A 57,671-nucleotide genomic window follows, 5' to 3' on the forward strand; every position below is an offset into this window, starting at 1 on the left:
TTCAGCACTTCAACCAGACGATGACCAAAAGGCTTATAACCCAATTTCTGTACATCTGGAATCCGTTTCACCACCCATAAGATCAGACCAGAAGCCACCATCATGGTGCCTAATATGCCCGATAAAAATAACAACCAACGCAACACTGAATCCACACCACGTGCCATATGCAACCATGTCACCAAGGTATAAATGGCTTTTGATGCCGAGTTAACAGGTTTGGCTTCATCAAGCAGTTGTCCTGTCACCGCATTAAACTTCATGGAAGGAATGCTTTCTCGATCAAGCAATGTGGCAGTACGGGTTGCATTAAATTCAACATCAGCTTCAACGGTATTCGGCTTATTCACTCGAATTGAAGCAATCGGGTTATCTTTCCAACCTTGTTGAACGTAATGACTCAATGTCAGCAAATTCACCATCGGTGCTGCTGCAAGTACAGGCAGTGCCTGTTCGGCCTCACTACGACGGCCACCCCCTCGATTGCCATGCCCTTCCTCTGCTGCTTCTTTTTGTTTTTGCTCTGCCAATAAACGTGCTTGCTCAGGTGTTTTGGCAACAGGTTCATTCAGCATTTGATAGAAATTTTGCCCACTTCCATAATGGCTGTTCATCGCCCAAGGCATAAACATGAACATTAACAACAGCAAACCACTAAAGGTGATCATGATATGAAAAGGTAAGGCAAACACAGCCGTTGCATTATGAGCATCGAGCCATGAACGCTGACCTTTGGCTGGGCGGAAAGTAAAGAAATCTTTGAAAATCTTTTTATGAGTGATAATACCGCTGATAATTGCGACAAACATGAATAAGGTTGCGATACCAACAATCCAACGCCCCCAAATACGTGGCATGCCATAAAGTTCAAAATGGAAGCGATACAAGAAACCACCACCCCGAGTTTCACGCGCTTTAATCTCTTGGCCCGTTTGAGCATCTAAATAGATTTCACCACCACGACGGCGACCTTCACCTGGCTTACGGATATTCAGCATAATGGCAGGTTGACGTTTATTGGCAAAACGAATATTCCAGCTTTCGGCAGGCTGCCCGTTTTGCTGCAAATACTGTAATGCATAACCCAATTGTTGCTGTTGAGAAGTATTATTCACAGACTGATGCAATTCAGGTTTCATCCACACCGTAATTTCATTTTGGAAAAAACTGAGCGTGCCCGTCAGAAAAACGGCGTAAAGCAGCCATCCCAAGAGCAGGCTTGTCCATGTATGTAACCATGACATGGATTGGCGAGGGCCTTCATTTTTACCATCAACACGCATGACTTTACCCTTTTAAAAACCAATAGATCAACGTCATCAATACACTGGGAACAATAATGCCTAACCAGACTTTCAAGGTCGAGTTGACCAGAAATACCCAAATGAACACGGCACAATGGATCACAAATGCCAGCATGGTCGCCCCAAACACGGCATTGGCTTTGGAAGGTTCAGCTGTAAACAGAGCCCCCATTAACATTGCAGCAATCGCAGCAAAGTAATAACCACCAAAAATAGCCAAGACAAAACGTGAAAAAATCATCAATCGATATTTAATCAATGATGATTGTTCCACCTTCTTTTTCGTGACCCTTTTGGCGGTGGCCAAGGGCACAGACGCTTCAATATTCATAAAAGACACCTAGTCAGGCGACGATGATGCAAAATAATCGCCACCTGCATTTCAGGAAGATTAGAAAGAAAACTTAAGGTTTAGATAATATTGGCGACCACGGACATCACTGTATTTACTGAGGTATGATTGCGTTCCAGACATGTCGACCGTGTAATCATTAAATAAATTTTGAATACCGAAACTCAGTTCGCTTGAGCTGTGTTTTAGCAACTTACTGCTCGGCAATTTCACTTTGGCAAAAATGTCATGGTAGATTTGATCTTCGATTTTTAATTTTTGATCGGCACGACCCGTTTGATTCAAAATCGCAGTCGCATTAACCATGTCATAAGAACCATAATATTGGCTTGCCCAACCAAAGCCCCAATTGTCATTGGCTTGTAGATAAATAGAGGCATTGGCACGATGTTTTAGCGGTGCATCGGATACCGCACCACCCACCACACTGACAAAATTCTTCTCTGGGTCAATCAAATTATGTTGTTGGCGATATTCATTAACATGCGTATAGCCCAAATTAAAGGTGGTTTCTCCAATCACGCTATCGAAGCGATAATTTAAATTGGTATCAATCCCACTGGTTTTAAGGTTTAAAGCGTTGAATGGCGTGATATCAATTGAAACCACATCGCCAGCTTGATTGCGTTGAATGCGGCTACCATATTTGCTTTGATTGTCTAAAATATATTGCGCACTGATCGAACTGATATTATTGGTTTTTTTGATGTTGTAATAATCAATCGATAGGCGTAAATCAGGAATCGCCTCTGGGGTTAACACAATCCCAGCATTAATACTTTTTGAACTTTCTGGCGTCAGATCTGGATTGCCCCCAGAAATGCTTTCATAGGTGCTAATAATTTTTCCCGTTGCTGGATCAGTTAATGTCGCACCCGTCACTTGGGTCGAAGTCGCTTGAGAAATTTGAGAAACTGATGGTGTAACAAAGCCTTCACTATAAGACGCACGGAACATCAATTGGTCATTCGGTGCGAAGCGGAAACCTACTGTTGGCGTGATCGCATCAAATTTTGATTTACCCGAATCGCTATAATTTAAGAACTTGGAACGGTAGCCCGTAGCAGGATCAATTTTACTGTCATATTGCGGTATCTTGGCTTGGACATTGAAATCCTCATAACGTGCAGCCAATTGCACATCCAGTAATTTGGCGAAAGGCAAATTCAGCTCAGGGGAAATCAGGGGAATGTTAAATTCCGTGTAAACACTGGATGCATTGCTCTTACGTTCAGTCGGCTTCACCCAAGGATTGTCGACATGTTGATGATCCGCAAAGCCTTCACTTTCATAACGGCGATGCTCAATCCCCGTTGCCAATCGAATATCGCCTGCATACCATTTTGCAATTGGACCTGTGGCTCGAATTGAGAAATCATTTAAGGTCTGCTGTGTATTATTTTTTGGATAGTTCCAGTATTTTGAAATTAGGTCGGTTGGTGTAGTGGTGAAATCTTGCAAAAAATCAATTGCATTATTAGTGGTATCTTTGTTCCATGCACTGGCTTTCGGATTTTTGCTGCCTTGACGTGTATAACGTTGACGAATATCCGATTTACTCCATGCATAATCTGCCGAGAGTATCCATTCTGGTGTCAGGTCAAAGGTAAAGCCCGTCGCAACTTTCTTCTGGGTGGTTTCAAAGGTGTCCTTGGCAAAGCCACCTAGGCTATCCAAACGCATTGGATAATTCACCAGAATATCCTTGCCAAAAGGATTATGCGGACTATCTTTGCTCACTGTTACCACGTTATAACCGTGCGGTGATGTATTAAATGACCAACCCTCTTCTTTTTCATAGCCCGCCTCAAGAAATACATTCAGACGATCAGTAAAATCACGATTTAAAGAAAGACCAAAGGCTTCGGTCTTGGTATCGTAAAGTAATCCCTCTTTACCTGACCAGCCACTCACCCCATCTGACAAACCCAATGCATAGCCTTGACCCAGTTTGCTCAGATCGCCATTCCAACCTTTTGGAAGATGTGCCATAGATGAGCCCCATCCTGGCACTAATTCAGAACCATCTTTACTACGAATATTAGTTAAATTGCCTGCAGGCGGGTTGACCTTGTCCCCAATAAGACTATTTGGATTATTTTTTAAAATATTTTGGCGTGATTTACTTTTCCAGTCACGTTCGCTCGCTAACAAACTATCTTGATCTTTTTTGGAAGCCGTCAACATCACATGGGTACGGCCATCTTCCAGAGAAAAACCTGAAACCAAATTAAAAGATTTGGCGGGTTGTTGATTATCCACGGTATCGCTATAGCGCAGATTCACTTCGGTGCCAACATAGTCTTTACGCAAAATTACATTGATGACACCACCAATCGCCCCACTGCCATAAATCGCAGCAGCTGATGTCGGTAATACTTCAATCCGTTCAATTGCAGCCAAAGGAATATTATTTAAATTGGGTTGATCGGTGGATTCAGAAGTACCACGACTGCCTGTTCCTGCGCTACGGCGGCCATTAATCAACACTAGAGTTTGACTGGCACCAAGTCCACGTAAATTAATTTGACTTGATGTGCCTGAGAAATAACTGGAATTGTTGGTTGAGGTTGCCATTGGCAATACTTTAGACAACAACTCGGTGACTGTGGTAGTACCTGAGCGCTCAATCTCTTCCCGCTCGATCATAGTATAGGCTTGGACATCGTCTTCGCTTCGCGGAATATCCATATTGCCCGATTTATAGGCAACATCGGTCTTGCTTGCAGTTACCGCAATGGTCGGCAGCGTCGAGGCTTTATCTGCGCCATCCTGTGCAAATACGTGTGGAGATGACAACACCAATAAAACTGAAGTGCAGAGTGTTGTTCTAATAAATTGAGATGATTTGAGAGAGTTATTTTGTTCTAACACGTAAGAACCTTAATTCATTATTAAAAATTTCGTGAATAATACACAAAACAAACAAAAATGACAATAATAATGATAATTATTATCAATAATAACATTAGCGCCCCATATTCCTCCATATTTTAAAGTGATCAATAACAACAAAAGCTTATGAGATCAGGTAAGGTGATCAATCAGTCTTAATAACGAATAGAACGTCCAATTTTAGAAAAATGTGGAGCTAAGTGTTTGCAGGTTTTTGTGATTATGATTAAAAAAATAAGCCCATCTTATTCACGAATTTGAATGAGATGGGCTGTTCAATTCTTGTATTGAATCTACAATTAAAACTTATGTGTATACGTCGTCATAATTCGATTTTCGACAAAATCTGTGCCGGGGTTATTGCCTGCACCATATTTAATATCAGCTCGGATATGTCGCCATTCAAAGCCCAAGCCTTTTAGTTTACCTTCAGGTACGGTGTAATTGACGATCACATTTTTCTCGGTTTCTTTATTATCCTTAAACCCTTCACGATAGATTTCACTACCATTTAAATAGCGTAATGTCAGTTTTAGCCCAGGGATACCTTGTTCTTTAAAGTCATAACTATATAAAACATGCCAAGTGAACTCTTTGGCTTTGTAGAAAGCAATTGCAGACCAACTCTGTAAATAAGCTTGTGGTACATAACCATTCAACAAGGGAATATTGTCCTCACCCATATGCTTTTGCAGACCTGTCAAAATGGTATGTGGTCCATTTTGCACACTGGCTTGCAGACCGATTGACTGGACATCAATATCGCCAAAATAGGCATCCCCATCTTCTTTATAGTTAAAATAGCGGGCGTCCACTTTAAGCTTGCTCTTGTTGACCGTTTCCGTAAAAGCCGCACTCAAATATTGTTGTTGATAAATATCTTCGAGCTGCCCAAACCAATAAGAACCCGTCAACTGAGGGGTAAAATTATAATCGAGACCCAGAAAATTCAGCCCATCACTTCTTTTGTTTGGGTCTGTCGAGTTGCCTAAGGTAAATTTTCGATATTCATCATCATCTCGAGCATTCACATGGGTAAAACGCCCTGCCGAGACTTTTAAGTTTTTGATATCTTTACTTTCTAGCATTGCACCCGCATAAGTGGTGACCAATTGCCGAGAATCATCAATAAACAGTACCGGTGTTTTGGGGAAAAGCTCACCGACTTTCAGTTCAGTATTGAGATATTTAAATTTTAAAGTCGCGCCTAATTTTAAATAATCACGCTCCTGCCGACCTTCGTGCTGATCGTATTTAAATACGGTATCCAGACGTTCATCGTAGCGATCTGTTAAACGCAATGCATATTGAAACCCCAAATCCAAACCGACTTGGATTGGTGTATCGGTATAACCAGATTCAAAACGTCCTGTCATCGCCTGAGACCAACTACCCAAATCTTTATTGGTATTTTCAAAATCCCGTTCTAAATAAAAATTACGCAGGTAAATGCTTTTTTCACTGTCTTCAAAAAAATCTGCATAAGCCACATTGATATTTAGACAGCCAAAGAGTGTATACAGTGCTACGCGCTGTGCTTTATACAGCGTATCTGGTTTTAACATGGGAAATCCTTTCCTGAGTATTTGAAATTCTTATTCATTCACGCTGAGAGTTAAGACCGTCCTCACAACTGAGACCATACTTGCCGATACCTTTAAAACTGACATAAATTCAGAAAGATATATTTGAGCAAATATTGGACACACTCTATTATTTGAATTATTAATGTAATTTTCCATAGATAATGAAGTATATAGTTATACCTTTTAAGTCTAGTTTTAGATCATTTTCACCACAATTAAAAAAGCGATCATGATGACCGCTGATAAATAAACTTGGTGCCTAGAGCTGCTTAATCACCCTCTAGTTGGATCGGAATGCCTTCTTCTTCAAATACTTGCTTAATGCATTCTAAAATCTGCGGTAGATACGGACTCTGATCCATATTGCGCACTGCCAATGAAATCGGTGTATAAGCTTCTAAATCTAAGATTGGGATATACACCAGATTCTTCATACCAATGTCACTGGCACTTTCTGGAATCAGGCAAATCCCCTCACCTGATGACACCAAACCAAGCGCCATATGAATTTCACGTACCTCGACCATATCTTTAGGTACCAAACCCAAGTCGGTAAAAATCGATTGAATCAAGGTGGAAAAATTCGGTTTTTGGGTCGCGGGATAAGAAAAAATAGGTTCATCAATAATCTGGGACAGATAAATCCCCTGATCGATAAAGCGGGTTAAATGATGGTTTTTATGAATGGCTAATTTAAGTTTTTCTTTGCGCAATAAAATCCGTTTAATTGCAGGATCACTAATTCTTAAACGTCCAAAACCTAAGTCAATTTTACCCAGCTTTAATGCTTCAATCTGATCCTTGGTACCATGTTCAATCAACTCCACCTGAATATCAGGATGATTTTGACGGAATAAATAAATCACTTGCGGTAATAACGCATAAAGTAATGAGCTGACATAGCCAATACGCACAATCTTATTTACCGTGCTAATACGTTTTGCCATGGAAGCCGCTTGAGCAGTATGGGTCAAAATCTGCACCGCATGCTGATAAAAGAACTGTCCCGCTTCTGTGGTTTTCACAGGTCGAGAACCACGTTCAAATAACAGGATACCGAGTTCCTCTTCCAGCTTTTGGATCTGACGGCTTAATGGTGGTTGCGCAATGCATAACTTTTCTGCGGCTTTGGTAATGCTCTGTTCCTCGACCACCGTCACGAAATAACGAAGATGTCTTAATTCCATTTAATATACCTTTTAAGTATCTAAAAATACCAAATTCAGCCTAGTTATAGATATTACATTAATTTAGGGTATGTAAATAGCTTAGGACGAAAGAAATACCAAAGATGTATAAATCCATAGAAACCCTACTTGTCGAGATTCCAACCATCCGCCCACATAAGATGGCGGTTGCAACCATGCAAACCCAAACCTTAGTCCTCATTAAAGTGACAACAGCAGATGGTTTGATTGGTTGGGGTGAAGCAACGACTATTGGTGGCTTGGGTTATGGAGATGAAAGTCCTGAAAGTGTCAAAACCAATATTGAGCATTACTTTTCGCCATTGTTAAAAACTTTGGACAGTTTTAATGTGGCTCAGACATTACAGGCCATTCAACACAGTATCAATGGGAACCGCTTTGCTAAATGTGCTATTCAAACGGCGCTACTGGATATTCAGGCACAACGTTTAGGTCTACCACTCAGTGAAATGTTAGGTGGGCGCCTACGTGATAGCGTTCCTGTACTTTGGGTTTTAGCCTCAGGCAATACTGAAAAGGACATTGCTGAAGCAGAAAAAATGGTTGCGTTAAAACGTCACAATGTATTCAAGCTCAAGATCGGTTCGCGCCCAGTTGAACAGGATGTTGAACATGTACTGGCAATTAAACAAGCATTGGGTGCAGAAGTTTCGATCCGTGTCGATGTCAACCGTGCATGGTCTGAGTTGAATGCGATTAAAGGGATTCAAATGCTGCAGGATGGCGGTGTTGATCTGATTGAGCAACCGTGTGCGATTCATAATATTGATGCTATGCAACGTTTGACCCGTAAATTCGATATTGCCATTATGGCAGATGAATCTTTAACCGGTCCGCAAAGTGCTTATCAACTGGCAAAAAGCAATGCCGCCTCAGTGTTTGCAGTAAAAATTGCCCAATCAGGTGGTCTGATTGAAGCCTGTGAAGTCGGGAAAATTGCCAATCTGGCAGGGATCGATCTTTACGGTGGTACCATGTTGGAAGGTCCAGTTGGCACCATTGCTTCCGCACATGCCTTCTCTACTTTTAGCAATTTAGCCGCTGGTACGGAACTGTTTGGTCCACTGTTACTCACGGAAGAAATTTTAAAAACACCGCTTCAATATGGCAATTTTGAACTCAAAATTCCAACTGGCCCTGGTCTCGGTATTGAACTGGACGAAGACAAAATCGACAACTTACGTCGTCAATAATTTAAGGAGTTGCGATGCTTTTTCATGTACGAATGGATGTAAATATCCCGCTCGATATGCCAGTTGAACAAGCCAATCAAATTAAAGCTGTTGAAAAGGCCTATTCACAAGATTTACAGCGTCAAGGTAAATGGCGTCATATCTGGCGCATTACCGGACAATACTCAAATATCAGTATCTTTGATGTGGAAAGCAATGAAGAGCTGCACAATATTTTACAGGGGCTGCCATTGTATCCCTACATGAATATTGAAGTGATGGCGATGAATCGTCACCCATCAGCCATCCGCGAAGACGATAGCTAAAGCCCATCGTGGCATCAGGATCGCAACAGAATTTGAACAAGGAATGTGGCAAGCCAAGCAAGCAGCAAAACAGCAAGTCCGCGAGCCACCAAAAACTATCATACTTCAGGAGAATATGTATGAACCGTCAAGAAATCGATGCACTGGTTAAAAAAATGAATGTGGATACTGCGACAGGTAAAGTCAATCCACGTGTACAACAAATCGTGGTTCGTCTGCTCGGTGATCTTTTTCAGGCGATTGAAGATTTGGACATCTCACAAAGTGAGCTATGGAAAGGTCTAGAATACTTTACCGATGCAGGCCAAGCCAATGAACTTGGCTTATTGGCGGCAGGTTTAGGTCTTGAGCATTATCTAGATTTACGTGCTGATGAAGCAGATGCCAAAGCAGGCATTACAGGTGGAACTCCACGTACCATCGAAGGTCCATTGTATGTGGCTGGCGCGCCTGAATCTGTTGGTTTTGCCCGTATGGATGACGGTTCTGAATCAGACAAAGTCGATACCTTATTCATTGAAGGTACAGTCACTGATCCTGAAGGTAATATTATCGAAGGTGCTAAAGTCGAAGTTTGGCATGCCAACAGCCTCGGTAACTATTCATTCTTTGATAAGTCACAATCTGACTTTAACTTACGCCGTACCATTTTATCGGATGCTGATGGTCACTATGTGGCGCAGACCACTATGCCTGTGGGTTATGGCTGCCCACCTGAAGGGACTACTCAAGCAGTGCTGAACTTGCTCGGCCGTCACGGTAACCGCCCTTCTCATGTACATTATTTTGTTTCTGCGCCAGGCTATCGCAAATTAACCACGCAGTTCAATATCGAAGGCGATCAATATCTGTGGGATGACTTTGCATTTGCAACACGTGAAGGCTTGGTCGCTACTGCTGTTGATGTGACGGATGAAGCTGAACTTGCTCGTCGTGGGGTGAATAAGCCATTCAAATACATTACCTTTAATGTTGAATTGGTTGCAGAAAAAACAGGTGCACCAAGCACTGAAGTCGACCGTCGTCGTGTCGGTGCTTAACACCACAAATTTACTGTGAGCTAGACCTTAGCTCACAGTTTTTAAATTTCTATGCATACCCGTTTATACAGCAATTCGTATGTATAGAAATTTGAAAACATGAATAAAAGGTTGGCCTTATGATTGATAAAAGTACGCTCACATTGACTGAGGCACTGTCACAGATCAAGGATGGCGCAACCATCATGATTGGTGGTTTTGGCACCGCAGGACAACCCGCTGAACTGATTGATGGATTGATCGAACTTGGTATCAAAGACCTTGTCATCGTCAATAACAATGCTGGCAATGGTGATTATGGCTTGGCCAAACTGCTTAAAACAGGGGCAGTACGTAAAATCATCTGTTCTTTCCCACGTCAGTCCGATTCATGGGTATTCGATGAACTCTATCGTGCTGGCAAGATTGAATTGGAACTGGTGCCGCAAGGTAATCTGGCATGCCGTATTCAAGCTGCGGGCATGGGCCTCGGTGCAGTTTTTACCCCAACTGGCTTTGGAACACTCTTGGCGGAAGGTAAAGAAACCCGTCATATCGATGGCAAAGACTATGTACTTGAATATCCCATCAAAGCTGACTTTGCCTTAATCAAAGCACATCAAGGCGATCGCTGGGGCAATCTGGTCTATAACAAATCTGCACGTAACTTTGGCCCAATCATGGCGATGGCAGCGGATGTCACCATTGCACAAGTGTCTGAACTGGTCGAACTCGGTCAGCTTGATCCTGAACACATCATTACCCCTGGAATTTTTGTACAGCATGTGGTCGCTGTTGATACAGCCAATGGCACAGGAGTAGAACAATGAGCTATCAAAAATTAAGCCGTGACCAAATTGCTGAACGTGTCGCACAAGATATTCCTGATGGTGCTTATGTCAATCTCGGCATAGGCCTGCCAACCAAGATTTCCAATTATCTTCCTGCGGATAAAGATGTATTCCTACATTCGGAAAATGGCCTGTTGGCATTTGGTCCACCGCCTGCCAAAGGTGAAGAAGATCCTGAGTTAATTAATGCAGGTAAAGAATATGTGACCATGCTGACGGGTGGCAGTTTTTTCCATCATGGTGATTCTTTTGCCATGATGCGTGGTGGTCATTTGGATATTGCGGTACTTGGCGCCTTTCAAGTCGCAGCCACTGGTGATCTAGCCAACTGGCATACTGGTGCAGCAGATGCGATTCCTGCGGTAGGTGGTGCGATGGATTTGGCGGTAGGCGCCAAGAAAGTATTTATCACCACCGATCACAACACCAAGCAGGGTGAACCCAAGATTGTTGAAACCCTTTCATATCCAGCCACAGGCTTGAAATGTGTCGATCGTATTTATACCGACCTGTGTGTGATTGATGTGACTACAGACGGTTTAAAAGTGATTAAAAAAGTGGATGGTTTGAGCTTTGAGGAGTTACAGGCGTTGACGGGTGCTCAGTTGATTGATGCAACTCAAGGATAATGAATCTCTCCCTTACGGAACTTTAATCGTTCCTCACCCTTTAAAAAAGGGAGGAGTTCCCCTCTTTATAAAGAGGGGTTAGGGGAGATTTTTAAGGATAAAAAGTAACGAAGCGACATCCATGTCGCTACCGCGAAACCTTGAATGGTAAGGTTTAAATACAACTTCTGCTTACTAAGATTTAGATGTTTCCCGTAATTGACTATCGTGACAGGCGACATGGATGTCGCCCGTTGAACAGGGAGGCAAGGAAGCCTCCTCTGTTCAACAAAGGGTTTTGTCACTTTTGCCCTGTCAAAAGTGAGGCATTGCCTACGCAAAGGAAGAATGACTAAACCCATAATTTGTGGCAGTGCTCACAACAGATTTAGAAATGGAAATGTAAGAATATGAAAAACGCTTATATCATCGATGCCATCCGTACCCCATTTGGTCGCTATGCAGGCGGTCTTGCACCTGTCCGTGCTGATGACTTGGGAGCTATTCCAATTCAGGCACTTATACAACGCAATCCAAGTATCGACTGGCAACAAGTGGATGATGTGATCTATGGCTGTGCCAATCAAGCGGGTGAAGATAACCGTAATGTGGGACGCATGTCAGCCTTATTGGCAGGCTTACCTTATCAAGTTCCAGCAACCACCGTAAACCGTTTATGTGGTTCATCACTGGATGCGATTGCGATGGCTGCACGTGCCATTAAAGCCAATGAAGCTGATTTGATTATTGCGGGTGGGGTCGAAAGCATGAGTCGTGCGCCTTATGTGATGGGAAAATCCGACAGTGCATTTGGCCGTAGTCAAAAGATTGAAGATACCACCATGGGCTGGCGTTTTATCAATCCAAAACTCAAAGACATGTATGGTGTGAATAGCATGCCACAAACCGCAGAAAACGTGGCGGAACAATTCAATATTAATCGTGCCGATCAAGATCAGTTTGCGCTCAACAGCCAACAACGTACGGCGACTGCACAAGCCAAAGGTTTCTTCAGCAATGAAATCATACCTGTCCATATTCCACAGCGTAAGGGTGATGCAGTTGTAGTGGATAGCGATGAGCATCCAAGAGCATCAACCACATTAGAAGGCCTAAGCAAACTTAAAGGTGTGGTTAAAGCAGAAGGCACTGTGACAGCAGGTAATGCCTCTGGAATTAACGATGGTGCTGCTGCCTTGTTGATTGCTTCGGACGAAGCAGTGGAAAAATATCAGCTCCAGCCCCGCGCCAAAATTATTGCTGCGACTACCGTTGGGGTTGAACCGCGGATTATGGGTTTTGCACCTGCACCTGCAATCAAAAAATTACTGAAACAAGCCAATCTCTCTCTAGCGCAGATGGATGTGATTGAGTTGAATGAAGCCTTTGCCGCACAAGCTTTAGCCGTGACTCGTGATTTAGCTTTGGCGGATGACGATGCACGTGTCAATCCAAATGGTGGCGCGATTGCTTTGGGTCATCCTTTAGGTGCCTCGGGTGCGCGTCTAGTCACCACTGCCTTGAATCAGCTTGAACAAATCAAAGGTCAGTATGCCTTGTGTTCAATGTGTATCGGTGTTGGTCAAGGCATTGCGCTAATTATTCAACGTGTTGAACAAAATTAAGGAAGACTTCATGCCCATTTTTCAATCCGCTGATGCGCAAATTAATTATCAAACCTTTGGCGATCCCAGCTCCCCTGCATTGGTATTTTCTAACTCTTTAGGTACCAACTATGGCATGTGGCAAAAGCAGTTCAATTATTTTAAAGAACACTTTTATGTGATTTGTTATGACACACGCGGTCATGGTTCATCTTCAACACCAACAGGCCCATATACCCTGCAACAACTTGGTGAAGATGTGATTCACCTACTCGATCATTTAAAGATCGAAAAAGCCAATTTCTGTGGTATTTCCATGGGTGGAATAACAGGTCAATGGCTTGCCATCCATTATCCAGAACGTTTTCAGCGTGTCGTTGTGAGTAATACCGCTGCGAAGATTGGACAGGAACAAGCATGGCTGGATCGTGCCCAACTGGTTCGAAAGCAAGGTTTAGTTCCTATCGTTACCACAGCAGCTTCACGCTGGTTTACAGATCCCTTTATCCAAAGTCACCCTGCAATCGTCAATAATCTGTGTAACGACTTAAGTGCTGGCAGCGCAAATGGTTATGTCAATTGTTGTGAGGCTTTGGCTAAAGCGGATGTCCGTGAACAGTTGAAGGATATTACCATTCCAGTCTTAGTCATCGCTGGCACACAAGACCCTGTGACTACCGTTGCCGATGGACAATTTATGCAACAGCAGATTCCAGATGCCCAGTTAGTAGAAATCAATGCCTCACATATTTCAAATATTGAATGTCCCGAGGCATTTAATGTAGCGCTTGAAAATTTTTTATAGTGATTTAATGATTGATAAAAAGGGATAATTGTTATCCCTTTTTATTGCTCAACGAAATAGATCTTCTCCACTTTCACCTTCAAAAATGTATTGTTCTTTTTCAAGGATTAAGCCTATTAGAACCAATTCACTCATTTAAAAGGTATAAAGATATACCCAGTAAATAGTGGAAAATTACAGAGATAAATAACAATAATTTTAAATAAAGAATCAGCACAATATTTACTGATTCTTTATTCAGCAGGCTTTTAAAAAGTACGCTCTTTTCAAAAATAATGAAACAAGGATATTTCAATTGAAAAATCAAAGTTCGAACTACCCACCTTTCCCTACTCGACTGTTACTCAAGTCTGGTATGTTTAGTTGTTTATTTTTTGTGATCGGCTGTCACTCCTCAACACAGGCCGACTCTATCTCGGCACAAAAGCAAATCACAATTAAGCGTGATCACTATGGAACACCACATGTTTATGCCAAGGATACTTTTGGTCTTTTTTATGGCTATGGGTATGCAGTGGCAACAGATCGCTTATTTCAAATGGAGATGTCAAAACGTACAGGCCAAGGTACGGTCGCCGAAGTGCTGGGACCAGACTATTTACAGTATGACATTGCAACACATAGTCGTTTTGATCCAGAAAATATCAGACAACAAATTGCGCGACTCTCTCCTAAAGACCGTGCAATTTTTGAGGGTTATGCGGCAGGTTTCAATAAACGCATCAAAGAAGTTTTAGCCAATCCAGCACTCATGCCAAAAGAATTTGTTGATTATGGATTTAAACCCTCAAGCTGGGAAACAGAAGACATAGCAATGGTTTGGGTCGGCCTCATTCTCAATCGCTTCTTTTCAGCAAGTTTAGAAGTTTCAAACTTAGACTTGCTCACCCAACTACAAAAAGAAAAAGGCCAAACAGAAGGTCTGAAAGTCTATCAACAATTACGTTGGTTAGATGATCCAAAAGCGCCAACAATTATTCAGTCCGAACAAGCAGCACAACTTTCAGCACGACAACAAGCGATCTCAAAAAAGATGTTGCCCATCTCCAATCAGGCAGCAGAAAAATATTTGGCACAAGCACGTATTGCACTGGGTAAAAGCGTGGTCGATGGCGTACCCACTGCCAGTAATGCTTGGGTAGTAAAGGGAGATAAGACCATTGAGGGCCAGACTGTTTTATATAATGGCCCCCAACAAGGCTGGTATACCCCTGCCATCACCTATGCAATTGGCCTGCACGGCGCTGGCTATGACCTAACAGGTATTACCCCTGTCGGTTTACCTGCAATTTTATTTGGCACCAATGGCAAAATCGCATGGGGTTCTACGGTAGGCTCACTCGATACTAACGATGTTTACCAACTCACTCTAAACCCAAGTAATTCAAAAGAATATTTATACAAAGGTGCTTATATTCCATTTGAACACAAGCAAGTAAAAATAAAAGTGAAAAATCAGGCGGACCATATTTTAGATGTTTATAAGAGCAAACAAGGCTTTGTCAGCACATGGGATGAAAAAAATCACACCGCCTATGCTCAAAAACGTAGCTGGGAAGGTGTAGAAATTGAAACCTTGTTAGGCTGGGCCAATGCAGCCAAGGCCAGCAATTGGGAAGAGTTCCTTGCTCAAGCCAAACGTGTCGCAGCCTCTATTACTTGGTTCTATGCCGATACCAAGAATAATATCGGGGTCGCTGCTTTAGGACGTTTACCGATTCGCCCTGAAAACCAGCATATTCAACTTCCTGCACTTGGCGATGGTTCAATGGAATGGCAAGGTTTCTACGATTTCTCGCAGAATCCAAAACAATATAATCCTGAAAAAGGTTATATCAGCAGTTGGAACAATAAAGCGTATGCAGGGTTACGTTCTGACTCTTCGAATTTCTCATATGTTGATCGTGTCAATGAACTGATCGAACCTTTGGAAAGCAAACTAAAGTTAAGCCAGCAAGAGATTTGGGACATCAATAAAACAGGTGCTTGGTCGGATCTGAATGCACGCTATTTTATTCCCTCTATGATCAAAGCCGCACAAAGTGATAAAGCCTCGGCCCAAACTAAAAAAGTCGCACTGCTATTGGCAGAATGGGATCTAAAATTACGCCCAGATCGTGAAGGGAAATATTATCAGGGTGCAGCGCCAGCGATTATGCGTGCATGGCTGAATCAGATAATTATCTTGGTATTAAAACCGAACTTATCAGAAAGTATTTATCAGCGTTATACCGATACGCTTTATCCAGTCAATAATGATCCACGTAGTGCCCAGCCAGCCAGCGCCTCAAAATTAATCTGGAATGCTCTTCAAGGTAAACAGGCAAGTGTTCCACAAAATATTGATTTCTTAAAAGGACAAACAGCGGATGAGGTTGTATTAAAAGCTTTAGAAAACGCACTGGCTGAACTTTCAAAACAGTATCACTCTACTGACTCGAATGACTGGAAAATTCCAGTGGCGACCATGGGCTTTTCCAGCAAAAATTCAGTCGGTATTCCATGGGCTGATCCATCACATGAACAACAGCTTAGTACTTATGGAAATACAGGAAGTGCTACGTTTAGAGTGGTGTTAAATCCAAATCAAGTCAGCATGTGTTCGATTTTAGCCCCAGGACAAAGTGGCTTTATCAATCAAAATGGAAAAACTGATGCCCATTTTGCAGATCAGCTTCCTTTATTTGAAAGTTATAAATGTAAAGAGGATGCAGTGAGTCAAAAGGAAATCGACCAAGCAACTCAACAAAGCATTACTTTAACTTACTAACTTTTTAGCCCAATTTTAATTTTAAAGACTGAGGTTTGTTATGTCTCAAATAACAAACCTCTTTATTGACTTAATAGCGAATCATCACCGATTTTAATTCGGTGTAATCTTCAATAAATGCATCCGAAAATTCTCTGCCAACTCCTGAAGCTTTCACCCCGCCAAATGGAACGGATGGATCTAAGAATGTATGCATATTGACCCATAAGGTTCCTGCTTCAATCTTCGGAATTAACCGCAAAGCTTTAGATAAGTCATTGGTCCAAATACTTGCAGTTAAACCAAAACGCGACTGATTCATCAGTTGAATAAGTTCTTCATCAGTTTCGAATGGCATTACTCCGACCACTGGTCCAAAAGTTTCTTCTGAAAATAAAGGATCATCGGTATTTTTGAAGGAAATTAAAGTCGGCTGTACAAAATATCCCGTCTGATCTAAAGCCTCTCCCCCTACAATAATTTGATTGTTGGCTTTTGCCATATCTAAATAATATTTTACTTTATGAAAATGTGGCTGATTAGAGAGTGGACCAAACATACTTCCCTCATCCATAGCCGATCCAATTTTGAAACTAGAGAGTGCTTTAGAGAGTTTCTCGACCAGTTCATCATATTTTGTACGGTGTACAAAAAACCGCTCTGGTGATGCACAAACTTGCCCTTGATGCACAAAAGTTGCTTGCAATAAAGTCGGCAAAATCTCATCAATATTTGCATCTGCCAAAATAGCAATGGCATTTTTTCCGCCTAACTCCAGACTGACACGGGTTAAATCGCTGCTCATCGCGAGCTTACCAATGGCAATGCCTGTCGGCACTGAACCTGTAAATGAGACTTTCTTAACCAGCGGAGACTCAATTAAATATTGTCCTGTATCGCCCTTACCAGTCACCACATTAATCACACCCGCTGGAATCCCTGCTTCAATGGCAAGTTCAGCTAAACGTAATAAAGATAAGCTGGCAAACTCACTTGGTTTAAGCACAATGCTGCAACCAGTTGTTAACGCTGAACCAATTTTCCAGACACCAATCATCAGTGAAAAATTCCAAGGCACAATCCCTGCAACCACACCAATCGGTTGTCTTAAAGTAAAGGCCGTATATTTTTCACCTTGCATAGAAGGAATAGAAGGTTGCATGGTTTGACCATTAATTTTGGTTGCCCAACCCGCAAAATATCTTAAGAAAATAACAGATTGTGCGACTTCAAGATGGCGGGAAATATTAATGAGTTTTCCAGTAGACAACGACTCTAGCTGTGCAAGTTCTTCACCATGTTGCTCAATTAAATCTGCGAGCTTGTTCAGTTTAACGCCGCGTTCATAGGGCGTAGTTTCAGCCCAAGCATTTTGAAAAGCATGTTCCGCACTTTTCACCGCATTTTCGACATCGTGTTGACTACCAATACTAATTTGAGCAACCACTTGTTCAGTCGATGGATTTACAATATCCACTTTATCTAAAAGCTCAGCAGCAACTAGTTTTCCATCAATAAAATGCCCATGTTGACGTGCCATAAATTGCTGTACGCTTTGTAAAATCTGAACTTCACTCATTTTCTTTTCCTCTTTTCATTTCTAAAATTTTGTTATGACAGCAACTAAGCGACTTGATTCAAAATAAAGTCTGCACCGCGTTCACCAATCATGATGGCAATTGCGTTGGTATTTCCGCTTGGAACTTGTGGGCAAATCGAACAGTCAATGACGCGTAAATTTTGGAAGCCATGTACTTTAAGCGTCTGGTCTGTGACTGAATCTTTTGGTGTATTGCCCATTTTGCAACTGCCCGCAGGGTGATAAACCGTTTTAATGTTCTGGCGCATCCATGCATCAATCGCGGCAACATTCTCAGGATCAATATTTGCAGGCTCAATAATGTCTTGGACAATGGCTTTTAAGGCAGGTTGTTGTAATAAGCGCAGCCCAGCCTGTACCGCACGGATATTGGCCTCAATATCGTCTTGGTGACCTAAATAGTTCGGATCAATGATCGGCATTGCATTCGGATCTTTACTGCTTAAACGTAGAGTGCCTCGCGCTTTTGGCTGGATATGTCCGACTTTAATGGTCAGTCCATGTGCTTGAGCTGTGCCTTTTTCACCGGGGGTATTATCAAAATTATCCAGGACAGGCAGGAAATGGAACTGCACATCTGGTCGACCATTGTTATTGGTGTCAATAAAACCACCACCTTCTAGAATGTTGGTGGTTAACAATCCTGAACGTGTAAAACACCACTGTAAAAAGTGTCGTACCGCAGTTAAACCTTGGTCTTCACCGAGCAAACTATTATTGGTTGTTACTGTCGCATTAACCGACATATGCAAATGGTCGTGAAAATTCTCACCTACAGGTAAGTCACGTATACATTCTATTCCGAGTTCATCTAAATGCTGTTTTGGACCAATTCCCGAAAGTAATAAAACCTTAGGACTGCCAATTGCACCAGCACTCAGAATGACTTCTTTTTGAGCCTGTACAGTAATGGGGGATTTTCCGCCAACACTATAAGTCACCCCAGTCACCTGATCACCTTGAGTTTCAATTTTATGGACTAAAGCATACGTAATCACTGTAAGGTCTGGGTGGTTTTCGACTGACTTTAAATAAGTTTTTGAGGTACTCGCCCGAGAACCGTTTTGAGTAGTCGTTTGATAAAACCCTACACCCGCCTGATCCCAACCATTCATATCATTGACGTAATTCATCCCCATTTGCTGACCTGCTTTAATACAAGCAAGCGTCAAAGGATGCCGATAACGGTTTTCACTGACAGGTAAAATGCCATCTTGTCCGTGATATTCATCAGCAAGACTTTCATTTTTTTCTGCCTTTTTAAAAAAAGGCAGTACATGTTGATAAGACCACTGATTACATCCCCATTCCGAGGCCCATAAATCATAATCCTGACGTTGACCTCGACAATAGATCATCCCGTTGACCGAGCTTCCACCTCCCAACACTTTGCCTTGTGCAAGGATCATCTCTCGCTGATTACAATACTTTTGTGGGACGGTCATGTATTGCCATGATTTCTGCTGGAATACTTTAATCACGGTTGCAGGTATGGTATGAAACATACTGCTATCTCGACTTCCTGCCTCTAGAACGAGAACACGCCCAGCCTTGGCTTCTAATAGTCGTGCTGCAACAACACAGCCTGCCGAGCCAGCACCAATCACGATATAGTCATATTGTGTATTCATCTGATTTCACCCTCATTTTATTTCTATGAATGCACCGCCAATAAATACGGTCTGCTTCGCACTGATTTAATAGATGTATTGCAGAATCAACTGGGCATATAAATTGGTTTTGTCATCATAATTTTGAGTGCCACCACTGTGGATATCATGCTTTGGCTTATATAGTCCGATCAGCGGAATAACGGTGAGATTGTTATTGACTGACCAGACTGAAAACACATCCAGCTCATGCCCATCCACATTTGCAAATGACTTATTTACGGTTTGAAACTTATAAGCCAATGCACCCAGCATAAAATTTTCTTTTAAATTAATACTGTAAGAAACTTGGTGAATATCGGCATTTTTATTGAAGGGCCCTGCATAGTTTCCAGCGACTTCTCCCTGAAACCATGTTCCAAATCCAACCGTATTGCCGTAAAACATGGGGTCGTACTGATCGGAAAAATGGCTGAAACGATAACCTAGGGACGGCGTATATTTTGTAGATAAGAAGTTATAGTTCAGTCCCAGATAGCCCGCATTTTCCGTGCTGTCCTGTTTATCCTGAACGACCCATTCAGACTTCAGTTGCAGTTCAGCTAAGGCTTGATAGTTCAAGCGTAAGGCATAATTCTTAAGATCCTGACGTCCTGAAATGTGTTCGGCATCATCAAGGTCCAAGACATTTAAATAAGTAAAGCCGATGCCTTTATCTTTAAGTTGATAGATCAGATCCGTCACAAACAGTTCTGATGAAAATTGTGCTTTGTTATTCGACTTTAAATACGCCAGTTTTAGCGTTGTATCCTGTTGCGGTTTGTATTGAAGCAGGCTACTAAAATCAAAGCTGCGTCGTGCTGCCAGATAATAGGCCCCACCTCGATCGAGTGCCCCATCCGCAGGTGCTTTACCCAGATTTAAGGCATCACCCGCAACAAAAAAACCATCACCGATCATGATATTTTGCCGACCGATACTGAAATTGTAGGTCGTCAATTCATCTTTATGGGTACCATCTTTAAAACCAATCACCCATTCATTCACATCGGTTTTATGTTCTTGACCATTGCTATTTTGACCAGCATCACCATCGCCCCATGTCGCTGAGCTGATTCCGCTTAAACTGGCATAGAGCTGATGGTTTTGAAATGTTTGTTGCCCTTTGGCACCATATTTAAGGTGGCCTTCTTGCCAATTGATCCGTTGGTCATCGATGTTTTCACCGTTATAGCTTTTAGCACTGCTAAAAGCACCAAAAGTGGCTTCAAAAATCGGTTTAATTTCAAGCTCACCTGCATATGCAGTGGAAAAACATGAGACAAACAGCGTCCCTCTCACGACTTGAGAAACTAAAGTTTTCATACAAAATTCCTTTTTTGTCAGCTATCTACTTAACGCTCAGTTTTGGGTAATCTTGGATTACCCATATAACTTGATCTGCGTTGTTAGTGATGCTCGTGTTGGGCATGTTCCTGTTCATCACCCAAGTTCAACGTTGGGGTGTTGTCAAAGAAATTCCAAGGTTTGATCAAGGTATAAACCCATTCCGTCGGCATGATTGGCCATTCTTCAGCGCGTGCCACATGGGTGGTTCCTGTGGTCATCCAGACCACAAGGTCTTTATTTTCAATATTTTCATTGTTCTGAATAAACTGACCTAAACCTGTGTCATGAGTTGAACGATTCGAATATTTCCCTTCTGGATAGCGTTCATCTGGATTGTATTGTGTCACCCAAATTTGTTTATCCATAAAGTTAAGGCGTTTAAATAGCCATTCATCCGGGGCAAAATTAGCACCCTTCGCCACTGGGTGAGTTCCGCCCGCAAACGGAATCAATTGGTAAGAAACGGGATTGCCTAATTTATTTTCCTTGTTGAAATTGGTGAGTAAACGAATAGTCGATGGATCAAATTTTTCAGCCGCGTTTTGCTCATTGCTAATCACTTTACTGTCAATTTGCATCGAACTTGTACGAACACCACCTCGGTCATTGGCCTTCACCACAGGGTCCATATGCATAAAGCTATTATTTTCTCCATCTACATCCATATCTAAGCGGAAGTTATAGATATGTTGATGCGTGGTTCCGACAATATTATGGTCAATCAAGGTGCCATATTTGGTGTCTTCTTTGGCGGTACTGTCATGCATAGTTCGTGCTTTAACGCCTTTCACCGCTTCAATCCCTGTCGCACCTGCATTAATCCCAATCACACCATTTTGAGCAAAGACCCAGTCAAACATATAATCGTAGTTACCCACCGTACTAATCCAGCGCACCACAAGTTCACGGCGTGCTTCGCTAGCATCCTGATCACCAAAAATTTCTTGGTGTTTATACTCAGGTCCTGCATAACGCTCAAAAATGGCGATGGCATTCGGAATAATCTGCGGCTGGCCCTTATAGTCGGCAATGACGGCATCCAGTAACACCGCATTTTCTGGTGCATCGGTACCCAGTTGAATATTTGAGGTTAGGGTTCCCATGCCATACTCGCCTGAATCCAGATAAGATTTAAAGTACCAGCCCATATCTGGGTCGCCATAAGGAACCACCATGCCGCCCAGATTACCTTCATACATGACCTTGCGTTTTACACCTTTATCTTTATAGGTCACGGTTGAAAGTTGCAGGCCAACACGAGAGTCTAGTGCGACATGGAAACACCAATTCCCCCAATGTACGGTTTGTCCTGTAATGGTAAAGTTCTTGCCTTCAGGTTCACTGATATTCAGCGGTTTGATTTTCGGTGGCTGGGTATTCTTGGTGGCGTAAGGACGGTCTGTCATCGGTACAGGAATCATTGCTCCTTCTTCAATTTTAATAATTTTTTCTTTGTCTAAATCCACTACTGCGACAAGGTTTTCAATCGGATGCGCCCAATAGTTACCGTCTCCCGTATCCAGATAAGACACCACTTTTAAGACGTTAAGCTGTTTATCCAAGCCATCTTTCCCACCAAAATAGCCCACCGTTAATGGATTGGTAATCACTTTCTTCACATCGGTGATACCACGTTTACGCAAAGCGTCCTGATATTCTTTGCTGGCCTCAATCACACGCTGTACGGTCTCAAAGTTGTCCAGTAACACCATGCCATGCGTGTCTTTTAATACATTCCATTTGCTAACCTGTTGCGTCGTCAGGTTCACTTCGCCTTCAATTGCCTGATTGCCTTTCAATAAAATGAAAGATGCCACCCGATCATCTTGATATTCTTTATGATTGATAAAGAAATCCCAGACTTTGGCCTTTTCTGGCTCTTTCAGCTTCAGCTCGGCAAAACGCATATTTTTATAGGCATACTTTGAGCGATTAATGACGTCAAAGGTCTTTTTAATTTCATCTGTATTTAAGCTATTGAGCGGATGAAAGGTATTTTCAATTTTAAAGGTTTGATCTAAACCCGACTGAAACACCTCATTGAAAAAATCTTTCCCAATAACAGGTTTACCGTCTTTGATTAATACTGGAACACTCAGCTTTAAGGGTTTTCCATTCACCAAGACCTGATCTGAATTGGGTTTGGCTCTGACCACAATAGAACCTTTGGAGATGGTATAGCTATTCGTGAAGTCATCTTTGACCACTTTGGCACCCTGTTCAGTCATGTTTTGGTACAGTGGCACCAATTCGGCAGCCTCACCATGCGCATAAGCCGTGCTATGAACACCACACAAACTCGCAGCGATGGATAGGTTAAACGCCAGTATTTTTTGTATCTCTTTGAATAATCTTTGTTTACGCATCACGTTGATCCTTTTTCATCTATCCCTGAGCGATCTGTATCAGATCGTTAAAATGCTCTTTGCTCTGTGTGTAGCGGCTAAAATCAACTTCATATTCCAAGTCGATTGAAGCGCTTTAATCTTCCCTTATTGGTTTAATTTCAACACAGTTACATGGGTCTAGCTTGTCCAAGAATGACGCGGAACTTGTCTAAAAATGACATCTAAAATGTTTAAGCCAACATCGTTTCTCTAAATTCTTTCGGAGAGATGCCATAGGTTTTTTTGAAGATCTTTGAAAAATGAGCACCATCCCAAAAGCCCCATTTCAGCGCGATTTGAGTGATCGAACTCTGCTTGTTTCTTTTATCCAGCAGATCTGTTTTGACCTTCTCGAGTCGTTTGATCTGTATGTATTTATTAATCGATAAATTTTCTTGCACAAATAATCGATACAAATGCCGTAACGATACCCCGATATGTGCGGCAATCAACTTGGGAGAGAGATCAGGTTTTGTCAGATTTTCAATAATATAGCGCTCTGCTTTTTCCAAAAGATGATTCTGATTATTATTGATATTTTTATAATTAATGGTTGGTTTGATGAGAGCAATCAACGCATCTTCAAAGGCATTGCCATCTTCCGATGCATACCAAAGCTTGATATTTTCAGGCGACATATTTTTCAAAATATTCTTAAGCAAAAAACCACTCATATTTTGGGTGATCAACTTACCAAAATATTCAGAACTAATATTCTCTTTCAGCAACTTTTCCCGTGACAGATGCACTGAAATTTGACTGACTAAACCTTGTGGAAACATCGAAATGGTTTCGACGGGATCAACCAAGACAATATCACCCTCATTTAAGGTCAAAGTTTCATTTTTATATTGCAGCAACATCTTGCCCGAATTCTGCAAAATCAAAAAACAGAAACGATTATTGACCCGATCGATTTCATCCGCCTTTCGGACGATTTTATTGGCATTATTTTTAATAAAGGCAATCTCGGTATCACCCAGTAAAAAACATTGCACTTCACCAATAAATAAATTCCGTGTGCCATCAAAATCTGTTTCAAAATTGCCGCACACATTCTTGATATGATGTGTCCACATTAACAGTGCATCACTCACATATTGATTCATCCCTTCGCTCCCCTGTGCTGCACAATTGCTAAAGTTTGTTCTTTAGCGCTGGTGCTCTGTTTTGGCTTGTATGCAATCATGTTTGATCAATAAACAAGTTGCGTGCCAAAAATTCCTCATCCTTGGAATTCTTTTTTGATTAGAATCAGCTCGGTCCAAAGCTGATAAATGGAACTCAATTTATCAGCTTCACTCCGCTTATGCTACACCAGCAAAGTCTCTCAGCATGGTGATAAAGGTCTCCTTTTGCTCATCAGAATATTTTTCAAACACCTCATTTTGATGGCTATCGGCGATATCAAATAGATAATGCGCAGTTTTCTTACCTTTTTCGGTGAGTTTGAAAAAGCCATCACTCTCAATCAGCAAACCATCTTTTTTCAGAATGGTCGCTGCCTGCTCCACTTCACGCATCGGCATAGCAATATCACGAGGCAAATCTGCTTTATTCGACGCAGTACCACTGCCCAGTACCAATAATAAACGTGCTTCACTGGTGCGGAATCCTGTCACTAGCTGCTTGGGAATATAATCAGTTTGATAGAATTTAAAAGCCCGACTCATCAAATAACAGACATTGCTATATAAATGCCCTTGATGCATTTCACCGATATCTTCAGCTTCCACTGAGTCTTTTAACTGTAATAACGGATGTGGAATCACACCCGAATAAGCACCTTGGTGATAGACCAATGGACTACGCCCTTCATCACGGAAACGCACCACTTTACCAATAATAATCCAGTGATCTCCACCTTCAATAATCTCATGGCGTTCACATTCAAATACCGCAGAACAATGGTCTAAAATGGGCGCTTGACCCGAACCCGTCTGATAACTGGTGCCTTCATACTTATCGATATTGCGACGTGAAAATTTATTCGATAATTCAATCTGCGAGCCCGATAAAATATTCACTGCAAAATGAGTGGCTTGCTCAAACACAGGAAAACTGGATGAGTTCTTATCAATACTCCATAAAATCAGCGGTGGATCTAGCGACACTGAATTAAAACTATTGGCAGTCACGCCTACCTTTTCACCCTGTTCATTTTGCGCAGTCACAATGGTGACACCTGTGGCAAAATTGCCCAAAGCACGTCTGAACTGCATTGGATCTATTGTGATTTCATCCATTGATTTTAGTGAATTCATTATTCTCTCCTGAATCTTTTATCCTGTTTCTGGCCGATATTGGATAGCGATTTATCCTGATTAAATCGCTTAAATATCCAGTACCAATCGTGCTGACTTAGAACGTGAGCAGCACACCAGAATCTGTTCATTACTGGCCTTTTCTTCATCGGTAAAATACACGTCACGATGATCAGGTTCTCCTTCGATCACATCACACATACAGGTTCCGCAAACGCCTTGTTCACATGACATTTCTATCTCGATGCCTTCACGCGCCAAGGCATGCAAAATGGTTTCTTCTGCATTGACCATAATAATCTTGCCGCTTTGCTGTGCCACAACTTCAAATGCATCGCCGCCTGTTTCAACCTCAACCTGAAAGTATTCCTTATGAATCTGCTGTTCAGGGAAATTCTGTGTCAGGGCTAAATTGATCACCCAATCCATAAATCCATTCGGACCACAGGTATAGATATGGCTATCTTGATCAATGTCTTGAATGGCGGATTGAAAAAACTCACGGTGGCTCGCTCCTTCCGATTTAAAATGAAAGGTCGTGAAAGGCGCCAAGACGCCATGTTTAATTTCATCGACAAAAGCACAGCGTTCTGGGCTTGCGCCGCAGTAATGCAGTTCAAAAGAAGTACCTTCCTGTGCCAACTGATAAGCCATCGTAATCAGTGGGGTAATCCCGATCCCCCCACCCACCAGTACCGCATGTTTAGATTTCACTAAAGGAAACAGGTTCTTCGGTTCACTGACCTGAATCTGCATGCCATCTTTTAAATCATCAAAAGCCGATACTGAACCACCACGTGATTCGGGATCACGTAGAATGCCGAGTCGAAACTTACCGACATCATTCGGGTTCTGGCACAATGAGTACTGACGCACCATGCCATTCGGAAGGTGCACATCAATATGCGCACCTGCTTCAATTTTGGGTAATACGGTCGAATTTGCAGATTCAAACTCCATGACTGCAACATTCCCACCTTCGACATGACGGTTTTTTACCACCACGTTATACAGTATCGTCATGATTTCTCTCCCTGATATGCATCTCGCCTAAGGCTTAACGCATAAATAATCCACCGTTAATATCCCATGTTGCCCCAGTTACAAAGGCAGCACTTGGACTGGCCAATAGCGCACAGGTTTCGGCAATAAATTCCATGCTGCCCAAAGCTTTAACGGGGATATTTTGAATAAACTGCGCCATTTTCTCGTCTGAGACCACGCTATGCACAATCGGTGACTCCATCGGTCCTGGGGCAATTGCATTCACGGTCACTCCTTTGGCGGCAAACTCTTTGGCAAAGATTTTGGTCAAGGTAATGATTGCGCCTTTAGTAGAGGCATAATGTGCACCCGTCGCAGTCCCACCATTTTGTCCAGCCAAAGACGCCATATTGACGATACGGCCATAGCCTTGATCGGCCATAAATTTGCCAATGATCTGGCATGACTGGAACGTGCCACGCTGATTCACTTGCGTGATCATGTCAAAATCCGCCGCGCTAATCTCTAAAACTGGGGTTGCCTTGGTCATGGTGGCATTGTTAATCAGCACATCCAGCTTCGAAAATTTCTGCTGAATCCATTGCACTGCGGCATGGAAATCGGCTTCAACTGAAATATCCAGTTTTAAGGCAAACATATTTTCTGCATACGGGCTACGAGCTTTAGCCTGCTCAGCCTTTTCTAAAGTACTGGCAGATACAATTACTTGATGTCCCTGTGTTGCAAAATACTCAGCAATGACATTCCCTAGACCCGAAGCGGCACCTGTGACTAAAACAACCTGTTTCATTTTTTCGCTCCTAGAGAATATAGCTGATACCCGCCAAGGTATCGGTTGAGTTAACTAAGTTGATAATTTTACGATTGATCTTAAAGCCTTGTTCCACATCACGAACCAAATGGAAGGTCACATCAGCGGTGTAATGTTTGAGGCTTTCTTTACGGAATTCACGCAGGTTTTGTGCACAACGCAAAATGATTTCGCCCTCTTGATCTTTGACGATGCGGATACGCGAAACACTACGCACGGTATTGGCTTTAGGTGCAGTTGAAATCGCTTCACCATTTTCCAGACGCTGTACTCGTAACTTACGCATATGATGGTCGTCATAGGCATAGTTCAAATTATTTTCATAATCGGTCAGTTTTGGATCGATCGGGATGATATACACACCTTTTTCATTCCAAAGGTCCAACCAAGTATCATGCTCAGAATGGTCCAGCATATCGGCTTCTGCCCAGATAAAAGCGGTCACTTCATTCAGTAAATTTAAATCGATTTTCATGGCGCTCTCCTTAAGCCGTCATCATCTTTTTCCACTGCTGATAAGCAGCGCGCATCCCTGTTTCAGCACTGACATCACTCTTTAAGCCATCTTCAGTTTTAACTTCGCCTGACAAGCCACGATTCAGCATGATCCACAGGTCATTCCCCGCATTGGCACCATGCTGTACACGCTCCCATGCTTCCGAATCATCTGGCGTACCAAAGCCAAATGGACCTTGGAAATGTTCGTGCAGACGTAAACGATACTGGTTGGCAATTTGTGGACCGCCATCCATGGTAATGACGGAATGATGAATCTCTGTTTCATTGACAGAAATCGGTTGCATCACGCGGAAGAACGCCATTGAGCAGGCAATGTTCGGGAACAGGTTCAGGTTAAATCCAGAACCACCCACTGCACGCACAATACGGCGCACTTCCAGTTCTTCATGTCCTTCATCACGCAAGGCTTGAGCCAAGTCTTCAAAACGTTCCTGAATTGGACGCTCCATTAATTCTTCATCCAGATCAACCAGTTCAGGAATCATCACCATGACACTGTGACCATTACCGAGGTCTTCGACATAACCCGGCTGATTTTCAAAGTTAAACAGTTCTTCGGTTTTTTCATCGACTGAACTTAAAAATGACTTGTGCACCAATGGAAAGTGGTAAGCATCGGTCGTATTTTCCAATTGGATTTTCCAGTTACCTGGAAAACGGAAACGATGTTCACCCAAGACCTTGATTGGATAACCAGCCCCTTGTTTCATAAACAAGTCGATCCATTTTTTCGCAGCACCCAAGAAATCTTCTAAAGGTTCAATATCCTGTTTAAATGTCGCGAAAATCATGCCGTTGTATTCTTCAACGCGCAGGCTAATCAATGGAAACTCAGATTTATCTAAACATTCGCCATAGCTTTCAGGTGAAGGTACACCACGTAAAGAACCGTCTAGCGCATAGCTCCATCCATGGTATGGACAAACAAAACTGTTGGTTTTACCTTTTTTATGTTCACACACTGTTGCAGCACGATGACGACAACGATTCAGCAGTACATGGACTTTTTTCTTACGATCCCGCACCACTACCACAGGTTGCTTACCAATATTGATGGTCTTATAGCTACCACCATCTGGAATTTCGCTGGCATGTGCTACCCACACCCAAGTGCTGTAATAAATCTTTTCCATCTCATCTTCAAAGATTTTTTCGTCCTTATACAATGAGGTATGGGCACGATCACTTTGAACTAACTCGTTGTAATCCATTTCAATATTCTGCATTGGAATAATACTGTTCATATCCACTATCCTTTTCGGTCTATCCATTGGTTATTGCTGAGACGGCACTGGCAATGCGGCTGTGCTGTCCCAGTGAGATACAGGACGACTGAAAATATTTTCAGTCTGAAAATGTTTGATCTTCCAACGTCCATCGTGTTGCTGTTTAAACTGCACCGTGAGTTTGGCGGCATTTAAATGGCTACGACCATCATGGAAGGTTGAGGTTTGCAACATCAACCAGTTGGCATTGGCTTGATCCGCTTCGATATACATTTGCTCTGAACTGACAAAATGCGCATTCATAACAAAATGCGACTGCTTTTGGGTATAGCTTTTGAACATGTCATAAATGGCTTGCCATGACGCATAGCGACCAAAAGACTCGGCATATTTTTCGCCTATGCCTTCCCAAATGCTGTCCTGATCAAATAAATCCATCAATTCATTCAGGTCGGTATCGGCATTCAAGGCATCACAAATTTCCATATAACGGTTAATGCAGTTACGGATCGCATTTTGGGCTTCAAGCTGTTGCAGGCGTTGTAACAGTTCCGTTATATCCATTGGCGCATTCATGTCACTCATCCTTGTTGCCACACGGGTTGATAAAATTAAGCTTATAAATAGCCAGGTGCTGGCTTCATGCCGAAGCTGACCAAACCTGCATTCTGTAAAGTGGCATCTCCCATAAAGGCATGCTGCGTCACCACATTGGTGTCATTCACAAAGCGGCTAAATGGATTGTGGGTATAAATCGCGGTCATCCCTGCCAGCATCTGTATTTTGCGGGTGACACGGGCACACACACGTGCCACATGGGTACAAGACAAACGCATGTCACTGATTTGTTCTGCAGTTGGCGTACGCCCTGCAAGCACTTCATTCCAGACAATCTGCATGGTGTCGTAGAACCACACACGTGCAGCCTTAAACTCTGCTTCGACTTGGGCAAATTCATATTGGGTTACAGGTCGGCTGGCAATTTCCGCACCACCAGTAATTGAAGACTTGCCCGGTGCCAGTTTTTGAAATTCTTCGATCGCTGCGGCAGCAACACCAATCCCCACCACGGTTAAGACCTGAGTGGCTAAAGATAAAGATGGATATTTAAAAAATGGCTCAGGTAACTTGGACGGTTCACCACGAACAAAAGTCCATTCCTTCGCAACCAGCACATCTTTTACCACCAAATCATGGCTGCCTGTACCTTTTAGACCGACCGTGTCCCACGTCATATCGATTTGAGCTTTATTGGCTGGCATCACTGCCATGCGCGGTAGACCTTGGGCTTCGTTGTCTTTTTGTGGCGAAATCCCGACCCCGACAATATCCGCGCCCATACAGCCACTGGAAAATTTCCAACGTCCACTCACCACCACGCCTGCATCGGTAATCTCGGCGGGTTGTGGAGGGAAAATACCACCTGCAAACACAATATCAGGGCTATCTTTATACAACTGCTCAAGCGTTGCTTCTGGCAAACTGCCCAAATAGGCAGGACTCATACCAAAACTTGCGACCCAACCAACTGAGCCATCAGCTTTGGAGAGTTGTTCGATCAATTCACAAAACTGTTTTGGAGACCATTCATTTCCGCCAAAACGTTTTGGAACCAAAGCACGGTAAACACCAATCTGTTTTAGTTTGTCGATGATGTCCTGACTGACATAGGCCTGATTATCGAACTCCCCTGTGCAGGCACGTTCACGAATTTCTTGACACAAGCGCTCTAATTCCGTTGTAGTTGTGTCCATGACAAATTCCTTTATCGATAAGTTATTCATTCCCTCATTCCTTTTCGGTTATTGCGCTGCACTCACGATATATTTCGCAACAGCACATAAATATTCATCGGCATTGTGTTTCGCCACGATTTGTAAGCCCACAGGTAATCCTTCACTGGTTTGCAGTGGGATTGAAATCGCAGGGTGTCCAGAAAGATTAAAAGGTCGAACCAATCCCGTGAGGTTTAAAAAAGCTACGGTATTTTCAGCATCAGCAACTTTAGGTGGAAGCTGTGGTAAGGTCGGTAAGATCAAGGCATCGTATTGAGTCAGTAAGGCATCAAGCTCGGCGGTAAAATCAGCTTTCACCTGCTCCGCCTGTTTGACTTGGGCCAATGTGGTGTCGGCTGCTTTGAGTAAACGAGCATTGACGTCAGCACCCAGCAAGCCTGTTTGAGTCAACTCACCGTAGGCTTGCCAATTTTCATAATTGATGATCTGCATCCCTGCATTAAAAGCAGCTTCAAAGCCTTTCAAAGTCACATCTGATACTGTCAGATTGGCTTGGGTCAGATATTGCTGGATCGTCTCAATGACGACTGAATCAGCAACGACATTGAGCCATGCCAGTTTCGGTACCTGAGTCAATTCAGTATGTTGATGGAAAGTGGGATCAATGATTTGCATTGCGGTTTCAATCATCTTGACTGAATTTGCAAAAGGGCCAACGCAATCCAATGAACTTGTTGCTGGATGTACACCTGCACGGCTGACACGGCCAAAGGTCGGTTTTAAACCGTAAACCCCACAACATGCTGCGGGCATACGAATCGAACCGCCTGTATCGGTGCCTAAGGTGAAATCTGCCAGACCAGCTGCAACCGCAGCCGCAGAACCGCTAGATGATCCACCCGGAATCAATTCAGGATATTTTGGATTAAGTGCCGTACCAAAGTGATGGTTAATCCCTGTGATCCCAAACGCCAGTTCATGCAGATTGGTCTTTGCTGTAATTTGGCAATCCGCTGCGAGAATACGGTTTACCACTTCTGCGTTTGTACTTGCAGGTTGGCTGCGCATTAAGGCTTTGCTGCCTGCCATGGTCTGTATACCTTGAATATCAATGGAATCTTTCACCATGACTTTCAAAGCACCTGCTCCTTTTTGTACCTCTTGTACAATAATATTCATTCACTTTTCCATGTATTTTTATACTTATCACAAATATCGGAAAAAGTAATGTAATTGTCAAGTATTTTTCATGATTAAGAACAAAGAAAATGTTTCTAATTTTTGTATAATGCTGAATGTCCATTTTTATAAAAGTAATGACTTGGCTATGCTTACTCATTTAGAACAATTTCTACCCAACAATGAACCGAGCAGCTTACAGAGCTATCCTTTTTTCTGGATCTCTCAAGTGAATGGTAAATACACACAACTTATTGAAAAATCAATTAAAAAACTAGGTATCGACAATACACGTCGTAAAATTATTTTAAGCACCAATGCGCTTGAACAAGCCAGTATTACCGAGATTGCCAACCTCTCTACCCTCAAGCTAACCACGGCAACCAAAGCCGTTTATCGCTTAGTTGAAGATGATATTGTGCAGGTGTTTTCATCCGAATCGGATGAACGTATCTCCATGGTGAAACTGACCGAGAAAGGTAAAGAAATGGTTGAACAAATTAACCAGATCAGTCAAGTCACCCTATCTGGGATTCTGAATGCCTTTGATGATGCTGAACTGCATCAGTTGAATGGTCAATTAAAAAAGCTGTTTGATTTAATGCCCTCAAGCTAAAGCAACGACAAAAGCCCATGTCTATGCAGAGATGGGCAAAAGTGTGGACCAAGCTGATTACTGATTTAAAATATTAAACGGCGGTTTAAGCTGATTTGCGGTAATCCGATCTGAAAATGTCTGTAAAACCCGTTGTTTATAAGCAGCAATATCGATCTGCTGATAATTATAAAAACCCTGCTGCTCGCGTAAGCCATTGCGTTGCTGTCGCATATTCTCGGCAATAATTTCAGGCGTGCGATAACGTTCACCTAGCTCCTTTTGTAAATATTGTGAAGCGTAATACAAAATATCGCCACCACCCCAGTCAATAAATTCCAGCAAGCCCAACACCGAAAAACGTAAACCAAACCCAGTCCGAATCGCGATATCAATATCTTCTGCGGAAGCCACACCTTCTTCTACCATCCGTGCCGCTTCATTCATTGCCAAGGCCTGAATCCGTGGCACGATATAACCCGCTTTGGCATGACACACCACAGGAACTTTGCCAATTGCCTGTAAGAAGCTTTTCAAGGTATTTACTGCCTCATCTGAAGTTTGCTCAGAACGACTTAACTCAACCAGCGGAATCAGATAGGCTGGATTGAGCCAATGCGCATTCACCGCCCGTTCTGGATGAGAAATCATCTGCGCAATATCAGTGACCAGAAAGGTCGATGTTGTCGATGCAACAATACAAGTCGGTGTAATATATTGATCAAGCCAAGTAAAAATATCTTCTTTGGCTTGCCTGAGCTCAGGTACAGCTTCCATAACCAGATCACAGTGTGCTAAGACTGATATTGAAGCCGCACGACTTAAAATCTTAATCTGATCCAGAATAAAGATGCTTTGTTCAGATTGAATAAACTGGATACTTTCCAGCAATTGCAATTCTTGTTTGAAGTCGGTTTGGACCTGAGCCTGATATTGCTCAAACTCAGCCTCCTTGCGTTGTCGGGTATCGACTAAAGCCACGTTTAACCCAGCATAGGCAAAGGCAAGCGCAATGGCTTTACCCATACGACCAGCACCCAGTACCGTAACTTGTTGAATTGGATTCATCTTAGACTCCTTGCTGCAAAGTCACTTGCAACTCAGCCTTGCTTTTATCGGCAAGCCCTAGGTTCTCAAACGTCCGTCCGTCCTGATACAAATCCTTGCCTGTCACCGCAGAAGCAATATTCAGTAGCCCTTCTGCCACAGGTGTCGCGACACCTGCCCAACGCCCGACCGAAACCAGAAAGGATAATCCTAGACGCGTATCTTCCAACATATAACGATGGGTCTGTAAGTCGATATCCTCACGCCAGTCTCCACTATCGGTTAATTTGCCATGTGCTCCACGGCCATACATCCATTCATCACCCTCACCGTCTTTATTGTAGTGATCAGCCAATGGAAAATGCGGTGCAGCATAGCCCAATGCTTCCCTTACACGCATACGCTCTGCGTCAAGCTGATTGGTGACACGGCGAATCGATGGTTGTGTCCCTTCATTATGAATATCCCAGGCCTCAAAATGTTCGAGTGGTCCCGCATTCATCAAAATCAACGGTGGATGAATAATCGGTCCCGCATTCATTAATGCACCACTTAAACTGTCCTCAATCGGCTCGACACTTGGATACGCCTGTTTTAAAATTTGAAATGCATGCTCGGACAAGCTGCTTGGGAATACCCCCGTTGGTAAACGGGTCGCATAGCCACTTATCACGATCTGATTGACCCCATGCTTACGCACCAGATAAGGCAGTGTGCCTGTTTCGGCAAAAGCCACTTGAGCTGTGTTACCTGCTTCGCGCATGGCTTTGGCAAAGACAAAGCTACCGAAGGTTGCAGGCGGTAAATACACCACCTGACCCGCTTGAAAGAAAGGCGCGGCCTGCTGAGCCAAATCCAGATGCGTGGTTGCGGGTAAAGGAATAATAATCAACTGGGCATGCCGAATGGCTTTTTCTAAATAATTCGAGAGATTAATCTGGCTGTTTTCAAAGCCAACACTCACTATGCGCTCACCCTGATAATCTTTGATTTTAAGCTCACCTGTAGCAGCCAACTGTTGCAAGGCTTCATGGTCACGACGCCATAACACTACATCGTGGCCTTTTTCTGCCATCTCTACCGCTGCTGCATAACATCCGTGTCCGCCACCGAGTACTGTAATTTTCATGTGCGCTCCTGCTGATTGATTTGTCATTCAGCATAGAACGACCACAGCTTAATGGCTTATCCAAATGCGCAGTGAATATTCCATTTACGCACGCATTTGAAGAACTGGCACGGCATCTTTTTTTAAAGTATGCGAAGGCAAGCAGCCATAACGTTTTTTATATAGGCTGGAAAAATGCCCAAAACTTTGGATGCCATGATCCAGTAAAATATCGGTGACAGTTTCATGAGATGGTGCTTGTTGTAAAGCCAAATGCACCCGTTCCAAGCGCTGCTCACGGATATATTCCACTGGGCTTTGCTGTAAATACTGACTAAAACCTTTTTGCAAGGTTCGTATCGACACATCGCAATACTGGCTTAAATCAGCTAATGAAATGGTCAGTTGTACATGTTCCTGAATGTATTGCTGTGCTCTTTTCATATAGCTTGGCAGCAGTTGTTGCCGTTGAGCATTCAACCGTTCGGTATAATTATTCGGGATTTTAAGCAAAATCAGCTCGATCAAATACTGGCTAAAACTGGCTGAAATAAAGCTCCAGTTGCGAATATTATAATAGGCATGACACAGATAATTCAGTGTTTCAATAATCGCATCGATCCCTTCTAAACTACAGGACAAAGAGGAATTAAAGCGTAATGGTTCTTGGCTACGACATCCCAACATGTTGAATAATTGAGTTTCGATATCCTGTTGCGCCAATTTTAAAATAATATTACGGCAATGCTGATTGGTGATGATCTGCTGTCGGGTATGCGGATGGGTGACCGACATGATTCCTGCAGATTGCACGATCTGCTGCCGATCAAATTTGAGCTCACATTGTCCTTCCAGCGTGATTCTAAATAAATAAAAGTCAGCACTATCCTCAATGTTAATCATGACTGGCGCACTATATTTCAGATCGTACAGCGCGCCATTACCAAAGCTAAAGCCATTCAAACGCGTATTTAGAGGTTCTCGTACTTCGACATCAAAACGATGCGGGCATAGGTAATAGCTGATTTGATCTTTAATGGTTTGATAATCATCAGATTTAAATAATAAAAATTCATCCAGATAATGCAAATGATCCAGCTTAAAAGATGATTGCATCACTTCACTCCCTTGCTAAAGATTCCACGGACAAAGCACAAAGCCCATTACGAAGAATGGGCCTGCGACATCCTCAGTGCAACATCAAATCAAGATCCATGTTCCTGCTGCATACTGTCACTAAATGCCTGACAGCCTTTTTTCAATAAGATAAAGGCCAATACACAGGAAATCGTACCCACGATCGACAGGGACATCCCGACCATGAGTGGATTCTCAAAAACTTTATCGGTAATCAAAGCCACCAATGTCGTCCCAATCCCAACCGCAACCAGATTACTGATCAATAAAAACACCGCTGAGATTTGTGCGCGTAACTGATTCGGTGCCAACATTTGCATAGCAGTCGTTGAAATCGGCATCGGGAATGAAGCAAAAAACATTGCAGGCACTAAGAACACCACGGATAACCATAACTCATTCACTTGCGTAAACACCATCATCGGAATGATCAAACCCACAATCCCAATCACGCCAGTAATCATCGGTGCATCTTTACGACCTTTTTGAATAAACCAGTCGTTCAGCCAACCGGCACAAAATACACCTAAGATATTCGCCACCAATAACACGCTGCCCAACATATAGCCCGCTTCAGTCGGCGTGAGACCAAACTTGCGCATATAGAACGCAGGTGACCAGCTGATCAGGCAATACAAGGCCATTGCATAAAAAGTAAAACCTAAATAGTGACATTTGAAGGTACGACCATGCTTTTTAATAAACTTGAATGCATCCTTCATACTGGTTTTTTCTACTTGCCCCTGCGCATTTAGGCGCTGACCTTTACGTTGCGGCTCTCTCACCGTCAACAACACCAGTAAACCGATAAAGACACCAGGCAAACCAACTATAATAAATGCCGCTTGCCATGCCTTAAGCGCACCAAAAACAGGTACCATGATGGTATCCATATTTTTGAGCAAGCCAATCACATAGCCACCGACCAGAAAAGCAATCCCGCCACCGACAAAAGAGCCAATCGAATAAACGGCGACAGCGCGTCCAAGCTTATCCTTGCTAAACATATCGCTAAACATTGAATAGGCTGCTGGAGACAAAGCGGCCTCACCGACACCAACGCCCATACGACTCAAAAATAGTTGCAGAAAGTTTTTACTTAGCCCACAAAATGCCGTTGCAATACTCCAAAAGACCACCCCGATGGCAATAATTTTCGGACGGGAGAAACGATCTGCCAGATATGCCAAGGGTAGACCCATAAAGGCATAAAACAGAGAAAAGGCTAAACCGTGTAATAAACTGAATTGAGTATCTGAAAGCCCGAGATCAGCCTTAATTGGCTCGATCATCAGCGCCAGTATTTGCCGATCAATAAATGAGAAGATATAAGCCAACATGCACAGTAATACCACATACCATGCATAGAGATTTGATTGAGCTTGTTTCGGCTCAGTAGATTGCGTATCCATTTTGCTTCCTTGTCCATGCCATTTTTCTAATGCGTCTTCTTATTGGAGACAATATGACCAGAATCCGTTTCTGCTCTGTCCTCAATAAGGTAAATCATCCTTCTCTATATTTATTATTTTTACATGGAATTTTCCATAATATTTCAGGTATAAAGTTATACCTTTTTTGCGATCTTGGCGACTTAAACGTTTGGCTAAATGATTACTTATGGTTTAAATGTTTGATATAATATAATTTTTAAAATATTGCATCAAAGTTTCCTGAATCGTGAAAAATACTGATGCTTATTTTATTTTAAAATTATATTGAATTTTACATTTATTTTTGGTTTAAAATAAAGCGAGATACTCGATTTTCAATGGAAATGAATATGGCACTTATCAAAGAACAAGCAATCGAAAGCATTCATAGCATGCATGTCCTGATTGAGAAAATTTTTAATGGAAAACATGCTGAACAAGACCTTCCCCTACTGATTAATTATTTTGCTGATCATTTTGAAATGGTCGGTGCAGCAGGAAAACGTTTTTCACTTGAAGATGTCAAAGGCTTATTTAGCAACAATCAAGGGAAAATGCCTGATATCAAAATTGAAATCTATGACGAGCAAGTCTTAATGCAAAAACAAGATGCAATTGTTCTGACCTATACCGAAAAGCACACCAAAGACACAGGTATTTTAATTCGACGCTCATGCGCTTTAATTGAAGAAATTAACGGAAAAATGGTCTGGAGCTATTTGCAAGAAACATTTTTAGCCTAAATAAATCATGTAAAAATTCTTGTAAAAACAAGAGTTTTTACATACCAAACAGATCTAAAATCGACTATAACAATGCTCTCCCTTCAAGTTTAACCCTTAGCTTAAAATCAATGAATCAGGTGCGCAGCAAATGCTGCTCTGCCCTGATATCCTGACTTCGATATCTGGATAATTATTAAAGTACAAGTATTTACATGAACCATAAATACTTATGCCATTGTTCCGCTAAAATCAAAACTGAAAAAGTGATGTCGCTGATTTCTCTCATCAGAACATATCTTCTTCCAAAGTATGATATTGACTCACTCATGTTATTGAGCAAAATCGACTGTGCGACTCAATAAAGAAATACAGGATAAATCGTTTTATGGAAAAACCTATCGAATGCCCTAAATGTGGTTCGACTGAAATTGAAACACGTAATCATGACAAATTATTGAGAACTACGGGCGGTGTATTACTGACGGCCGCAGGTACGACTGCGGGTACAGTCGGTGGTGCTGCAGGTGGTGCATCCATAGGTGCAGCAATTGGTACGGTTGCTGGACCTCTTGGTGTGATTGTCGGTGGTACGGTAGGCACTTTTGTCGGTGCAATCAGTGCAGGTGTTACGGGGGGCGTCGTTGGTAATATTTTTGGAAAAAAAGCGGGTGTGATGGTCGATAAGAATATTTTTCAGGATTATCGTTGCTTAAAGTGCAAATATCGTTTTAAACAAAAGAAATAAGCCCCCATTTATTATTCCAAATCAATTGGGGAACAGATTTTAAATCAGTTCTCCAAATGCATCTAAATCAAATCCTTGTTCAATAAGGCTGATCGGCTGTTTTACAACCTCCATTTCATGTCTAAATATAATTGATCTATATTTTTCAAACAAAAAAAATCTCAAACCCTTGGGGAAGAGAATGAGATTACGATATAGACATTCCACAGAGAAGCTTATCGCGAATTCGTTATTTATATCACCAAATACAATAAAAATGCATAACTAATCACAAAAACAATACATAACTGTCTATCTAAGACTTTCAACACCCAGCTTCAAACTAAAGCTTTAAGCATATTTTTATTTTAAACATTTACTATTTTAAATGACTGCTTTTAGGCTCTTGCATGGGACTTTCGTACGTGGTTTGAGCGATAGGCGATACACGCCAAATCACATCCCCAACATCATCAGCCACTAAAAGTGCACCAGAAAAATCAATCGCAACGCCAACAGGTCTTCCATATGCCTCACCTTTGTCATTTAAGAAGCCAGTCAATACATCTTGTGGTTGCCCATACGGCTGACCACTTCTAAACGGCACAAAAATCACTTTATAACCACTATGCGGTTTACGATTCCATGAACCATGCTGACCAATGAATGCGCCACCTCGATACTGTGGCATTAATTCCGTTGCATAAAAGGCCAATCCTAAAGATGCAGTATGATTTCCCAAAGCATAATCAGGTTTAAGTGCACGGGCCACCATCTCAGGATTTTGTGGTTTTACTCGCGTATCGACGTGCTGACCGTAATAGCTATAGGGCCAACCATAAAATGCCCCGTCTTTGACTGAGGTCATATAGTCAGGCACTAAATCACTACCTAACTCATCACGCTCATTTACGACCGTCCAGAGCTGACCACCTTGTGGTTGCCAACCCATTCCATTCGGATTCCGCAGTCCTGTCGCAAAAGGTCTGGCTTTGCCAGTGGCAATATCAAACTCTAAAATCTGCGCTCGACCAACTTCCTTATCCAGTCCATTCTCAGCCACATTACTATTCGACCCAACAGAGAGATATAGTTTGGTACCCTCTGGATTTGCAATCACATTCTTCGTCCAATGATGATTGAGTTTTCCTGCGGGTAGTTCCAAAACTTTCGTTCCCTGCGCCGTAATTTTTGTCGCACCATCCTGATAAGGAAAACGCATCAAGGCATCCGTATTGGCGACATAAAGTGTATTCCCCACCAAAGTCATACCAAACGGCGAATTTAAGTTTTCGAGGAAAACCGTATTTTTATCAGCAATCCCATCGCCATTGGTATCACGCAGTAAACGAATACGATTGGCACTTGGAAAAGATGCCCCTGCACGTTGCATCACCTTTTTCGCAATTTTTCCACGAATCCCTTTGCTATCATCTGGCTTAGGTGGTGCATCGGTTTCAGCTACCAACACATCACCATTTGGTAATACATAGAGCCATCTTGGATGGTCTAGCCCTTGCGCGTATGCCTGAACTTTTAAACCTTCTGCTGGCGTCGGCATCATTCCCTTCGGCCAACCTTTAGCAGGAGCAATATTAACAGTAGGCACTAAACTCGATTGAGGTTTGGGCAATACGGGTTGAGGGTCATAACTTGCTGAAATCGGATATTTAGATGCGGCGCTACAGCCTGCAAGTACGAGAACAATACTGGTTCCGAACATGAACCATTTTAGTTGAGTCGACATCGCTTACCTTATGTTTTATTTTTTCATTATCAAAAGCATAATCCGATGCAGCATTGGAATACAACGTGTTTAATCGATGAGTATTCAGATTAAATCATCGTTTAAATTAACAATTCATCAAAACAAGAGGCCGAAACCTCTTGTTTTATCTATGTATTCTTGTTTTGAATATTAGTGATTATAACGCAACCGTGGGGTGCTATTATTTTCATCAATTACCCACGTCGAGGTTGAATTTGGATCTGAAACATCAGCAATATCCCAACCTGCAAAAGTCTGAATTTGTTGCAGTTCAGCCGTGGTTTTTCCATATCCTCCAGCACTTTGGCTTTGTCCGGAGGTCTCTTTATTCCAATAGCTATTTACATCAATCGTGATTCCATTGGTATTGCCAATCAGTCCGCCTGTATTCGTTACGCCACTGACAGAACCAGCAGAAAAGCTATTTTCAACTTTTGGTAAGTAATTCGTTGTTCTACCTCCAAGTAATCCACCAGTAGAGTTTTGCCCAATAACATTACCCAAAGCATAGGTATTGAGAAGATGCCCTCCTTGCGTATTCCCAACTAATCCACCCGTATATTGATAGCCCTTCACATCACCAGTGGCATAACTTGAGGACACAAGCCCTAAATGATTCAGACCAATTAAACCACCGACGCTGGTACTTCCGTTAATCGAACCAGTGGCATAACTACGAAAAATTACACCCTCTTCAGCATTTGCCCACTTTTCATTATAGCCGACGAGGCCACCAACATTCTCGGTTCCAGTTACATTGCCTGTCGCAAAGCTATTGTTTACCCCCTGTAAATTTTTCCCGACTAAACCACCCACATCTTTTTCCCCAGTGACATGCCCCTGAGCTGAACTATTCAAAATTTCTGTGGCATTAAATCCAACTAAACCACCTACACTGTTTGTTCCCTGAACATCGCCTTGAGCAGAGCTATTTTTGATAATACTTTCAGATAAATTAAAGCCGACCAAACCGCCTGTATACTCAGTTCCAGTGACTTTCCCTGTTGCATAGCTATTTTCAATTTCAGTCTTATTCTGCAAACTTGGGAAACTATTACTGATTGAACCAACGAGACCTCCAGTTTTAGATGTCCCAATCACCTCTCCAGTAGAGTAACTATTTTTAACTTTGACAACACCATTAACTGAAGCAATTAACCCTCCTGCTGATGACAGATAGCTATCATCAGTAGCTGTTACTTTACCTGCGGCAAAGCTGTCCTCAATGGAAGCAATCGCATTGATATCACGCGTCGGATTATTGTAAACAGCCTCAAGACCAATCGAACCTACTAAGCCACCGACCGCAGATTTTCCATTCAAGTTTCCTGTGGCATTACTTTGCAAAATTTTGGTATTTCCTTGAGAAAATAATAACGAACCCACTAGACCGCCTAAGCTGTCAATGTTTCCAGAAATATTGCCTGTTGCATAACTCTGAATAATGTCATTATTTATTTGCTGCCCAACCAGTCCACCAACTGTTGAGGAGTTGCTTTGTTCTGAATGAATATTTCCCGTCGCATAACTCTCTTTAATTAAACTATAGCTTTTACCGACCAATCCACCAGCATTGGTTCCAATAAGCGGATCAGGGAGACTTAACAGGGTAATTTCACCCGTCGCATAAGAGTTCAAAATAGAAGCTGTGCTTTGTTGATGATTTTCATCTCGGTAGCCACTTACACCGATGAGTCCACCTATTCCTGAGGTTCCTTGCACTGCATTGGAACTAAAAGCATGCTTTACGACACCAGATTTTTGGAACCCGATCAAGCTCCCCACATTACTAGTACCGCTTACCATTCCTTCAATCGTTCCAACATCCCTCAGCGTATTTGTCGTTGCACCAAATAAACCCACTGAATAAGCATCAAAAATTGCTGGTAGCTGTGTCGGAATTTCATACAGTAGTGGACTAGGCCTGTTTATATAGAGTCCATTAACCGTATGCCCAAGTCCATGAAACTCCCCTGTAAAAGGTTTATCAATCGTTGTTTGAGTTGCAGTTATTCCACCTGGATTATTTGGATCATTCAATATCGTAACGATGATGCCAAAACTACCAATGGGATCAAAGCCTTTCCCATCATTCCAATTCACCGTATCTGATGCATCAATATTACTTCCCAGGACATAATTCCCAGTCAGGTTATTGTTCATCCCCTGCAAGGTATTGATATTGGCATCACCTTCTTCGCCTAGGTCATTGATCACAATGTAAGAACTTCCATTGATCAACAACGTCGGGGATGAACCACTAATATTAATCTTGGCACCATTATTTAAGTTGTAATCCGAGCCTGCACCATAGTTCATGGCAAGCTTGGCTTTATCTCCACTTAAGTCCAAATCACTATTAAAGTTAATATCTTTAGTTGCGGTTAGTGTCAGTGCAGTATTGGCATTCCAACTGGTTGCGTCATTGATATTAATATTGCCTTGACCTTCTGCTGTACCCATCGCATTCAAAGTGACATTGCCTTTATTTAAAGCATCACCCAAAGTGGTACTGCTGACACTACCACCAAAGAAATCGACATCGATATTTTTAGCTTTCAGTTCCCAGCCACTGGTGGTCGGCGGTAAGCTGCTGGTACTATTTCGCTGTGTCGTGATATTCGTACCAGAATTGATGTTTACCTCTGCCGCAGAAGTTTTAATCTGCCCACCATTACCACCATTTGGGGCTGATGCATCTAAGGTACCGCTCACATTCACGGTACCACTGCTTAAATCACTGCCAAGCTCAATCACGCCACGAACATTATTCACCGTTTGTGCTTGGATCACCCCAACACTATTCACCACCGCATTACTTAATTCATCAATCCCTTTTGCAGTAAGGATCACTTTACCGCCATCGGCCTGAATCATTCCACCTGAGTTAATCAAGGCCTGTGCTTTACCTTGATTAATGGTGTAACCCAACAAACTACCATTATTTAAATTCAGGGTAATATCACCGCCTGCTGCCAATAATACATTACCCTGCAGTGCTTTGATCGTACCTGTCTGTTTTACTGTTGGCGCAATTAAGGCAACCGTACCGCCTGTAGGCACGGTAATTTTGCCGCGGTTCTCAACAGTTTTGTTATTGGTAGGATTGTTAAAATTAAATAGATTGTTATTAAAATCAGCATTACTCAGGTTTAAGGTTGATGCCACCAAACCCGCGGTATTGACCTGTGAGGTACTGCCAAATAACACCCCATTCGGGTTAATAATAAACACTTGTCCATTGGCATTTAACTGACCATTGAAGTTGGATGCACTTGTACCTGTAACGCGGTTTAAGGTAATCGAGCTGCTATTCGGTTGCACGAAATTCACAATTTCATTGCTATTGGTGGAAAAGCTGCTCCAGTCAATTGCAGCTTTTGCGGTGGACTGGTTAATCGTGGTGGTGGTACCTGCGCTTGAAATGCTCGCTGTTCCAGAGCTAACCACGCCACCTGTTGGTCCTGCAAAAACAATACTTGCACTCAGTACATTCATCGCGAAGAATGCTGCTAGTTTTGCTGTATGAGCAACTGAGCTTTTAGATTTGATTTTTGTTGTTGATTGCGTTGCAACAACGCCACCTTTGGCCTTCTCACTCACGGCTTGCCAGCAAAGATGCGTCGCATTCCAGACAATTCTATAAACTTTATTCACTTATACTTCCCCTTTGATTTTTAATATTATTTCAACTTTTTGTTGAGCATTTTTTTTACCATATATTTTATTTTTCTGATCATTTTTTATCATTTTTCGGATAAAGCGCATGCAGAAGATCGTCGCATTTTGATCTCCTTTTTACGCATTTTTATAGATTCAGTGATGACTAAGCTCGTAACTGCATCACTGATCTTTAAGTCTTTAAAGCACGCGCCTCAGCAATATTATGCTGCTCCACCAAAGTCCGAATGGTATATTCATGATTGGTTTTTTGGTCACAGGCAAACTCACATTTCTGATCCAACGGCAAAGCACTACCGCCTAATAATGGACATCCTGCAAACAGCTCAGCCACCCAGTCGACAAAGACTCTAACTTTGTGGGATAGATGCCGACTTTGCAAATACACCACCGAAATTGGCATCGGTGCAGGCGTCCATTGCGGTAACACTTCCTTTAAAGTTCCCGCTTCAAAATGGTTGGTCAGCATATAGCGTGGACCTTGGATCAGGCCAAAGCCTTGCAGCGCCAAATCGATATAGGCATCACCATCATTGACAGACACCTGCCCATTAACACTGACACTTTGGATTAAGTCATCAACCACAAAATCCCAGTCAAAATTACGTCCTGTACGACTGGAGAAAAAATGAATGGCTTGATGATTTTTTTGTAAATCTTCAAGTGTCTTCGGTTCACCATATTTTTCTAAATAGCATGCGGATGCTGCTGTTGCACACTGAAACGTCCCAATACGGCGAGCAATCAAGCTCGAGTCTTGTAGCTCTCCCACCCGAATCGCACAATCCACCGCCTCGCCCACCAAGTCCACAGGCCGATCATTCATGCCAATCACCAAATCAATATCGGGATAACGATGATGAAACTCTCTTAACCTTGGAATTAAAATCAAGCGACCAATCGACACAGGCACATCAATCCGTAAACGGCCTCGTGGCCCTCGTTCCTCATCATGGAAAGATGCTTCGATATCTTCAACATCCGCCAAAATTCTCAAGCTACGGTCATAATACACCGCACCATCGGGCGTTAAACTTAGTTTACGCGTGGTACGATTCAGTAAACGAACCTGTAAATGTTTTTCTAAACCCTGAATGGTCGTGGTCACCGAAGCACGCGGTAGCCCAAGACTGTCTGCAGCCAGACTAAAGCTGTTGGTTTCAACCACTTTATTAAAGACTCTCATTGCATGAAATAGATCCACAGGCCCACTCCCATTGTTGTATTTTTCCAGTTTCACACAACAATTATTATAAAAATACGAATAGTGTTATCAAATTTAGTATATTTATTCGTAATTGACAAACTTTTATGCTCCTTTCATTCCATAAACCTGTTTCTCCCATACAGACCACAACAAAAAGTCTGAAAACAGGGATTCAAATAACCAGGAGCATCCCATGTCACTTTCTCGCAAACAGCTAACGCTGTCTGCCGTCATTCTTGCTATTTTTGCAACGGGTGGCAGTTTTATTCTCTTCCAAGAAAATGCAGATGCGAAAGCCACTCCAACAGCAAGTGCAGCACCTGCTGCAACCGTTGATGTCGCCAGTGTGGTCAGTCAGACCATTACCGACTGGCAAGAATATTCAGGACGTCTCGAAGCGATTGATCAGGTTGATGTTCGCCCTCAAGTCTCAGGAAAACTGATTGCCGTGCATTTTAAAGATGGCAGTTTAGTTAACAAAGGCGACCTGCTGTTTACCATTGACCCTCGGCCTTTTGAAGCAGAACTGAATCGCGCCAAAGCACAACTGGCTTCGGCTGAAGCGCAAGTGACTTACTCTTCAGCTAACTTAGGCCGCAACCAGCGTTTAATCCAAAGTAATGCGATTGCCCATCAAGAACTCGATCAAGCGGAAAATGAAGCCCGCTCAGCCAATGCCAACTTGCAAGCCGCTAAAGCCGCAGTGGAAACCGCCCGTTTGAATCTGGAATATACCCGTATTACTGCCCCTGTCAGTGGGCGTATTTCCCGTGCAGAAGTCACGGTTGGTAACGTGGTCTCCGCAGGCAATGGCGCACAGGTGCTGACCAGTTTGGTTTCGGTGTCACGTCTATATGCTTCTTTCGATGTCGATGAACAGACTTATTTAAAATACATCAGCAATCAACGCAATTCGGCTCAAGTTCCTGTCTATTTAGGTCTTGCCAATGAATCTGGTTTTAGCCGTGAAGGTTATATCAGCTCGATCGACAATAATTTAAATACCACCTCAGGCACCATCCGGGTTCGTGCCACCTTTGATAATCCCAAAGGTGTGATGCTCCCTGGACTGTATGCCCGCATTCGTCTGGGCGGTGGACAACCTCGCGCAGCGATTCTGATTAGCCCAACGGCAATTGGTGTCGATCAGGACAAACGCTTTGTCGTGGTGGTCGATGCGAAAAACCAAACTGCATACCGTGAAGTAAAACTCGGCGCACAACAAGACGGCCTACAAATCATCAATAGCGGCCTGCAAGTCGGTGACCGCATCGTGGTGAATGGTTTACAACGTATCCGTCCAGGTGATCCTGTCAAACCTCAACTCGTTCCTATGCCGAATCCTCAAATCATCACCGATAACACAGCACAACAACCTCAGCCTACAGATAAAACCCCAACTTCGGCAAAAGGTTAATCCTCATGAATATTTCTAAATTTTTTATTGATCGTCCGATCTTTGCTGGGGTGCTGTCCGTCCTGATTCTACTGGCGGGCTTACTCTCCCTTTTCCAACTGCCCATTTCTGAATATCCAGAAGTGGTGCCACCCTCTGTCGTGGTGCGTGCCCAATATCCGGGTGCTAACCCTAAAGTAATCGCTGAAACCGTTGCTTCTCCACTGGAAGAATCCATCAACGGCGTAGAGAACATGCTGTATATGCAGTCTCAAGCCAACAGCGATGGCAACCTGACCATTACCGTCAATTTCAAGCTCGGAATTGATCCCGATAAAGCCCAGCAACTGGTTCAGAACCGAGTTTCTCAAGCCCTGCCGCGTTTGCCAGAAGATGTACAACGTCTCGGTGTGACCACGCTAAAAAGCTCACCAACCTTAACCATGGTGGTGCATCTGACCTCACCGGATAATCGCTATGATATGACCTACTTGCGTAACTATGCCGTACTCAATGTCAAAGACCGTCTGGCACGCCTACAGGGTGTAGGTGAAGTTGGTCTGTTTGGTTCGGGTGATTACGCCATGCGTGTATGGTTAGATCCACAAAAAGTGGCTCAACGTAATCTCACGGCCACTGAAATCGTCAATGCCATCCGTGAGCAAAATATTCAAGTTGCCGCAGGAACCATCGGTGCAGCGCCAAACAATTCACCTTTACAGCTCTCGGTGAATGCACAAGGCCGTTTAAGTACCGAACAGGAATTTGCCGATATTATTTTAAAAACAGCAGCAGATGGTGCAGTAACGCGCTTGGGTGATGTGGCCCGTGTTGAACTGGCCGCTTCACAATATGGCTTACGTTCATTACTGGACAATAAACAGGCGGTGGCGATTCCAATTTTCCAAGCACCGGGTGCCAATGCCTTACAGGTCTCGGACCAAGTGCGTAGCACCATGGCGGAACTGTCCAAAGATTTTCCAGCATCCATTAAATACGATATCGTTTACGACCCAACCCAATTCGTACGCTCAAGTATCAAAGCGGTGATTCATACCTTGCTTGAAGCGATTGCACTGGTGGTTGTGGTGGTGATCCTGTTCTTACAAACATGGCGTGCCTCGATTATTCCTCTACTGGCAGTGCCTGTTTCAATCATTGGTACCTTCGCCTTAATGCTGGCCTTTGGTTATTCCATCAATGCGCTATCCCTGTTCGGGATGGTGCTCGCCATCGGGATCGTGGTCGATGATGCCATCGTGGTGGTGGAGAATGTCGAGCGGAATATTGAAGCAGGACTCAGTCCAAGAGATGCCACCTACCGTGCCATGCGTGAAGTCAGTGGACCGATTATCGCGATTGCATTGACACTGGTTGCCGTGTTCGTCCCTCTCGCTTTTATGACCGGCTTAACAGGCCAATTCTATAAACAATTTGCCATGACCATTGCCATCTCCACCGTGATTTCGGCATTCAACTCACTCACCCTGTCTCCAGCTTTGGCCGCCATGTTACTCAAAGGTCATGATGCCAAACCTGACTTCCTGACCCGCGTGATGAACCGTGTCTTCGGACGCTTCTTTGCCCTGTTTAACCGCGTATTCTCACGCGCATCGGATCAATATGGTCGTGGCGTTAGTCGGGTGATTTCGCATAAAACCTCAGCGATGGGTGTCTATGCAGTACTACTCGGTCTGACCATTGGGATTTCTTATATCGTTCCGGGTGGTTTTGTGCCTGCACAAGATAAGCAATACCTGATCAGCTTTGCCCAATTACCGAATGGTGCCTCACTGGATCGAACCGAAACCGTGATTCGTAAAATGAGCGATGCCGCGCTGAAACAACCCGGCGTAGAAAGTGCAGTGGCTTTCCCCGGCTTATCGATTAATGGCTTTACCAACAGCTCTAGCGCAGGGATTGTATTTGTCACCTTAAAACCTTTCGCTGAACGTAAAGCAGCCGATCTTTCTGCCAATGCCATTGCAGGTGCTTTAAATCAGAAATACGCCGCGATTCAAGATGCTTATATTGCAGTATTCCCGCCACCACCGGTGATGGGTCTCGGCACCATGGGTGGCTTTAAACTCCAGCTCGAAGATCGCGGTGCTTTAGGCTATGCCGAGTTAAATAACGCAGCCCAATCCTTTATGAAAGCGGCACAATCTGCACCTGAATTGGGGCCAATGTTCTCCAGTTATCAAATCAATGTACCTCAACTAAATGTTGATCTGGATCGAGTCAAAGCCAAACAACAAGGCGTTGCTGTGACCGATGTATTTAATACCATGCAGATTTATCTCGGTTCACAATACGTGAATGACTTTAACCGTTTTGGTCGTGTCTATCAGGTACGTGCCCAAGCCGATGCGCCGTTCCGTGCCAATCCTGAAGATATTTTACAGCTTAAAACCCGTAACAATGCAGGGCAAATGGTGCCGCTGTCTTCGCTGGTCAATGTGACTCAAACCTATGGCCCAGAAATGGTGGTGCGCTATAACGGCTATACCGCTGCCGATATTAATGGTGGTCCTGCACCGGGTTATTCATCCAGCCAAGCCGAAGCTGCGGTTGAGCGCATTGCCGCTGAAACCTTGCCACGTGGGGTAAAATTTGAATGGACCGATCTGACCTATCAAAAGATCTTGGCAGGTAATGCCGGATTGTGGGTGTTCCCGATCAGTGTGCTGTTGGTGTTCTTGGTCTTGGCGGCGCAATATGAAAGCCTGACCTTGCCATTAGCCGTGATTCTGATTGTGCCAATGGGTATCTTGGCGGCACTGACCGGGGTTTGGCTCACAGGCGGTGATAACAACATCTTTACCCAAATCGGCTTGATGGTACTGGTCGGGCTGGCCTGTAAGAATGCCATCTTGATCGTCGAATTTGCTCGAGAACTGGAAATGCAAGGCGCGACCGCATTCAATGCTGCGGTTGAAGCCAGCCGTTTACGTTTGCGTCCGATCTTGATGACTTCAATCGCCTTCATTATGGGTGTGGTTCCACTGGTCACATCTACAGGTGCTGGTGCTGAAATGCGCCATGCCATGGGCGTTGCGGTGTTCTTTGGTATGATCGGAGTAACCTTCTTTGGTTTGTTCCTGACGCCTGCCTTCTATGTATTGATTCGTACCCTGAACAGCAAACATAAACTGCATTCAGCAGCGGTACATGAAGCACCACTGCACAGTTCACACGATCACTAAGGAGCAGGACATGACAGGATTCAAACCCCACTGGATACTCTCCTCACTGATGGGAAGCCTGCTGCTTGCAGGCTGCTCATTGGCACCTGAATATCAGCCTGCCAAGCTGGTTATTCCACTGCAATTTAAGGAAGCCGATGCTAAGTTGAACGATCCCAATTGGACCATTGCGCAACCTGCCGATGCGCAGTCTCGCGGTGAATGGTGGCGTATTTTTAATGATCCGCAACTGAATGATCTGGAACAGCAGGCCATTGCTGGTAACCAAAATCTAAAGGCGGCAGCAGCCAATATTCAGGCCTCAAGAGCTTTAAGGTCTGTTACACAAGCTGAACGTTTACCCAGTATTGGTGCAGGTTTTGGGCCAACCCGTCAAAAGCCCTCACCCGCTTCTTTAGGACTTGATTCGGATGCATCCACATCTGCACGTACCTTATGGCGGGCACAAGCCAATGCCTCTTATGAACTGGACCTATTTGGACGGATTGCTAGCAGTGTCAATGCAGCAACCGCAGATGTGCAGCAACAGGAAGCGTTGTATCATTCTGCACTGCTAGCCTTACAAGCTGACGTGGCACAGGCTTACTTTCTGATTCGCCAATTCGATGCTGAACAAGCCATCTATGCGCAAAACATCAAATTACTGACTGAGAATCAAAATTTGATTCAAGCACGTTATCGCAATGGCCTCGTCAGTGATCTGGATGTTTCACGTGCGCAAACTGAACTCTCGACCGCCCAAAGCACTGCACTCAGCATTACACGGAATCGAGCCAATACCGAACATGCATTGGCAGTATTACTCGGGAAAGCGCCTGCTGAATTTAGCTTAGCCATTCAACCCTTGTTTGCTACTGCGATTCGCCTGCCTGCGGGTTTGCCTTCGAGCTTGCTTGAACGTCGTCCCGATATCGCTGCTGCTGAACGGGCTATGGCCGCTGATAATGCACGCATCGGTATTGCCCGTGCTGCCTTTTTCCCAAAACTGGATCTCACTGGTGCGCTAGGTTATGAATCAGCAAGTTTAGGCGATTTGGGTAAATGGTCGAGTCGAACTTTTTTACTCGGCCCTGTTGCGGGCACAATTTTGTCTTTACCGTTATTTGATGGTGGGCAACGTAAGGCAGGCGTTGCTCAGGCACGTGCAGGCTATGAGCAGAGTGTGGCTAATTATCGGCAGACCGTGCTGAATGCGTTCCGTGAAGTTGAAAATGGTTTGTCTGATCAGCGTATTCTGGATCAGCAAATACAGGCACAGGGGCAAGCACTTGCGTCATCCCGACATGCCAATCAGCTTTCACATTTGCGTTATCGTGAAGGCAGCATTAGTTATCTGGATGTGATTGATTCGGATCGGAGCATTTTGCAGCAAGAGCAATTGGCTGCACAGCTTCATGGCAGTCGAATGATTGCTAGTGTAGATCTTATTCGGGCTTTAGGTGGTGGTTGGCATACTGGGCAAGTGGAGTTGGTACGGCAATAAGGCTTAAATTGGGAAAATATACAAGGATGTAGATTTTCTCTGTAAAATTTGACTCCCATCCCATGCTTTATCGTCAGTTTTTCGAACAATTATAAATGTATGTGTTGGGTAATTTTTTCAATACACCTAGAAAATGAAAATTATAAATCCATATAATACATAAAATCCTAATTCTTTAAATAAGTTATTAAAAAAACCAAACAACTACATATCACCAGCTACTAATAAGTCATGATGCTCTTTGCAATAAATCTCATTATACCAAGTATAATGCATATCATTATTAACTCTCACTAAAACCCAATCAGGAAATTCTCTTAAATATGTTAAATTTATTCTGTTTTCTAGAAAAACAAATTTACTATCTTTTTCAGGCCATTCAGGATCTGAATTATAAGATCTAATAGGGTTTCCTAATTTCATTTCCTTTATAATAATGCTCTCCAAACATTCACAAACTGGTATCTCTGTATTTTCCATTTTCTTAATTTACGTTCCTAAGTATTTAAGATCAAAATTCAAACACTCCATCACACTCTCCATTAAAATTAATTCCATTAGATTATATGCTTATCTTTCGACTTCCATTAAAAACCATACAACTAAAAACATACAAATCAAAATTAATTTACCCCACATATAAAAATTTAATATTCAAGTATTAAAGATATATCTCCCTGCTTGGGATCATAAGTGAATTCAACTTTATTCCATTTCGTTTTATCTTGCTTCAAAGCAACTCTCGCAGGATGAATAACAATAAAATCTTCATCATTAAATTTATACTTATTCTTAAATCTTTTTAAAATTTTTGAGTGAAGTAAATTAGCATCAAAGAACTCAGGCGTATTAAATAAAATATAAATAGTTCTTCCTTGTTCACTAAGAATTTCCACACATACATTATCACTCAAATAGATAAGGCTATCTAAATCATCTTTATTTACTAAATTAGACCTAATTGTTCCTCGGTCATTTTCAACATCAAAATCAAGAAAAAAATTACCAACCATTAAAACCCTTTGGTCAATTAAAACATTTAAATTCAATTTATTACCTCTCAAACTAAATAACGCCCCAGTAGAAACCAAGTTCATTTTATCTGAGTTTTCGATAAAGTTTTGCGGCCCTTCTTCTGCACCTAAATGAGGATTTGCAGCTGTTCTACCTTTAGCCACACACGTATCTTTAGTAACAGTAAAGCGTCAGGCTTATGAATTTAGTCTATCAGATGGGCCATATAAATTCATTTACCTCACTTTCCTCTAAGAGCATAAAACTAAAATCACCAGAATCTCTCCACTTTGCAGTAGTAACATCTTCAACTCTTATACCTTTGTAATTAATTCTATCAATTTCACTTTTAACAGTTTCATTTATAAAAAAAGTATCTTGTGCTGAGTCAATTTTATTTATCTTAAATATATTTACACTTACTTCTTCCAACAAATGAGGTTCTTCCAAAACCAAAAAATCTCCATCCAACCTATACACAGATTTATTTAAATCAAAAACATCACTATAATTTAAAAATTCGTTAAACCTAAAAAAATAATAATCATTATTATCAACCTTATCCAACTGACTGGAAACCAGTTCAACTTTAAAGAAATCAACATTAATATAGTTTTGCAAAATTTCTTTAAAAAAACCATCTACAACATAAATATCAGCATTAATATTCCTAAAAGAAATTTTAGTATTTCTATTTTTTAATACTAAAACCCCATGTCTTGGTAGTTCACAGTTTTTGCTAGTTTTATAGCTATACCATGGAAGAGAACCATACTCAAATTCAGAATCAATCTGCTCTTTATGATTATATAGAACAGCTTCTTCAGAAAGTGAAATTGGACAGATGTCACTCTGTGTAGCACTTAATACATAATAATTCATATTATTAAACCTAACTTAATCTAATTGGTTTAGACCCTGGTACTGATAAAGCAAGTCTCATACTTTTTTGTAAATTCGCAACTTTATCCCTAGCTTGTGAAGCAGTTATTTTTTTATCTCCAAACTCTCTTTCAATCTGTGTTAGCTTTTGATTAATTGCTGCTGAATATAGTGGATGCGATCCGCAATGTACATTACCATTAGTTAAATCAACATTCCCTTGAAGTATCAATGAAGTATCTTTCTCATAGTTATACACTGCACACTCTAAAACATATTCACCATCGTCCATTTCATTCAATTCAAATATAGGCATGTTTTCCACTTCCTGTAAATGAACTTCATCAAAAGGAATCAATGATAGCTTATAATCACCATCAAAATAATTATTAAGAACACCCTCTAACTCTTGATACATTTTTAAAGTAACTTCAAAATCAGATAACAAACCATTCTTATCTTTTTCATTTATGCATTTCAGAAAAAATCTACAGTTTTATAGATATTCAATTCAATATTTTTATCTATCATTCATGTACCATTTTAAACCTTCCATTTCTCACCTCGAACATAACTTAAAAAATCATCCATATTAGTTGTAGGTTCATTTTTAAATTTTACAATAGAATTAGGTGAACAATATCCTGTGATTGTTGTTTGTAACTCACCCAAATAATCAAATTGATCTTGTAATTTTATATTTTTTTGAATCATACTTTCTTCCATCAAAAAAATTTCATTTAAAGATTTATAAACTTCATTTCTCGTCCCCCCTTCATTAATGTAGTCAGTTAATACATTATCAATATCCTCATCATCACCATTATTTTCCAATAGCCAAACTATTTTATTTTTAAAATTTAATACACTCATATTTACTTCTAATCAAGTAATATCAATAACATTCAAACTATAATAAGTATTGAAAAAGACAACCTTATTCCACACACCATCGTCATTAAATCCCTCTAACTCAACCTTATCATCAGAGATATTTACAACCTGAATTAAAGTAAATAAATCTTTACCTTTATTTGTTTCAAGTAAATCAAGTTGTTTGTATTCTTCAATACTACTATCATACATTTCAACATTGAATGAAGTCCAATTAAAAAAAACCAACTCTACATTTTTTACATATTATTTTAAACATATATCATAAACTGCTGAAAATAAAATATAAAACTTATCACCATAAATCTTTATACTTTTTATATCCATATCTGCTATTTCAATTTGTTCCAGCTTCATAAAAAACTTAACCATAACTAGACTAGTTTTACTCTTCATATCGACAAAAAACCCAACCTTTATATGAAAGCAACTTTCCTATTGGCTTTTCTGACTTTTCTAAATAAATTTTTTGTTTTAAAAACTGTGGGTAAGCTGCCATTATTTCTGTAACAGCAATATCAATTATTTCATAATCTTCATCTTTGGGTTCTACATTTAAATACCCATAAATAAATATAGTTTCATCATTAAAGTCGAATGCTACTGCTCTTACATTATTTGCAATAGCACCTAAAAAGCTTTTAAACACGACCAATTCCAGGTTATTAACATTCATTTCAAAAAAAATAAATCATAAATAAAAATCTTTAAAATTAAAAAAACATCATTTTCATATATTTTTTGTTATTAAATCCTCAATTATTTCTTCGTATGCTTCTTTGATATCACTTATATTACTATCCTTCCCTATCATGAGCAGTTTATCTATTAAATCCTTCCTCTCAAATCTAACCAACAATTCATACAAATAATTAAATGTGTAGTAGTCAAAAAAACATTTACCTCCAGAGTTTTCAACAAAGCCAACCAAAATACGATCAACTTCTTTTTTATAAAAATTCACTACTTCTTTAGTTAGTATCGTATTAACTATCACTCTTTCCTCATCACTACCATCAACAGAAATATTTAAAACACACTCCATCAAACTTACATTAGAATCATACAATGTAAAACTATCCCTAATAAGGGTCAAAACAGAACACCTTACGTCTTTACTTTTATCATTTAAAAGAGAAAGATAATTATCACAAGTTAATCTATTAGCTAATATTTTAGAATTTTCATAATACTTTCCTATTCTATGCGAAAATATAGAATAACCTTCAGAAAGAACATTACCATCACCATTTACAATTGCATATTGAAGCTCACTGTATTCACATATATTTTCATCAACTAAATGCAGAATTTCCTTCTCATTAACTATCATTATATTTTTCCTCCATAATTCCAAGGCATTGACTGAAGTTTTTCATTAAACTCTGATTGAGGCATATCTCTAGTTGGATAAATAGTTGAGTGGCCTTCACCACGTTTGCTACCTGGAATTATATCTTTACCATCATGTTTGATGGCTAAACCTTCAGGCATTGGGGTATCTGCAGATACCTGATGATAATGTCCAGATAATCCTGATTTTTCAGGTAATCGAGTAGCAGACTTCCCTTCTGGCATAGCTTTATCTTTTTGAGAAGGTAAAATACCATTCTCATCTGGTTGTAAATCTTTATCCCTTATACCTTTTGGTTCACTTTTATTACCAAAAACACATATAGGATTAGTATTATTTAGCCCCAGAGGATCAATCCAACTTACAGGATTTGGCGCGTAAGCATAAACGTTGTTACCACCCAACAACCCAATCGGATCTTTAGAGATAAAACGTCCTACATAAGGCGAATAATATCGATAACGGTTGTAATGTAAACCCGTTTCTTCATCAAAATACTGACCTTGGAAGCGGATATTATTGGTGACGATTTCTGAATTTTCAAAAAAGTTAGATGCTGACTTTGTTGATACACGCTCACCCCATGCCTTATATTCAGCTTTCCAGACCATTTGACCTTGGGCATCGCTCATCTCCTGAGGTGTACCCAAATGATCACAATGATAGAAACAAATATCATCTAAAGATTTTGCTGGTGCAGTCTTACGCCATAAAGGATCTTTGGCAATATGATAAGGCTGATCTGTCCAATCAGGTGTTTGTACAAGCTCAATCGGTTCACGATAGATTGCTTGCAATAGAGGGACAAAACTATCCTTCTCATACACATAATGCTTGGTGATCTGATCATTGGATTCAAAGGCCAAAGTATTGCCATCCCACCCATAAATCACATTCTGCTCTTCACCTGTATGATGGTGTTTACTACGTTTTTGAATACGCCGCCCTAAAGCATCATAACGATACTCCGCAGTGTATTCTGTATTACGACTCTTGATTAACCGCCCACAAGCATCCCACTCAAGGTACAAGTCCCCTTTAGATGACTTTTGACGCACCAATTGACCATAAGCATCGTACTGATATTGCTGATCTAGATATGCTTTAACAACATTATTCACCAAACGGTTATAACCATAAGCATTACTTGCTGTTGCGGCTACACTCGGTTCTTGATGATGATTTCGGTCAATGATGTTACTTGCAGGGTCAAAACTAAAGGTTTCTTTGCCCAGCTTACTATTGGCTTCCAGTAAACGACCGACAGGATCGTATTTATACTGGATATTGCCACGGCGAGTATCTGCAATACTGAGCAATTGCCCCGTTTTATCGTACTGATATAAACGCTGAATCAACTGTTCAGTTTCTTGAATGGCATTGTTCTGTATTGCCTGCTGCGGCGATGTATATGCAAATTCATGCCCATTCAGCACGCGTTGCTGAGTCAGACGCCCCAGTTCATCATAATGCTGCTCTTGGCTAATCCCGTTGGCATAGTGGCGAACAGTTTCACGATGTAAATCGTCTCGTTCAAAACTGACAGTATCTTCACCATTCAGGACCAAACCATGAACATGCCCACTGCCATAGGTTAACCAATCGACCTGTTGTCCATCTGGGCGTATGGTTTTAATCCGATCACTAATTTCATCATAACTGTGTTTCCACACCGCAGTTTTATGCGTTTGATGATCTTGATGATGCTCTCTCACCAGATTACCGACGACATCGTAATACCACTGGAGATTGCTCTCATTATTTTTAGCCTGAATCAATTGGCCATTATTGTTATAGGCAAATTCTTCAACC

Annotated in this window: 48 protein-coding genes (2 of these 48 cut by a window edge); 14 read left to right on the forward strand and 34 right to left on the reverse strand. The window is 42.0% G+C overall.

What is annotated here, in order from left to right; genetic code table 11:
* The 5 genes from WA352_RS13280 to catM all read right to left on the reverse strand — a co-directional run.
* Nucleotides 1-1,283, reverse strand: partial view of a PepSY-associated TM helix domain-containing protein gene (locus WA352_RS13280; protein WP_033133176.1) — the 5' portion only. 415 nt of this gene lie to the left of the window's left edge; the window shows 1,283 of its 1,698 coding nt (coding positions 1-1,283); its start codon is at nt 1,281-1,283; its stop codon lies beyond the left edge, outside the window.
* A 4-nt stretch (nt 1,284-1,287) separates the two neighbouring features.
* Nucleotides 1,288-1,635 carry a DUF3649 domain-containing protein gene (locus WA352_RS13285; RefSeq protein WP_033133177.1) on the reverse strand — a complete coding sequence of 116 codons (348 nt, stop codon included), beginning with the start codon at nt 1,633-1,635 and terminating at the stop codon, nt 1,288-1,290.
* A 60-nt stretch (nt 1,636-1,695) separates the two neighbouring features.
* Nucleotides 1,696-4,530: a TonB-dependent receptor domain-containing protein gene (locus WA352_RS13290; RefSeq protein ID WP_033133178.1), complete on the reverse strand. Its 2,835-nt coding sequence runs from the start codon at nt 4,528-4,530 to the stop codon at nt 1,696-1,698.
* 320 nt (nt 4,531-4,850) lie between these two features.
* Nucleotides 4,851-6,116, reverse strand: coding sequence for an OprD family outer membrane porin (locus WA352_RS13295; protein WP_033133179.1), 1,266 nt, complete (start codon nt 6,114-6,116; stop codon nt 4,851-4,853).
* 290 nt (nt 6,117-6,406) lie between these two features.
* Nucleotides 6,407-7,324: a cis,cis-muconate-binding transcription regulator CatM gene (gene catM, locus WA352_RS13300; protein WP_004654826.1), complete on the reverse strand. Its 918-nt coding sequence runs from the start codon at nt 7,322-7,324 to the stop codon at nt 6,407-6,409.
* A 104-nt stretch (nt 7,325-7,428) separates the two neighbouring features.
* Here catM and WA352_RS13305 point away from each other — a divergent pair, with 104 nt between their 5' ends.
* The 8 genes from WA352_RS13305 to WA352_RS13340 all read left to right on the forward strand — a co-directional run bounded on the left by WA352_RS13305 (nt 7,429) and on the right by WA352_RS13340 (nt 16,500).
* Nucleotides 7,429-8,538, forward strand: a complete 1,110-nt coding sequence (locus tag WA352_RS13305) for a muconate/chloromuconate family cycloisomerase (protein ID WP_033133180.1) — start codon at nt 7,429-7,431, stop codon at nt 8,536-8,538.
* A gap of 14 nt (nt 8,539-8,552) precedes the next feature.
* Entirely contained in the window at nt 8,553-8,843 is a 291-nt protein-coding gene (gene catC / locus WA352_RS13310; RefSeq protein ID WP_005190515.1) for a muconolactone Delta-isomerase, read from the forward strand.
* 119 nt (nt 8,844-8,962) lie between these two features.
* Nucleotides 8,963-9,883, forward strand: a complete 921-nt coding sequence (gene catA / locus WA352_RS13315; RefSeq protein WP_033133181.1) for a catechol 1,2-dioxygenase — start codon at nt 8,963-8,965, stop codon at nt 9,881-9,883.
* 119 nt (nt 9,884-10,002) lie between these two features.
* A complete protein-coding gene (locus WA352_RS13320) occupies nt 10,003-10,692 on the forward strand; it encodes a 3-oxoacid CoA-transferase subunit A (RefSeq protein WP_005204607.1) in 690 nt (229 codons plus the stop codon).
* Nucleotides 10,689-11,342, forward strand: coding sequence for a 3-oxoacid CoA-transferase subunit B (locus WA352_RS13325; RefSeq protein ID WP_033133182.1), 654 nt, complete (start codon nt 10,689-10,691; stop codon nt 11,340-11,342). The genes WA352_RS13320 and WA352_RS13325 overlap by 4 nt, the downstream gene beginning before the upstream one ends.
* A gap of 389 nt (nt 11,343-11,731) precedes the next feature.
* The gene (pcaF, locus tag WA352_RS13330; protein ID WP_033133183.1) at nt 11,732-12,946 is read left to right on the forward strand and encodes a 3-oxoadipyl-CoA thiolase; all 1,215 of its coding nucleotides are present in this window, start codon (nt 11,732-11,734) and stop codon (nt 12,944-12,946) included.
* 10 nt (nt 12,947-12,956) lie between these two features.
* Nucleotides 12,957-13,730: a 3-oxoadipate enol-lactonase gene (gene pcaD, locus WA352_RS13335; RefSeq protein WP_033133184.1), complete on the forward strand. Its 774-nt coding sequence runs from the start codon at nt 12,957-12,959 to the stop codon at nt 13,728-13,730.
* Nucleotides 13,731-14,085: 355 nt separating this feature from the next.
* Nucleotides 14,086-16,500 (forward strand): penicillin acylase family protein, encoded by a 2,415-nt coding sequence (locus tag WA352_RS13340; protein WP_050511449.1) that lies wholly within the window; start codon nt 14,086-14,088, stop codon nt 16,498-16,500.
* A 70-nt stretch (nt 16,501-16,570) separates the two neighbouring features.
* Here the strand turns inward: WA352_RS13340 and WA352_RS13345 are convergent, their stop codons facing one another.
* From WA352_RS13345 to WA352_RS13405, 13 genes are all read right to left on the reverse strand, one after another.
* Entirely contained in the window at nt 16,571-18,058 is a 1,488-nt protein-coding gene (locus WA352_RS13345; protein ID WP_033133186.1) for an NAD-dependent phenylacetaldehyde dehydrogenase, read from the reverse strand.
* A 44-nt stretch (nt 18,059-18,102) separates the two neighbouring features.
* A complete protein-coding gene (locus tag WA352_RS13350) occupies nt 18,103-19,710 on the reverse strand; it encodes a GMC family oxidoreductase (RefSeq protein WP_033133187.1) in 1,608 nt (535 codons plus the stop codon).
* 66 nt (nt 19,711-19,776) lie between these two features.
* On the reverse strand, nt 19,777-21,054 hold the full coding sequence (locus tag WA352_RS13355; RefSeq protein WP_033133188.1) for a hypothetical protein: 1,278 nt from the start codon (nt 21,052-21,054) through the stop codon (nt 19,777-19,779).
* A gap of 83 nt (nt 21,055-21,137) precedes the next feature.
* Nucleotides 21,138-23,453, reverse strand: coding sequence for a primary-amine oxidase (gene tynA, locus WA352_RS13360; RefSeq protein ID WP_162180571.1), 2,316 nt, complete (start codon nt 23,451-23,453; stop codon nt 21,138-21,140).
* 203 nt (nt 23,454-23,656) lie between these two features.
* Entirely contained in the window at nt 23,657-24,574 is a 918-nt protein-coding gene (gene feaR / locus WA352_RS13365) for a transcriptional regulator FeaR (protein WP_005205201.1), read from the reverse strand.
* Nucleotides 24,575-24,772: 198 nt separating this feature from the next.
* Entirely contained in the window at nt 24,773-25,732 is a 960-nt protein-coding gene (locus tag WA352_RS13370) for a p-hydroxyphenylacetate 3-hydroxylase reductase component (protein WP_171248647.1), read from the reverse strand.
* 66 nt (nt 25,733-25,798) lie between these two features.
* A complete protein-coding gene (locus tag WA352_RS13375) occupies nt 25,799-26,752 on the reverse strand; it encodes a PDR/VanB family oxidoreductase (protein ID WP_033133191.1) in 954 nt (317 codons plus the stop codon).
* 34 nt (nt 26,753-26,786) lie between these two features.
* Nucleotides 26,787-27,524, reverse strand: coding sequence for an SDR family NAD(P)-dependent oxidoreductase (locus WA352_RS13380; RefSeq protein WP_033133192.1), 738 nt, complete (start codon nt 27,522-27,524; stop codon nt 26,787-26,789).
* Between the two features lie 10 nt (nt 27,525-27,534).
* The gene (locus tag WA352_RS13385; RefSeq protein ID WP_033133193.1) at nt 27,535-28,020 is read right to left on the reverse strand and encodes an aromatic-ring-hydroxylating dioxygenase subunit beta; all 486 of its coding nucleotides are present in this window, start codon (nt 28,018-28,020) and stop codon (nt 27,535-27,537) included.
* A gap of 10 nt (nt 28,021-28,030) precedes the next feature.
* On the reverse strand, nt 28,031-29,308 hold the full coding sequence (locus WA352_RS13390) for an aromatic ring-hydroxylating oxygenase subunit alpha (protein WP_033133194.1): 1,278 nt from the start codon (nt 29,306-29,308) through the stop codon (nt 28,031-28,033).
* 30 nt (nt 29,309-29,338) lie between these two features.
* On the reverse strand, nt 29,339-29,866 hold the full coding sequence (locus tag WA352_RS13395; protein WP_005321701.1) for a nuclear transport factor 2 family protein: 528 nt from the start codon (nt 29,864-29,866) through the stop codon (nt 29,339-29,341).
* A 41-nt stretch (nt 29,867-29,907) separates the two neighbouring features.
* A complete protein-coding gene (locus WA352_RS13400; protein ID WP_033133195.1) occupies nt 29,908-31,074 on the reverse strand; it encodes an acyl-CoA dehydrogenase family protein in 1,167 nt (388 codons plus the stop codon).
* Between the two features lie 18 nt (nt 31,075-31,092).
* A complete protein-coding gene (locus WA352_RS13405; RefSeq protein ID WP_033133196.1) occupies nt 31,093-32,205 on the reverse strand; it encodes an amidase in 1,113 nt (370 codons plus the stop codon).
* Nucleotides 32,206-32,353: 148 nt separating this feature from the next.
* Here WA352_RS13405 and WA352_RS13410 point away from each other — a divergent pair, with 148 nt between their 5' ends.
* Entirely contained in the window at nt 32,354-32,821 is a 468-nt protein-coding gene (locus WA352_RS13410; RefSeq protein ID WP_033133204.1) for a MarR family winged helix-turn-helix transcriptional regulator, read from the forward strand.
* Nucleotides 32,822-32,878: 57 nt separating this feature from the next.
* Here the strand turns inward: WA352_RS13410 and WA352_RS13415 are convergent, their stop codons facing one another.
* The 4 genes from WA352_RS13415 to WA352_RS13430 form a co-directional block, all read right to left on the reverse strand.
* Nucleotides 32,879-33,868, reverse strand: a complete 990-nt coding sequence (locus tag WA352_RS13415) for a 3-hydroxybutyryl-CoA dehydrogenase (RefSeq protein WP_033133197.1) — start codon at nt 33,866-33,868, stop codon at nt 32,879-32,881.
* Between the two features lies 1 nt (nt 33,869).
* Nucleotides 33,870-34,976, reverse strand: a complete 1,107-nt coding sequence (locus tag WA352_RS13420; RefSeq protein WP_033133198.1) for an NAD/NADP-dependent octopine/nopaline dehydrogenase family protein — start codon at nt 34,974-34,976, stop codon at nt 33,870-33,872.
* Nucleotides 34,977-35,060: 84 nt separating this feature from the next.
* A complete protein-coding gene (locus WA352_RS13425; RefSeq protein WP_033133199.1) occupies nt 35,061-36,071 on the reverse strand; it encodes an AraC family transcriptional regulator in 1,011 nt (336 codons plus the stop codon).
* Nucleotides 36,072-36,160: 89 nt separating this feature from the next.
* Complete coding sequence (locus tag WA352_RS13430) at nt 36,161-37,504, reverse strand: spinster family MFS transporter (protein WP_004805385.1); 1,344 nt, start codon at nt 37,502-37,504, stop codon at nt 36,161-36,163.
* A gap of 371 nt (nt 37,505-37,875) precedes the next feature.
* On the opposite strand from WA352_RS13430, the gene WA352_RS13435 reads away from it, so the two are divergent.
* A complete protein-coding gene (locus tag WA352_RS13435) occupies nt 37,876-38,268 on the forward strand; it encodes a hypothetical protein (protein ID WP_004805383.1) in 393 nt (130 codons plus the stop codon).
* Nucleotides 38,269-38,635: 367 nt separating this feature from the next.
* The gene (locus WA352_RS13440) at nt 38,636-38,995 is read left to right on the forward strand and encodes a hypothetical protein (RefSeq protein WP_004805381.1); all 360 of its coding nucleotides are present in this window, start codon (nt 38,636-38,638) and stop codon (nt 38,993-38,995) included.
* Nucleotides 38,996-39,353: 358 nt separating this feature from the next.
* Here WA352_RS13440 and WA352_RS13445 read toward each other — a convergent pair whose 3' ends face one another.
* The 3 genes from WA352_RS13445 to WA352_RS13455 all read right to left on the reverse strand — a co-directional run bounded on the left by WA352_RS13445 (nt 39,354) and on the right by WA352_RS13455 (nt 45,627).
* Nucleotides 39,354-40,721, reverse strand: a complete 1,368-nt coding sequence (locus tag WA352_RS13445) for a PQQ-dependent sugar dehydrogenase (protein ID WP_033133200.1) — start codon at nt 40,719-40,721, stop codon at nt 39,354-39,356.
* 171 nt (nt 40,722-40,892) lie between these two features.
* The gene (locus tag WA352_RS13450; RefSeq protein WP_241345361.1) at nt 40,893-44,399 is read right to left on the reverse strand and encodes a GLUG motif-containing protein; all 3,507 of its coding nucleotides are present in this window, start codon (nt 44,397-44,399) and stop codon (nt 40,893-40,895) included.
* A gap of 196 nt (nt 44,400-44,595) precedes the next feature.
* The gene (locus WA352_RS13455) at nt 44,596-45,627 is read right to left on the reverse strand and encodes a LysR family transcriptional regulator (RefSeq protein WP_004654891.1); all 1,032 of its coding nucleotides are present in this window, start codon (nt 45,625-45,627) and stop codon (nt 44,596-44,598) included.
* Between the two features lie 196 nt (nt 45,628-45,823).
* Between WA352_RS13455 and WA352_RS13460 the strand changes: the two genes are divergently transcribed.
* Genes WA352_RS13460 through WA352_RS13470 form a run of 3 tightly spaced genes read left to right on the forward strand, consistent with a single transcriptional unit; the run spans nt 45,824 to nt 51,715 of the window.
* Nucleotides 45,824-47,047, forward strand: a complete 1,224-nt coding sequence (locus tag WA352_RS13460; RefSeq protein ID WP_033134766.1) for an efflux RND transporter periplasmic adaptor subunit — start codon at nt 45,824-45,826, stop codon at nt 47,045-47,047.
* 5 nt (nt 47,048-47,052) lie between these two features.
* Nucleotides 47,053-50,232 carry a multidrug efflux RND transporter permease subunit AdeG gene (gene adeG, locus WA352_RS13465; protein WP_005205233.1) on the forward strand — a complete coding sequence of 1,060 codons (3,180 nt, stop codon included), beginning with the start codon at nt 47,053-47,055 and terminating at the stop codon, nt 50,230-50,232.
* A 10-nt stretch (nt 50,233-50,242) separates the two neighbouring features.
* Nucleotides 50,243-51,715, forward strand: coding sequence for an efflux transporter outer membrane subunit (locus WA352_RS13470; protein ID WP_241345362.1), 1,473 nt, complete (start codon nt 50,243-50,245; stop codon nt 51,713-51,715).
* A gap of 204 nt (nt 51,716-51,919) precedes the next feature.
* Here WA352_RS13470 and WA352_RS13475 read toward each other — a convergent pair whose 3' ends face one another.
* From WA352_RS13475 to WA352_RS13515, 9 genes are all read right to left on the reverse strand, one after another.
* Entirely contained in the window at nt 51,920-52,195 is a 276-nt protein-coding gene (locus WA352_RS13475; RefSeq protein ID WP_033134768.1) for a hypothetical protein, read from the reverse strand.
* Between the two features lie 167 nt (nt 52,196-52,362).
* On the reverse strand, nt 52,363-52,893 hold the full coding sequence (locus WA352_RS13480; RefSeq protein WP_227505303.1) for a hypothetical protein: 531 nt from the start codon (nt 52,891-52,893) through the stop codon (nt 52,363-52,365).
* 49 nt (nt 52,894-52,942) lie between these two features.
* Nucleotides 52,943-53,611: a hypothetical protein gene (locus tag WA352_RS13485; protein WP_033134769.1), complete on the reverse strand. Its 669-nt coding sequence runs from the start codon at nt 53,609-53,611 to the stop codon at nt 52,943-52,945.
* A gap of 10 nt (nt 53,612-53,621) precedes the next feature.
* Nucleotides 53,622-54,059, reverse strand: coding sequence for a hypothetical protein (locus WA352_RS13490; RefSeq protein ID WP_201772403.1), 438 nt, complete (start codon nt 54,057-54,059; stop codon nt 53,622-53,624).
* Between the two features lie 95 nt (nt 54,060-54,154).
* A complete protein-coding gene (locus WA352_RS13495; protein WP_162180606.1) occupies nt 54,155-54,484 on the reverse strand; it encodes a hypothetical protein in 330 nt (109 codons plus the stop codon).
* A 12-nt stretch (nt 54,485-54,496) separates the two neighbouring features.
* The gene (locus WA352_RS13500) at nt 54,497-54,697 is read right to left on the reverse strand and encodes a hypothetical protein (protein WP_227505304.1); all 201 of its coding nucleotides are present in this window, start codon (nt 54,695-54,697) and stop codon (nt 54,497-54,499) included.
* Nucleotides 54,698-54,890: 193 nt separating this feature from the next.
* The gene (locus tag WA352_RS13505; RefSeq protein ID WP_241304162.1) at nt 54,891-55,154 is read right to left on the reverse strand and encodes a hypothetical protein; all 264 of its coding nucleotides are present in this window, start codon (nt 55,152-55,154) and stop codon (nt 54,891-54,893) included.
* An 81-nt stretch (nt 55,155-55,235) separates the two neighbouring features.
* Complete coding sequence (locus WA352_RS13510) at nt 55,236-55,838, reverse strand: hypothetical protein (RefSeq protein ID WP_033133561.1); 603 nt, start codon at nt 55,836-55,838, stop codon at nt 55,236-55,238.
* Nucleotides 55,838-57,671 carry the final stretch of an RHS repeat-associated core domain-containing protein gene (locus WA352_RS13515; protein ID WP_033133560.1) on the reverse strand. The gene runs 3,038 nt beyond the window's last position, so the window shows 1,834 of its 4,872 coding nt (coding positions 3,039-4,872); its start codon lies beyond the right edge, outside the window; it ends in the stop codon at nt 55,838-55,840. Before WA352_RS13515 ends, WA352_RS13510 begins: the two co-directional genes overlap by 1 nt.

It is taken from the genome of Acinetobacter sp. 102 (assembly GCF_037028485.1).
Taxonomy (GTDB): Bacteria; Pseudomonadota; Gammaproteobacteria; order Pseudomonadales; family Moraxellaceae; genus Acinetobacter; species Acinetobacter higginsii.

Excerpts from the sequence above, each read along its gene's own strand:
- WA352_RS13285 (WP_033133177.1), bottom strand. The coding sequence starts at position 1,635 with ATGAATATTGAAGCGTCTGTGCCCTTGGCCACCGCCAAAAGGGTCACG.
- WA352_RS13295 (WP_033133179.1), bottom strand. The coding sequence starts at position 6,116 with ATGTTAAAACCAGATACGCTGTATAAAGCACAGCGCGTAGCACTGTAT.
- catM (WP_004654826.1), bottom strand. The coding sequence starts at position 7,324 with ATGGAATTAAGACATCTTCGTTATTTCGTGACGGTGGTCGAGGAACAG.
- WA352_RS13305 (WP_033133180.1), top strand. The coding sequence starts at position 7,429 with ATGTATAAATCCATAGAAACCCTACTTGTCGAGATTCCAACCATCCGC.
- catC (WP_005190515.1), top strand. The coding sequence starts at position 8,553 with ATGCTTTTTCATGTACGAATGGATGTAAATATCCCGCTCGATATGCCA.
- catA (WP_033133181.1), top strand. The coding sequence starts at position 8,963 with ATGAACCGTCAAGAAATCGATGCACTGGTTAAAAAAATGAATGTGGAT.
- WA352_RS13320 (WP_005204607.1), top strand. The coding sequence starts at position 10,003 with ATGATTGATAAAAGTACGCTCACATTGACTGAGGCACTGTCACAGATC.
- WA352_RS13325 (WP_033133182.1), top strand. The coding sequence starts at position 10,689 with ATGAGCTATCAAAAATTAAGCCGTGACCAAATTGCTGAACGTGTCGCA.
- pcaF (WP_033133183.1), top strand. The coding sequence starts at position 11,732 with ATGAAAAACGCTTATATCATCGATGCCATCCGTACCCCATTTGGTCGC.
- pcaD (WP_033133184.1), top strand. The coding sequence starts at position 12,957 with ATGCCCATTTTTCAATCCGCTGATGCGCAAATTAATTATCAAACCTTT.
- WA352_RS13340 (WP_050511449.1), top strand. The coding sequence starts at position 14,086 with ATGTTTAGTTGTTTATTTTTTGTGATCGGCTGTCACTCCTCAACACAG.
- WA352_RS13345 (WP_033133186.1), bottom strand. The coding sequence starts at position 18,058 with ATGAGTGAAGTTCAGATTTTACAAAGCGTACAGCAATTTATGGCACGT.
- WA352_RS13350 (WP_033133187.1), bottom strand. The coding sequence starts at position 19,710 with ATGAATACACAATATGACTATATCGTGATTGGTGCTGGCTCGGCAGGC.
- WA352_RS13355 (WP_033133188.1), bottom strand. The coding sequence starts at position 21,054 with ATGAAAACTTTAGTTTCTCAAGTCGTGAGAGGGACGCTGTTTGTCTCA.
- feaR (WP_005205201.1), bottom strand. The coding sequence starts at position 24,574 with ATGAATCAATATGTGAGTGATGCACTGTTAATGTGGACACATCATATC.
- WA352_RS13375 (WP_033133191.1), bottom strand. The coding sequence starts at position 26,752 with ATGACGATACTGTATAACGTGGTGGTAAAAAACCGTCATGTCGAAGGT.
- WA352_RS13380 (WP_033133192.1), bottom strand. The coding sequence starts at position 27,524 with ATGAAACAGGTTGTTTTAGTCACAGGTGCCGCTTCGGGTCTAGGGAAT.
- WA352_RS13385 (WP_033133193.1), bottom strand. The coding sequence starts at position 28,020 with ATGAAAATCGATTTAAATTTACTGAATGAAGTGACCGCTTTTATCTGG.
- WA352_RS13390 (WP_033133194.1), bottom strand. The coding sequence starts at position 29,308 with ATGAACAGTATTATTCCAATGCAGAATATTGAAATGGATTACAACGAG.
- WA352_RS13395 (WP_005321701.1), bottom strand. The coding sequence starts at position 29,866 with ATGAATGCGCCAATGGATATAACGGAACTGTTACAACGCCTGCAACAG.
- WA352_RS13400 (WP_033133195.1), bottom strand. The coding sequence starts at position 31,074 with ATGAATAACTTATCGATAAAGGAATTTGTCATGGACACAACTACAACG.
- WA352_RS13405 (WP_033133196.1), bottom strand. The coding sequence starts at position 32,205 with ATGAATATTATTGTACAAGAGGTACAAAAAGGAGCAGGTGCTTTGAAA.
- WA352_RS13410 (WP_033133204.1), top strand. The coding sequence starts at position 32,354 with ATGCTTACTCATTTAGAACAATTTCTACCCAACAATGAACCGAGCAGC.
- WA352_RS13415 (WP_033133197.1), bottom strand. The coding sequence starts at position 33,868 with ATGAATCCAATTCAACAAGTTACGGTACTGGGTGCTGGTCGTATGGGT.
- WA352_RS13420 (WP_033133198.1), bottom strand. The coding sequence starts at position 34,976 with ATGAAAATTACAGTACTCGGTGGCGGACACGGATGTTATGCAGCAGCG.
- WA352_RS13425 (WP_033133199.1), bottom strand. The coding sequence starts at position 36,071 with ATGCAATCATCTTTTAAGCTGGATCATTTGCATTATCTGGATGAATTT.
- WA352_RS13430 (WP_004805385.1), bottom strand. The coding sequence starts at position 37,504 with ATGGATACGCAATCTACTGAGCCGAAACAAGCTCAATCAAATCTCTAT.
- WA352_RS13435 (WP_004805383.1), top strand. The coding sequence starts at position 37,876 with ATGGCACTTATCAAAGAACAAGCAATCGAAAGCATTCATAGCATGCAT.
- WA352_RS13440 (WP_004805381.1), top strand. The coding sequence starts at position 38,636 with ATGGAAAAACCTATCGAATGCCCTAAATGTGGTTCGACTGAAATTGAA.
- WA352_RS13445 (WP_033133200.1), bottom strand. The coding sequence starts at position 40,721 with ATGTCGACTCAACTAAAATGGTTCATGTTCGGAACCAGTATTGTTCTC.
- WA352_RS13460 (WP_033134766.1), top strand. The coding sequence starts at position 45,824 with ATGTCACTTTCTCGCAAACAGCTAACGCTGTCTGCCGTCATTCTTGCT.
- adeG (WP_005205233.1), top strand. The coding sequence starts at position 47,053 with ATGAATATTTCTAAATTTTTTATTGATCGTCCGATCTTTGCTGGGGTG.
- WA352_RS13470 (WP_241345362.1), top strand. The coding sequence starts at position 50,243 with ATGACAGGATTCAAACCCCACTGGATACTCTCCTCACTGATGGGAAGC.
- WA352_RS13475 (WP_033134768.1), bottom strand. The coding sequence starts at position 52,195 with ATGGAAAATACAGAGATACCAGTTTGTGAATGTTTGGAGAGCATTATT.
- WA352_RS13485 (WP_033134769.1), bottom strand. The coding sequence starts at position 53,611 with ATGAATTATTATGTATTAAGTGCTACACAGAGTGACATCTGTCCAATT.
- WA352_RS13495 (WP_162180606.1), bottom strand. The coding sequence starts at position 54,484 with ATGAGTGTATTAAATTTTAAAAATAAAATAGTTTGGCTATTGGAAAAT.
- WA352_RS13500 (WP_227505304.1), bottom strand. The coding sequence starts at position 54,697 with ATGTATGATAGTAGTATTGAAGAATACAAACAACTTGATTTACTTGAA.
- WA352_RS13510 (WP_033133561.1), bottom strand. The coding sequence starts at position 55,838 with ATGATAGTTAATGAGAAGGAAATTCTGCATTTAGTTGATGAAAATATA.